Origin of the sequence: Rhizobium sp. 2YAF20 (assembly GCF_052114685.1) — a bacterium.
Lineage (GTDB): Bacteria > Pseudomonadota > Alphaproteobacteria > Rhizobiales > Rhizobiaceae > Rhizobium.
In genome coordinates this window covers 741,039-798,709 of sequence record NZ_JBFRFF010000001.1, presented here as the reverse complement: position 1 = coordinate 798,709, position 57,671 = coordinate 741,039, and the positions used below count along the sequence as shown (strand labels likewise).

Genomic DNA, 57,671 nt, shown 5'->3' with positions numbered 1-57,671 from the left:
TGTATCCAGTGGCATGAATTCCTCCCTATGCCGCTCCGTCTCCACAACGCAAAATCGACGACGGCCATTTTAGGTCAATATAGCTGACCTAATCGACGAGGCCAGTTCTTGATTGTCATGGTGACAGGAATGGCGTCAAAAATCCGAAAGGGATACCACGAGATCGAGAAGGCGACCGACATAGCTGCGAACCGAACCAGAATGATAAAGCTCTGTGGAACGGCTTCGATTTTTCGAAGGAGCCGTTGTTCTCTGTCAACGGAACGAATTTGATCCATGAGGACCATGCCGCAGGTCTTCATCTCCTGAGGCAAGCCGATTTCATTGGCAGAGCACATCGCAATGTCCAGCCACTTGGCTGCCAAGTCCCGCTCTGTCTACATACCCTGCGGACCGCGGTTCATCGCGGCGATGCCGGTGCGGCACACTTCGATCAGCCCGAGCGGCTTCATGATGGCGACGAACTGGTCGATCTTCGAGGACTTCCCGGTGATTTCGAGAATGAAATGCTCGATGGTCGCATCGACGACCTTTGCATGGAAGGCATCGGCAAGCCTAAGGGTCTCGGCGCGAGCTTCTCCCGCTCCCGCGACTTTGACCAGTGCCACTTCGCGCTCGATCGGCCGTTCCTGGCCGAGTTCGCGGGCACGCACGGTCAGATCGACGACGCGGTGAACCGGCACGATGCGCTCGAGCTGGGCCTTGATCTGCTCCAGCACCTGTGGCGTGCCGCGCGTAACGATGGTAATGCGCGACAGATGCGCCTGGTGCTCCGTTTCCGAGACCGTCAGGCTCTCGATATTGTAGCCACGCCCGGAGAAAAGCCCAATGACGCGTGCAAGCGTCCCCGGCTCATTGGCGACGAGAACCGATAGCGTGTGGCTCTCCGCAGCCGCCGTCTCCGGCGAAATGAAATAGGCAGAGCCCGTCGGTTGAAGATGTGCATTCATTGTCTTGGTCCGTTTCCTTGAAGTCTTTGTTCAGGATCGAATATGCGCAGACGCGGCGATGTTGCCGCGTCCCGGTGGTACGATCAAACGAGTGCCCGGCCCTTGGCGTCGATGGCGTTGGCGACGGCCTCGTCGGTGGCTTCGTCGGGCAGCAGCATCTCGTTATGTGCCTTGCCCGAGGGGATCATCGGGAAGCAGTTGGCGAGATTGGCAACGCGGCAATCGAAGATAACCGGGCGTTTGACGTCGATCATCTCCTGGATGGCAGCGTCCAGATCGCCCGGCTTCTCGCAACGCAGGCCGACGCCGCCATAGGCATCCGCCAGCTTGACGAAGTCAGGCATTGCCTCGGTATAGGAGTTCGACAGCCGGTTACCGTGCAGCAGCTGCTGCCATTGGCGCACCATGCCCATGTACTGGTTGTTCAGGATGAAGATCTTGATCGGCGCATTGTGCTGCACCGCCGCCGACATCTCCTGAATGCACATCTGGATAGACGCATCGCCGGCAATGTCGATGACAAGACTTTCCGGATGGGCGATCTGCACGCCGAGGGCCGCAGGCAGGCCATAGCCCATGGTTCCCAGGCCGCCTGAAGTCATCCAGCGGTTGGGCTCCTCGAAACCGTAGAACTGTGCCGCCCACATCTGATGCTGGCCGACTTCGGTGGTGATGTAGGTATCGCGATGCTTGGTCAGCTCGTAGAGCCGCTGGATGGCATATTGCGGCATGATGACGTCATTGCTCATCTTGTAAGCAAACGAGTTGCGCGCACGCCAGCGGTTGATGTTGTCCCACCACTCGGAAAGGCGGCTTGCCTCCGGCTTCTTCGGCAAGGCTCGCCACAGGCGGACCATGTCTTCGAGAACATTGCCGACATCGCCGAGAATGCCGACATCGACATGGACGTTCTTGTTGATCGACGACGGGTCGATATCGATCTGGATCTTCTTGGAATTCGGCGAAAACGCATTGAGCCGGCCGGTAATCCGGTCGTCGAACCGCGCGCCGATGCAGACCATGACGTCGCAGTCATGCATGGCCATATTGGCCTCGTAGGAGCCATGCATCCCCAGCATCTTCAGCCAGTTCTTGCCGGAAGCGGGATAGGTGCCGAGGCCCATCAGCGTCGAGGTGATCGGAAAATCCGTCAGCTCGACCAGCTCGCGCAGCAGTCTGGAGGCCTCTGGGCCTGCGTTGACGACGCCGCCGCCCGAATAGATGACCGGCCGCTTGGCGTTCGCCATCAGCTCGATTGCCTGGTGGATCCTGTTCAGATCGCCCTGAACCTTCGGTTGGTAGCTCTTCTGGATATCGTGGCTTTCCGGCGGCGTATAGGTGCCGGTGGCAAACTGGACGTCCTTCGGAATATCGACGACGACAGGCCCGGGGCGGCCCGTCTGGGCGATCCGGAATGCCTCATGGATGATGGCTGCCAGCTGATTGACGTCCTTGACCAGCCAGTTGTGCTTGGTGCAGGGCCGCGTGATACCGACGGTATCGCATTCCTGAAAGGCGTCGGAGCCGATCAGCGTCGTTGGAACCTGGCCGGTAAGGCAAACGAGCGGGACCGAATCCATTAAGGCGTCCTGCAGCGGCGTGACGGCGTTGGTGGCGCCTGGACCTGACGTGACCAGCATGACGCCGACCTTGCCGGTTGAGCGGGCATATCCCTCGGCCGCGTGGCCGGCGCCCTGCTCATGGCGTACGAGAATGTGCTGGATGTCGTCCTGCTGGAATATCTCGTCATAAATCGGCAGCACCGCGCCGCCCGGATAACCGAAGATATGCTCGACGCCGTTGTCCTTCAGAGCCCGCAAGACGATTTCCGCGCCGGTCATCCTGTTGTCGTTGGTCTGGTTGTCTGTGCCAGTCATGCCTATGTTCCATTGTCCGCTGAGTGTTCTGGAAAGCTCGAAGCCCGTTTTCGGGCATAAAAAAAGGCTCCTTGGGGAGCCTGTTGTCTAGCGCATGGGTGCTATCGCCGGATGGTTACACCATCCTGCCCATGCGCCTTCCCACCACGATAAGAACCACCGAGATTTTCATGGGTCGAATTGATAGACAGAAAATTTCAAGGCGTCAACGCGTCCGGTAGTAAAAAAGCGCCCTTTCACCGAGCCCGCGCAAAATGAAGCGATTCTGAAAGGAATTTATTAAGCCGGCGACGATATTCTCGCTCGCTCAAGCAGGGAGTAACCCGTTTGCTGAACAACGACTTACAGACGTCAGGCAAAGCAGGCGAGCATGACCGCCGCGACAGCCAAGCAACGGGGAACCGCTTTCTCGGTCGGGTCGTTGCGAGCAGCGGCTCCCGTGTGACAATCGCCGCGATTGCGGAAAACGGCGGTACGGATCTCACGGAACTCTGGTCGGTCGGGCGCCTGATATCGATCAGCGTCGGCGCCAATCGCGTCGCGGCCCTCGTCTATTCGATGACTACCGGCAGCCAGAGCTGGGGTGAAGGACAGGACAATCTCTTCAGGATCGAAGCGGAACTTCTCGGTGAGGTTCGCGTCACTCCCGACGGCCGGGAGGAGTTTTCATCCGGCATTTCCAACTACCCCTATCTCGGCGCCGTCGCCCATCGCATCCGCTCCAGCGACCTGATGCGGATTTACGATGCGGGCAAGAACAGCAGTTGCGTGATCGGAAAGCTGACGCAGGACGACACGATCGACGCCGCCATCCACATCCCCTCGATGCTGTCGAAGCATTTTGCCGTTGTCGGCTCCACCGGCGTCGGCAAGTCGACGGCAGTGTCGCTGCTCCTGCACAAGGCCATCAGCTCGGACCCGAAACTGCGCGTCCTCATCCTCGATCCGCACAACGAATTTGCCGCCGCTTTTCCCGATCATTCCGTGGTCGTCGATACCGAGACGCTCGATCTGCCCTTCTGGCTGATGCGGCTCGAAGAATTCGCCGAGGTCATCTTCCGCGGTCGCCCGGCTATTCCCGAAGAGCTGGATATGCTGCGCGACATCATCCCGGATGCCAAGCGCGCTTTCCGTGGCACGGATTCACCGCTGATGCGCCGTCAGGCTGAAAAAAGCTCGGTGACGGCCGATACACCAGTTCCCTATCGCATGGCCGATCTGCTGGCACTGATCGACGAGCGCATCGGCAAGCTGGAGGGCCGTCAGGAAAAACCGCATCTGCGCTCTCTGAAAATACGCGTGACGTCCGCCATCAACGATCCGCGCTACCACTTCATGTTTTCCAACAATACCATCAGCGACACGATCATGGAGACGATCGCGCAGATCTTCCGCATCCCCGGCGATGACAGGCCGATTTGCACGTTCCAGCTCTCGGGCATTCCGTCGGAAGTCGTCAATTCGGTTGCCTCGGTGCTTTGCCGCATGGCATTCGAGCTTGCACTTTGGAGCGACGGTGCAATCCACATGCTTGTCGTCTGCGAAGAAGCGCACCGCTATATCCCCGCCGATCCGACCCTCGGCTTTGTCCCGACGCGGCAGGCGATTTCGCGTATCGCCAAGGAGGGCCGAAAATACGGCGTCTCTCTTGGCATCATCACCCAACGTCCCGGCGAACTGGACCAAACGATCCTATCGCAGTGTTCGACCCTCTTTGCCATGCGCCTTTCCAACGATCGGGACCAGGAGATCATCCGCTCCGCCATTCCCAATTCGTCGATCTCGACGATGAGCTTCCTGTCATCCATCGGCAATGGCGAGGCGATCGCGTTTGGCGAAGCGATCGCCGTTCCGATGCGCATGCGCTTTACGCGTGTTCAGGAAAACATGCTTCCGAAGGCCCACGGTCTGGTCGAGAAGCCAACGGAAGACTCGCCCGACAACGTCGATCTGCGCAATATCGTCAGCCGCATGCGATCGGTCTCCGGCCCCGACATCTCCTCCTTCCAGCAGACCTATGTCGCGGCAATAGGCAACAGTTTCGACGATGAGGCGGATGTGGAATCCGGCCATGGCGGCCACGAAACGCAGCCGGAGCGACCATTCGCGGACGAGCAGACGGCGATCGAGCCCTATCGTCCGGATATGCTGCCGCGCGTCGCCAGTACGGCACTTGCGTTCGGCAGTCAGCCCCAGACTTCGATCGACAGCAAGCTTGCCGAACTTCGCAAGAACCTTCTGCGCGAGGACGCCCCACTGGCAAGCCGGCCGGCACCGGTGCAGGAGCCAGCTGCGCCGCTGCGCCGGGAGCCGGGGACTTCCCTGCGCGACAGCATCCTGAAGAAACCGGTCAGCAGCCTCTACAACAAGGATTGAGCCGCGGCTCGCTTAAAGCATCGCACCGAAGGCGGGGCGCGTCAGCGTCGCTCCCAGCTTTCATCCATCTGATTTCTAAACCACGTCATCTGGCGCTTGGCATATTGGCGTGTCGCGGCGGCGGCGGTTTCGATGACCTCGGCACGGCTCATGTTGCCTTCGATCATTGCCGCAATCTGGGCGACGCCTATTGCTTTCATGACGGGCATTTCGGGCGAAAGACCGAGCGCCAGCAATGCCCTCACCTCTTCCTCGGCTCCGATGTCGAGCATCGTCTCGAAGCGGGAGTTGATGCGGTCATGCAGCACCGCGCGATCGGGCAGGACGACGATCTTACGGGCGCGATCGGCATCGACGATGACCGGCCCGCTTTGCCCCTGATAGGTGGCGATCGATCTTCCAGTCGCCTCGAGGACTTCGAGCGCACGCACGATCCGTTGACCATCTTGCGGATTGAGAATGTCCGCCATCGCCGGGTCGCTTGCCCCGAGTTCACGATGGAGCGTTTCTCCTCCCTCCTCGATCAGCCGCGCGCGCAGCTTCGCCCGGATTTCCGCCGGCACCTCCGGCATGTCCGAAAGCCCGCCCGTCAGCGCCTTGAAATAAAGTCCGGTGCCGCCGACGATGACAGGCATCCGGCCCTCGTCCCGCACCTTGGCAAGCAGCTGCGAAATGTCCCTCAGCCAGAGACCGGTGGAATAGGCCTGTCCGGCAAGGACATGGCCGTAAAGATGATGCGGCACACCTTGCATGTCGTCGTCCGAGGGCCGCGCCGTCAACACGCGAAGCGTGTCGTAGACCTGCATACTATCGGCATTGACGACCACGCCGCCGCGCTCTCTGGCGAGGTCAATGGCCAACGCGGACTTGCCGCTGGCCGTTGGCCCGGTTATCAGGATCGCTTCAATGTCATTCACAGGGTTTCCCATATGGCCTTCGTTGCCACGCTTATTGCCAATCCGTCAAACCCCGTTCTTGTTCCCGCACTCGCCGAAGCGGCTGCCGGCACGGTGCAGGCGTCCGGTCTTTACTGGCTGGCGGATGGCATAGCCTGCGATATTGCGCTCCGAGATGGCTTTGACCCGCGGGCTGCCAAGGCCGATATCCAGGCCGTAATTGGCGCAGCGCCAATTGATCTCGTTATCCAGGAGAGCGAGACCCGGCGCAAGAAGCTGCTGATCGCCGACATGGATTCAACCATGATTGTCCAGGAATGCATCGACGAACTGGCAGCCGAAGTCGGATTGAAAGACAAGGTCGCCGCCATCACGGCACGCGCCATGAACGGCGAGATCGACTTCGAACCGGCCCTGCGTCAGCGTGTTGCCCTCCTCAAGGGCCTGCCAATCTCCGTCGTCGACGAGGTCATCGCAAGGCGTATTACCTTGACGCCGGGCGGACCGGAACTGATCGCCACCATGAAAGCAAAAGGCTTCTACACCGCCCTCGTCTCCGGCGGGTTCACGGTGTTTACCAGCCGGATCGCCGCCACTCTGGATTTCGATGAGAACCGCGCCAATGTTCTGCTGGAGGAAGACGGCATTCTGACCGGCTTCGTCGCTGAACCGATCCTCGGCAAGCAGGCAAAGGTCGATGCTCTCGACGAGATTGCCAAAAAGCTTGGCATCTCACCGGCCGATGCGCTTGCCGTCGGCGATGGCGCCAACGATCTCGACATGATCCAGCTCGCCGGCTCCGGCGTCGCCCTGCATGCCAAGCCCAAGGTTGCCGCCCAGGCCGGGATGCGCATCGACCACGGCGATCTGACCGCGCTTCTCTACATCCAGGGTTATCGGAAGACGGATTTCGTAAAGCCGTAGGCGGCAATCATCAACAACAGGCCGGAAGTTTGTTCCATGATCATTCTTGAAACTGAACGCCTCGTCGTCCGCAACTGGCTGGACGGCGATCGCGACCTGTTCTTCGAGATCAACTCCGATGAAAAGGTGATGGAGTTCTTTGCCTTCCGCAGAAACAGGGTCGACGCCGACGCATTTTTCGACAGGCTACAAGGCCTGATCGCCGAGACCGGCCTCGGTTTCTATGCACTCGAGCTGAAGGCGACGGGTGAAACGATCGGCTTCTGCGGCCTTGCCCGCACCGATCTTGAACCGCATATTCCCCTCGGCACCGTCGAGATCGGCTGGCGGCTGGCAGCGCGCTACTGGAGTAAGGGCTATGTGAGCGAAGCGGCGCACGCGGTGTTGCGGCACGGCTACGAGACATTAAAGCTCGATGAGATAGTCTCCTTCGCTGTACCCGACAACATCCGCTCAACGTCGGTCATGCGACGGATCGGCATGCACCGCGACGTCGCCGGCGATTTCCCCCATCCGCGCGTTCCGGAAACTCTGCCGCACCTGAAGCCGCATGTACTTTACCGAATAACCGCTGCGGAATGGCACCAACGCGGCGTTTTGCAGGCGAGGCATAGCTGAGAGGCTGCGGCATCGAACACCCTCCCCTTGATGGGGAGGGTCGGCACGCAGTGCCGGGGTGGGGTGATTTCTTGCGACATCCAATGGTTCACCCCCACCCGCAGCTTCGCTGCGACCTCCCCCATCAAGAGGGAGGTAAGCCGAAGACACGAGGCCAACACCGCTAATCGAGCGGGACCGCGATGAAGCGGAGGTCGCCGTTTGGTGAGGCGATCATCATCTGGGCGTTGCGGCGGCCTTCCTTTTTCAGCGACGATACCTTCGCGGCAATGGCAGATGGTGACTGCATGAATTCCTGGGCCACTTCGACGACAACGTCTCCGGGCTTCAATCCCTTGTCGGCCGCGGGCGATCCCGGTGCCACTGTTGTGATGACCACGCCGTCGACGCTGTCGGCGATGCCGAAGCTCTTGCGGTTTTCGGCGCTGAGTGCGGAAAGCTTGAGGCCGAGCACGTCCTGCGTCATCTCGGCACCAGGCGCTGGCGCCGGGTTTTCCTGGTCACCGTCCGAGCTGTCGTCACCGTTATCGCCCTGGTCGGGATTGATCACCCCGTCGCGATTTTTGCTGTCGCCCTTGTTGCTATTGTCGTCAGGGGCAAGGCCGGGCGCTTTCTTGTCATTGGCGGCTGCGGCCTGATTGCTGTCTTCCAGGCGTCCGAGTGTCACCTTGACCGTCTGCTGCTTGCCATCGCGCAGGACAACCACGTCAACTTCCTTGCCGACGGGGCTTTCAGCGACGACGCGCGGCAGATCGCGCATTTCGTTGACGGTCTTGCCGTCGAAACTAAGGATGACGTCCCCCGCCTTGATCGAACCGTTATCGACAGGGCCGCCCTTGACGATGCCGGCAACGAGTGCTCCCTTGGCGCTGTCAAGACCGAGGGTCTGGGCGACATCGTCGGTAACCGGCTGGATGCGGACGCCCAGCCAGCCGCGGCGCGTCTCGCCGTAATCCATCAGCTGCTTGACGACACCCGAGGCGATCTCGGAGGGCACGGAAAAACCGATGCCGATGGAACCGCCGCTCGGCGAGATGATGGCCGTGTTGATGCCGATCACCTCACCACGCATGTTGAAAAGCGGGCCGCCGGAATTGCCCTTGTTGATCGCGGCATCCGTCTGGATGAAGTTGTCGTAAGGGCCAGCGTTGATGTTTCGCCCGCGTGCAGAAACGATGCCGACCGTCACCGTGCCGCCAAGGCCGAAGGGATTGCCGATCGCCATCACCCAATCGCCGATGCGCATGATGGAGGAATCGCCGAAATGCACCGCCGTCAGCGGCTGCTTCGGCTCGACCTTCAGGAGCGACAGATCGGTCTTCGTGTCGGTGCCGATCAGCTTTGCCTTCAGCTTCGTCCCGTTCGGAAAGATCACCTCGATATCGTCGGCGCCCTCGATGACGTGGTTGTTGGTGACGATGTAGCCCTTGGGATCGATGACAAAGCCGGAGCCGAGCGAGCTTACCTTGTGATTGCTGTTCTGGTTGTTCTTGTCCTTGAAGAAATCGTTGAAGAATTCCTGGAACGGCGACCCGTCAGGCACCTTTGGCGATGCGACGTTTCCCTCATCCTTGACCTTCTGCGACGTCGATATGTTGACGACCGCGTCGAGCAGGCCTTGCGCCAGATCGGCGACGGAAGCCGGACCGGCGCTCATCGCTGAGCTGCCTGCAACGGCAGGTGGCGGCGTCGGGGCGGCTGCGGCCGGTGGAGCTGAAGGCGGCACAGGAACCGGTGCCGGCGGTGCTGGTGTTGTCGGCACCGACGGCGCCGGAGTGGTAAGGACTGCCTGCGAATTCGGCGCCGGCGGAGTGGTTGGCACCGCGGCCGGAGTGTCTGATGACGGCGCCGATCCATCCACTGCGGCTGAGGTAGCGTCTGCCCATGCCCGTCCGACGCCGTCGAATGCGGGGCCGGCAATTATTGCCGCGCCGGCCAGCAAGGCGAGCGATCGTCTAAACGGCAAGCGAATGGTCAAGGCCATCAGGCATCCTCGTGAAATTAAGGGAAGAAGTAAATTTGAACATCAACATAAGGCGGAATGATGAAGGGTGGAATCACCTTTTCGAGATTATCCCTGGTGGATATAGCAGAGCCCGCCAAGCAGTCAGAACCTTTTCCGCTCCTCTGTTCGCGCCAACGCCGCACCTTCGCAACAGCACCAGCACTTCAAAAAGAAGGGGCCACCCGAAGGATGGCCCCATCAATCACGAATCATATAGCGAAACGATATCACTTCGCGCTGGGCGCCGGCGCCGGCGCGCCGGCCTGAGGTGCTGCTGCAGTCGACCCGTTGGCGCTGTTGAAATACCGGAAGAACTCTGAATTCGGCGAAACCACGATCGTCGTGCCCGTCGATGCCAGCGATGCATTGTAAGCTGCCATCGAGCGGTAGAACGCGAAGAAGCTTGGATCACGGGTGAAGGCGTCCGCAAAGATACGCGCACGCTCAGCCTCGCCCTGGCCTCGAAGGACTTCGGAATCCTTGCTCGCGTCGGCGACGATCTCGACCACCTGGCGGTCGGCGATTGCGCGGCGGCGCTGACCTTCTTCCGTCCCTTCGGCGCGAAGCAGTTCCGCCTCGGCAAGACGCTCGGCGCGCATGCGGTCATAGGTCTTCTGCGAAACGTCCTGGGTCAGGTCGGTCCGGCGAATCCGGACGTCGGCGATATTGAGGCCGAGCGTCTCCGCATCGCGATGAAGATCGTCGCGAACCTCGAGCATCATCGATACGCGTTCGTCCGAAAGAGCGGCACCGAACTCGCGCAGACCATAGACCCGGCGCAAGGACGAATCCAGCCGCGTGCGCAGCCGTGCTTCGGCCGCGTCGCGATCACCCGACACCGTTTCACGGAACTTGCGCGCATCGGCGATCGTGTAGACGACGAAGGCGTCGACATCGAAGGTGGCGCCGCCCTTGACCTGGACGCGGATATTATCGAGATCGAAGCGCAAGGCCTGCTTTTCGACATATTGGACCCGGTCGGCATCCATGAAGCCGAAGGGCAGCTTGAAATAGATGCCCGGCTCGGTCTTCACGTCCTGGATCTGGCCGAAACGGACGACGACTGCCTGTTCGCGGGCATTGACGACGAAGACCGAGGAATAGACGATCAGAAGCAGAACCGCGAGGGCGATGAGGATGGCTGGCAAACGACTGGAGGTCATCACTTGATCTCCTGCGCTTGGGCCAGCGGCGAGGCGAGCCCCTTGCCGATCTCGTTCAGGGGAAGATAGGGCACGACGCCCTGCTTCTCATCGAGGATGACCTTGTTCGAATTCTTCAAGACGGATTCCATGGTTTCAAGGAACAGGCGTGTCCGCGTGACATCGGGCGCCTTGACGTACTGGTTGTAGACCGAAACGAAGCGCTGCGCCTCGCCGTCCGCTTCCTTGACGACACGGTCCTTGTAGGCGGCCGCTTCTTCGCGGACCTGCGCTGCCTGACCGCGCGCGCCACCCAGTTTCTGGTTGGCATACTGATTGGCTTCTTCGACCAGGCGCTGCTTGTCCTGGTCGGCGCGCTGCACTTCTTCAAAGGCGTCGGCCACTTCGCGCGGCGGAGCGACGTCTTCGATGTTCACCCGGTTGATGGCAATGCCCGCGCCGTATCGATCCATCGTGCCCTGGATGATGTTCTGGACTTCGCTGGCGATTGGCTGGCGATTGTCACGGAAGGCATCCTGCGCCGGGCGACGGCCGACGACTTCGCGCATGGCGCTTTCGGAAACCTGCTGCAGCGTCTCAGCCGGATTTTCCAGCTTGAAGAGGTAGGATTTCGGATCGCTGATCGTATAGAGAACCGAGAACTGTACGTTGAGGATGTTTTGGTCGCCTGAAAGCATCAGGCCCGCCGATGAATTCGCGCTAGAGCGCCCACCACCGATGTTCTGCTGCTGCTCGGTCACCTTGACGATTTCAATCTGGTCCATCGGCCAGAAATGAAAGTGAAGGCCGGGAAGCGAAACTTCTTCCCTCGGTTTGCCGAAACGCAGCTCGACGCCGCGCTCATCCGGCTGGATGGTATAGATGCACTGGATGAGCCAGAATACGACGACCACGGCTGCGATGATCAGGAAGACGCCGCCGTTGATGCCGCCGGGAACGAGCCCACGAAGTCGGTCCTGGCCGCGACGGATAATCTCCTCGAGGTCAGGCGGGCCACCGGAGCCGTTGCCGCGCGGACGGTTCGGTCCCTGCCCCCAAGGCCCCTGATTGTTTCCGCCGCCACCGCCGCCGCCCCAAGGACCGCCGCCATTCTGATTGCTCCAGGGCATCAAAACCTCTTACTTCGTGAATTCTCTGCCGCCGTCGTTTCCAAGGTCTCCCTCAGTCGGCGGCGATTGTTTCCCGTTATAGGTATCGAGGCAGACGCTTTCAACGCAACTTCAGGAAGTTGGGCGGATTTATTGGAAAATAGTTGCTTTTGCCTATGCGGGACGACGGAGGTAGGTCACGAACCGCGTCGCATAGTTGTCCTTCTCGCCCGCCGGGACATCGAGCTCGCTCTCGATCAGCCAATCCGCGGCATCGATCCTTGGGAAAGACGTATCGCCAGCGACGTCGGTTTCCACATGCGTCACTTCCAGCTTGTCGGCTATCGCAAATGCCTGACGATAGATCTCGCCACCGCCGACGATACAGATCTCGGTCTTTCCGTCCTGCTCGGCAAGCGCCGCTGCGATCTCGATCGCCTCGTCGAGCGAATGTGCTGAGCGAACCCCTTCGACGCTGAAGCCTTCGTCGCGGGTGATGACGATAGTTGGCCGACCGGGCAGCGGCTTGCCGATCGATTGAAAAGTCTTGCGGCCCATGATGAGTGGCTTGCCGAGTGTCAGCGCCTTGAAACGCTTGAGGTCAGTCGACAATCGCCACGGCAGGTCGCCGTCCCTGCCGATTATGCCGTTGCGGGAAACGGCGACGACGATTGTCTTCGTGACAGTGGACATGTGGCCCCTTTTTACGACTGCTGAAATTTCCTCGATAAAGGCCCGTAACTCAATAAACCGCCTTGTATCCCTGGCTGGCCGCGCAGGAAATATAGGTCATGCGCGCCTGGCTTTTCGCCTGGCGCTCCTCCTCGAAATTATCGCCGGCCGATGGCGCATAAACGGTGGCCATTCTTTCGCGCTTCTCGAACTCCTGGCGCGCCCTGTTGTAGGATTCGTTGGCGTCGCCGACGCAGAGCGGGTGGACGACGCTTGCCGGCTGGGCAGGCATGCCAACCGGCAGCAGCAACGGATCATTGGCACGATCGACGCAGCTGGAAAGGACGGCAGCGGCAGCGACCGCGATGGACAGGCGGAATATCGGCTTCATGAGGTCCCCAGGCAATGCGGTGAAGTCTGTAGCACGCGATCCCAGTCAAGCTGCGCTTGACTGGCCACCAAGCTCACACGGCGATCGACGCCTTGATGCTTGAATCAGCTTCGTAGCCGACCAGTTCGAAGTCCTCGTATTTGAACGAGAAAATGTCTTTGACCTGAGGATTGATCCGCATCGTCGGCAAGGCCTTTGGCGTGCGGGTCAACTGCAGCCGCGCCTGCTCGAAATGGTTCTTGTAGATATGGGTATCGCCAAGTGTATGAACGAAATCGCCGGGCTTCAGCCCCGTCACCTGCGCCACCATCATCGTCAGTAGGGCATAAGACGCGATATTGAACGGCACGCCAAGGAAGATGTCGGCCGAGCGCTGGTAGAGCTGGCAGGAAAGTTTGCCTTCCGAAACATAGAACTGGAAAAGACAGTGGCACGGCGGCAGCGCCATCTCGTCGACCTCGGCGGGGTTCCAGGCCGAGACGATATGTCGGCGCGAATTCGGATTGGTCTTCAGCCCCTCGATCAGATTGGCGATCTGGTCGATGTGACGCCCGTCCGGCGCCGGCCAGGATCGCCACTGCGCACCGTAGACCGGGCCGAGATCGCCGTTTTCATCCGCCCACTCGTCCCAGATGGAAACGCCGTTTTCGCGGAGATAAGCAATATTGGTCTCGCCTTTCAAAAACCACAGCAGTTCATGAATGATCGAGCGCAGGTGCAGCTTCTTGGTAGTCAGGACGGGAAAGCCCTCGCCAAGGTCGAAACGCATCTGGTAGCCGAAAACCGAGCGCGTGCCGGTGCCGGTCCGGTCGCCGCGATCCGTGCCTTTGTCCATCACATGCGCCAGGAGGTCGAGATATTGCTTCATCGTGTTTCGCCGCCGATTCCAGGGTTCAAGCATATTTAAGGTCAAGCGAAGACAAAAGCGACAGCCTGTCGGCCAAGACGTTCGATTTCCCCTGTTTTCATGCCGTCGCCGTCGATCGGCCAAGCATTTGTGACAAATGCCCTTCCCTTCGGTGAAGGAAAACACTATATCAGCCTTGCCGGTCTTCGGGCCGGATATGGCGATAAACGAGCGATGGAATAAACCTATTGGACCCGGGGGCGGTACCCGGCGCCTCCACCAAAAACCGGCGGTCATTGACCGGCTTTTGATGGGGGCGAAATAGGATCGACAAGGGTGTAAAGATCGACTTTTTGCTCGGCATTGTACCACCGTTATCGGGCTAAACTTGTAGTTGCAAATGACAACTATGCGGAAGCTCGTCTCGCTGCTTAATCGCAGTGTGACACTTCAAATCAAGTCCTGAAGGTTCGCACCTTAAGGCGGGGTCCGAAGGCACCTGGCAACAGAAGCCTTCACCTTCTCCCAAATTTGGAAATCATGTATGATCGGATACCGTGACTCGTGCATCGGGGTTTCCTGATGCGGCTTCGCATGCCATATAGCCTTGAAATACGAAGGCCAACGAAAGACAGGAAAGCATGGGGCAGGATCATATCCGCTACGACATCTTGGCACAGGACGCACTGCGCGGGGTTATCCGTAAGGTTTTGACCGAGGTCGGCACGACAGGCCGCCTGCCCGGAGAACACCACTTCTTCATCACCTTTCTGACCGGTGCGGCCGGCGTTCGGATATCACAGCATCTGAAATCCAAATATCCCGAGCAGATGACAATCGTCATCCAGCATCAGTTCTGGGACTTGAAGATCACTGAGACGCATTTCGAAATCGGCCTGTCCTTCTCCGACGTACCGGAAAAGCTGGTCGTGCCGTTCAATGCCATCCGCGGCTTCTACGACCCATCGGTGAATTTCGAACTGGAATTCGATGTGCCCCTCAGCGAGGAGGAAGAATTGACGGTCGGCGAGATCACCGCCTATCCGGTCAATTCGGATGAGCCAGGCGAACAGGCGCCGCCCAAGGAAGGCCAAGAGAAGAAGCCGGGATCGGTGGTCTCTCTGGACTCTTTCCGCAAGAAGCAGTGACGGCCTCAGGGGAAGCACGCGCTTCCCCTTTTTCTATCCACATCGAGGATTCTGGATCGATGGCTGCCGAAATCGTCAACCTGAAACAGTTCCGCAAGAAGCAGGCTCGTTCCGAGAAGGACAAGCAGGCCGAGCAGAACCGCATCAGCTTCGGCCGAACCAAGAGCGAAAAGCAGCTGACCACCAAGCTCAACGAGAAAGCGCAAAAGTCCCTGGATCAGGGCCGTATCGAGCAGCCCAAGGTGGACGAATAAGGCCGACGCCTCATTGAAACTCTTCTGAAATCAATCGCTTGCTCGCCTACCCCGATTCAATGTCCGAGCCTCCTGATTCAACGGATGAAGCGCCCTCTTTGATGATCCGCAAACATTCCGCGACGCTGCACGGCCACCGCACCAGCTTTTCCCTGGAGGATGCGTTCTGGGAAGAGCTCAAGGCGATAGCCGAAGCACGGGGCCTGTCGCAGGCCGTATTGATCTCCGAAATCGACGACCAGCGTCCGCCTGACAGCAATCTATCCTCGGCGCTGCGGATCTATGTGCTGCAATGGCTGAAGCGCAGCTGACTATCGTGGGGTAGCCCGACTATTGAGGATTGCCAGGCAGCGTGTTGAAGTTCAACGAGCCGGCTCCAAGCGGCGATACTCCGCCCGGTGGTTGGGCTTTCGCCTTAGCATCCGCATCTGTCTTCGCCTGCGCTGCCGCCCGCGTCTTGGCGTCGGCGTCCGCCTTTGCCTTGGCTTCCGCGTCGGCTTTTGCCCTTGCCTCGTCGTCCAGCCGGCGCTGCTCGGCTGCCTGTTGGGCAAGGCCCCTCAGCCGCTGTTCCTCGGCCTGGCGCTGCTGCTCGATGATGGCATCCTGTTGGCGCTGCAGCTCGCGCTGCACTGAATTGAACTTATAAAGCGCCACTTCCCGACGCAGCCGCTGCTTTTCAAGCACGCTTGCCTGCAGCCGCTCCACGCGCCGCCGCTCGCGCTCGAAAGCCCGCAGCGACAGGAACCCCGTTATATCAGTGACATCGAGCGTGCGGCCGGGTGTCGCCAATGCACCGGAAAAATCGAGGCGAAGCCCAGGATTGGCGCCGCTCATCGCATCGTTGCCGGCCTTTAGGTCGACACCGAGCGACCCCTTTAAACGCTGGTCCGGCAAGCTGATTTCGGCATGGCCGGAGACCTTGGCCAGATCGTTGGCGGCATCGACATTGTCGATGCGCACGACCCCGGTGGAGATATTGAACGGCACGCTAAGCGGGCCGAGTACCGCCTCGCCGTTGTTGAGCAAGGTCTGCACGATCGGCTTGATCTTGTCGGCAGCCACCTCGCCCTGGATCTGGTCCGTCGCCGACAGAAGCGATGGCAGAATGGCCAGATTGAGCCCACGAATGTGGGTCTCGCCGAGTTTCATTTCGCCGGAGCCACTGGCGGCCGCCGCAAGTTCGCTCATGCTCTTGCCGCTCGCCTCGAGCGTCAGCCCCATGGCGAAGCGGCCAGTCGCAACCGGCGCGCCGTCGCGCTGCCAACCGACGGCGGCCAGATCCGCGTTGGCAAGATCGAGTTTCGTCTGCAACAGAGCGGTGCCATCGGAATTGGCAAACATCAGGCGTCCGGAAAGATTGCCGCCGCTCCAAGCGCCAGCGATGTCGTTCATCTGAACGGCGTCACCCTTGTAGGCGACGTTGCTGCTGAAATCGCTGATCGGACCATAGATACCCGGCCACATCTGCTTGGCCATGAGCTTGAGATTGACGTCGAGGCCGTTGAAGGTCGGTAGGCCAAGCTTTGCCTTGGTGAGATTGCCGGTTCCGGGGTCCGTGACCGATCCGAAGATCGCCTCCGCCAGCCAGCCGAGATCAACCTTTCCAAGCGCAATCTGACCGGATGCCTTCAAATTGGGGGCCTTCCGGTCGAAGGTGAGCGCGCCGGCAACTGGGTTATCTGCAAACTGACCCTTCATGTCGGTGAAAGCCAGCTTGTCCGGATCGATCGCTACATTGGCCTGGAATTTTGCCGGCATCCCCGTGCCCATCTGCGGCAACCCGATGCCGTTCATGACGAGATAAGGATCGAGATCGGCGCTCTCCAGCGACATAGCGATATTGCCGTCGAGGAAGGCGGCCGGCCGCACATCGACCTTGCCATTGGCGGTGAACGAGGTCTTGTCGGTCGCAAAGGTCAGTGCCGCATCCGCCGGATCGGCGTCGTTTGCGGTGACCTTCAGCGTCAGGCGGCCATTCGCGTCAGCCTCGAACGGCAGCGGGTCCAGCCCGGCCTGACCAAAGAGGATCGACGTCACGGAATTCTCCAGCGTCGCCTCGAGCTTCGTCGTTCCCTTGCCAGTCAGCGCCAGAAGATCCGACATGCGATAATCGAGATTGACGCGGCTGCCGTTCGAGACGCCGGCAAGCGTCAACGCCAGGCCATCGCCTTGATCCCCACCGAGCGTCAGCACGCCGCGAAGCGCGGTGTTGCCATACCAGGCAGCATTGCGCACGAGGCGGTCGAGGACCGGATGATGCGGAAGGCGCTTGCTCATCATTTCGAAGAACGCACTGGGGTCCGCCGCCTTGAAGGTGATCTCGCCGGAGCCCTTGTAATCGAGCAGCGAGCCTTGGGCCCTCCCCGTCGCGGTGATCTCGGCGCCGGCGAGATCGCGCACGGAAAGCCGGTCGAGTTGCAACGAGCCATCGGCAATACCGAAGGCAGTTTCGACATTTTCTGCCTGGACACCGAAGGCACTGAACTTGTCCGCCTTCAGATGCGCGCTGATCCGGTGATCAAGCACATTGTCGCCCGCTTCCTGGCCCGTGAACAGGCTCGTCAAAGCCCGCAACGCATCGAGATCGAGCGTATCGCCAGCCAGATCGACGGCAAGTTTCGGCGGCTGGTTCGCCTGCGCCTCCCGGTCGAGGCGGCCTTTGAGGTTGGCGGAACCGATGGCGATTTCGAGGTTTTCAAATCGCTGCCGGCCATGCGTCAGGCTGACATCGGCCGAAAAGCCCGCTGCCTTCAATTGCCGGATCGCAGGATCGACCGCGCCTGAAAGCCACGAGGCAAGGCCCGATGGCTGGTTTGAGGCAACGACGACATTGCCGTTGAAGCTGGCGTCGCCCTGAAGCGCCAGGCTGCCCTTTGCCTCGACCTGGGTCCGTCCAGGCAAGTTGCCGACGGCGTTGTCGATTTTCCACCCAGCACCGGCCGGTTCGAGATCGAGCTTGATGTCGCGCAGCGTCGTATCGCCGGCAACGATCGCAGGCAGCCGAACGCTCGCATGGCCCGGCACCTGCGGCACCGGTATGTCGGCCGCGATTGCAATCAGGTTGTTCAGCCGCTGGCGAGCGGACACACCAGGATCGCGCGTGGTCTTGCCATTGGGACCCGGGTCTGCAAGCCGGTTGACGTCGATCTGCTGGCCGTCAGCGGTTAACAGGAATTCCGGCTGGTTGCCGGTATCGAGCGTTGCCTCGCCGGTGATGACGTAGGGGTCGTCGGTCGCGCCGAGTTCCAGCCGGTACTCAGGCACGCGGATACGCTCGTTCGTCAGCTCGAAGCGGCCCTTGATGCGCGGGTCGGACTGCTTGGCATCGCCCGAGGACTTTCGCACCTGCTTAACTTCGACGCCGCCGGAGAAGACGCCGGTATAGGCAGGCTTGCTGTTGACCAGCTTCAACTCGCCATCGAGATCGACGTTGACCGGCCGCCGCTGCGGCAGGAGCCGGGTGTGCACGCGCAAGACCCCGTTCTCGTCGGGCTGGCTGCTGGAAATGGAGAAATTGCCGTGTTCTCCGTCGAGCGCTGCGTCGCCTTCGATATGCCAGGGACCGGCAAGAGACTTTGCCGACATCTCGGCATTGAGGTCGGTGATGCGGCGGGTTCGACCCGATTGCTCGTCGATGAATTCGACGTCGCCGCCCTCGACATGAACGTTTTCAAGCACGACACTCTTGGCCGGTATCTCCGACTGGCTGCCGCGCATCCAGTCCAGCGTGCCGTCCTTCAGTAATCGCAGGCGCACCTTCGGCTGGGAAACGCGCATGTCGAATATCAGCGCTTCGCCCGAGAGAAACGGCGCGAGTTCGGCATCCATCGAGAATTCGGCAACCTGCACCAGCGGCGTGCCATCCGGCTCCTGGCCGACGCGAACATCGTGCAGCGTCACTGAAGGGAACGGAAGCAGGCGGGCGTCCACATTGCCGTGGACCGTCACCTTCTTGCCGATGATGCGGCTCGCCTGATCCTCGAAGTTCTGGCGAAAACCGGTCCAGTCTATGAAGAGCGGAGCAAGCAGCGCCACGAACAGCACCACCACCAGGATTCCACCCAGAATAACCAGGACCTTACCTAACAACGAACACCGTCTCCATTCCGCATTCCCGATTGCCGCGCCAAAGCACGGCTCGTCATACGTGATTCATACGACGCACCTCACCTTCTTTTTGGCTATGCCCGTCGTTATTTCAAAATCGCCCCGCACTTTCGCACGATGCGTATCAGCCTAGCGTCATTCGTGTCACGAGCAAGCCAAGATCATGGCAATATTCTATTTTTCAATGCGTGTGGAAGATCTTGCCCGGGTTGAAAATGTTGTCGGGATCGAGCCCCTGCTTGATCTGCCGCATCAGATCGACAGCCCCGCCAAGTTCCTGTTCGAGAAACGACATTTTCCCCTGGCCGATACCGTGCTCGCCGGTGCAGGTGCCATCCATAGAAAGCGCCCGGGCGTTGAGCCGCGCGACGAAACCCTCGGCGATTGCCACCCCCTCCGGCGTCTTGTCGTCGAATAGCAGCAGCACATGAAAATTGCCGTCGCCGGCGTGACCGACGATTGCGGCAAGCAACCCGCGCTCCTCGATGTCGGCCTGTGTCTCGGCGACACAATCGGCCAGCCGCGAGATCGGCACGCAGACGTCGGTTGAAAGCGCCGCCAGCTCGGGCGCAAGCGCCCTTGCCGACCAATAGGCCTCATGGCGAGCCTTCCAAAGCTTATTTCGCTCCTCAAGATTTCCCGTCCAATGAAATTCGCCGCCGCCGCATTCTGCGGCAATCGCCGCGAACTCCGCCGATTGCAGCGGCACCGTCTCGTCCGTGCCGTGAAATTCCAGAAACAACGTTGGCTGCTCCTCGTAGGAGAGGCCGGAATAGGCGTTGCAGGCCCGCATTTGCACGGCGTCGAGCAACTCGATGCGGGCGACGGGAATGCCCATCTGGATCGTCAGGATGACCGCGTCGCAGGCGGCCTTGATGCTGGGAAAGGCACAGACCCCGCCGGCGATCTTCTGCGGGATGCCCTGCAGCTTCAACGTCACCGAAGTCAACACCCCGAGCGTTCCTTCGGCACCGACGAAAAGCCGGGTGAGATCGTAGCCCGCCGACGATTTCCGCGCCCGCCGCGCCGTGCGGATTTCCTCGCCGTTCGCGGTGACGGCGGTGACGGCAAGGACATTGTCCTTCATCGTCCCGTAGCGCACGGCATTGGTGCCGGAGGCACGCGTCGATGCCATGCCTCCTATCGAGGCGTTGGCGCCGGGATCGATCGGGAAGAAAAGGCCGGTGTCCCGCAGATAAGTGTTCAGCTCTTCGCGCGTCACGCCCGGCTCGACCGTGCAATCGAGGTCCTCAGCGTTCACTTCCAGAACGCGATTCATCCGACTGAAATCGATCGATATTCCGCCGCTCGGCGCATTCACCTGACCTTCAAGCGAGGAGCCGATGCCGAAGGCGATGACCGGAACTTTGTGCTGCGCGCAGACCTTCACCGCAACCTTCACGTCGTCGGCGCTTTCGGCAAACAGCACGCCATCAGGAAGCTGCGAGGGAATATAGGTCGTCGTATGCGCATGCTGCTCCCGATAGGATTGGCCGGTCTGAAAACGCTCGCCGAAGGCCTGTTTCAAGATACCGAGCGCTGCGGCGATGCCCGCCTCGTTGCGCGTTCCAGCCGTTGCATCTGCCAGCGCCATTCTTCCCGCTCCCTATAGCTATGCCAGAGGTTCATCGTCCGGTTCTATGGGACAACGAGAGAGCCCTGTCCAGCCTAAGATTCCCTGGTGAATGGTTTGTGGCGCTGCCGGGCCTTGAGCTGCTGCGCTATGTCTGAGTTCATTCCCTCCTTCTCCGCGACACCGGTTCACACTGAGGCGCTGCGGCACGCTTTTGGGTGATAAACATCAGACCGGCGGAGGATTGAGGCGCGCAAACGCGTCCTGGCGTCGATATGGGAAGTATGGATAAGGGGCAGTAGCCGTACTTGCGGCATCGAGCCGGGCAATCTGCTCCCTGTTGAGGCTCCAGCCGACCGCACCGAGATTCTGGCGCAGCTGCTCCTCGTTGCGGGCACCGATGATGACGCTGGAAACTGTGGGCCGGCCGAGCAGCCAGCTGATGGCGATCTGCGGCACTGATTTGCCGGTCTCCTCGGCCAGGGCGTCCAGCACATCGACGATCGAAAACAGCTTCTCATCATCGACGGGCGGACCGAACTCTGCTGTCTGGTGCAACCGGCTCTGCTGCGGCAACGCCACGCCGCGACGCACCTTCCCGGTCAGCCGACCCCAGCCGAGCGGGCTCCAGACCAGCGCTCCGACGCCCTGGTCGGCGCCGAGCGGCATCAACTCCCATTCATAGTCGCGGCCGACCAGCGAATAGTAGACCTGGTGAGCGACATAGCGCGGATGGCCGCCGCGTTCTGCAGCGGCGAGGGATTTCATCAATTCCCAGCCGGCAAAATTCGACGCGCCGACATAGCGGACCTTGCCGGACGACACGAGCCCATCCAGCGTCGATAGGACCTCCTCGACCGGGGTTGCGGCATCGAAGGCATGGAGTTGCAGGAGGTCGATATAGTCGGTGCCAAGGCGCCGCAATGCGTCTTCCGTCGCACGGATCAGCCGCGACCGCGAGCTGCCGGCGTCGGCGGGGCCATCGCCCATCGGCAGGCTCATCTTGGTGGAGATCAAAACATCGGGGCGTCTGCCGCGGATCGCCTGCCCCAGCACCTCCTCGGAGGCGCCGGCCGAATAGACGTCAGCGGTATCGAAAAGGTTGACGCCGGCCTCGAGGCAGATATCGACGAGACGCCGGGCCTCCGTCGCATCCGTCGTTCCCCAGGCGCCGAAAAGCGGGCCGCTGCCGCCGAACGTACCTGCCCCGAAACTCAATACCGGAACCTTGAGGCCGGACTTTCCAAGATTTCTGTATTCCATGTCGATCTCCTGTTGCTTCTCTATAGGTAGATCACCTGAGGATGATGAGTTAGACTGCGCGAAAGCACAGCAATCATGAGTTCAATTCACAATGACCCGACTGGATATCAACCGCTCCGGCGAGATGGAGGTCTTCGTTCGCGTCGTTGATCTCGGTGCGCTATCCGCCGCCGCGCGCGAACTCAGGATGACGCCTTCGGCGGTCAGCAAGCTTCTGTCGCGGCTGGAGATGCGGCTTGGTACCCGCCTCATCAACCGATCGACCCGCAAATTGCAGCTCACCCCTGAAGGATGCACTTTTTATGAGCGCAGCATACGCATTCTCGCCGAGATTGCCGAGGCCGAGCGCTATGCCTCGGCGGGCGAGCAACCGGCAGGCCGCATCCACATCAACACCAGCGCGTCTTTCGGCAATCATATCCTCGCCCCGCTTGTCCCGGAATTCCTGAGCAAACATCCCGGGGTGACGCTCGACATCAGCGTCACCGATCTCGTCGTCGATCTGATGCAGGAGCGCGCCGATGTCGCCATCCGCGCCGGGCCGATGAAGAGTTCGCAGCTGATTGCCCGCAAGCTTGGCGGAACGCGCATGGCCATCGTCGCCGCACCCACCTATCTCGCCAGACATGGAACGCCCACATCGATCGCCGAACTCGCTGGTCATTCAAAGATCGCTTTTTCCTATCAGCGCGCCATCGAAGGCTGGCCGCTGATCGCCGGCGGCGAGCGCATCGTCGCGCCATTGGACAATCCGCTGCGGGCAAACGACGGCGAAGCGATGCGGCATCTGGCACTTGCGGGGGCGGGCCTTGCACGATTGGCAGGCTTCACCGTTCGTCGCGACATCGATGCCGGGCTCTTGACCGAGGTTATGGAGACCTCAAATCCGGGCGACATCGAGGATTTCTACGCGGTCTATATCGGCCAGGGTGGCCCCCTGCCCGCGCGCATCAGGGCCTTGCTTGATTTCCTCGGCGAAAACGTCCGGCTCTGCTAAGAGCGTCGCGCAGCATCAGGCCGTCGTGCCACCACTGTCGAGCATGCTGCTCCAGGCGCCGGGCGCCATGCCGAAGGCCTTTTTGAAATGCCGCGTTAAATGGCTCTGATCGGCAAAGCCGGTCGCCGCCGCGACATCGGCAAGCGCTCCACCGGCAGCGATCATGGCCCGTGCCCGCTGCAAACGACGCATCAGGAGGAAGCGGTGCGGACTGGTCGCGAAGGCAGCGCGGAAATGTCGTGAAAGCGCAAAACGATCGAGCCCCGTCACCCGTTCCAGTTCCTGCGAACCAACCCCTCGGGTCGCATGCGCCTCGAGATATTCGCGCGCCGCATTTGCCTGTCTCCACGCGATGGCTGCGAGCGGTCGCGCCGGTGCACGCGCATGGCCAGCGAGCCCGGCTGCGACACGAGTAACGAAGTCATCGACGAAAAGCTCATCGAGCTCGCTATCGAGTTCGGCGAGTGCACCAAGCAGGATATTGGCAAGATGACCGTCTAAGACGACGGGATCATCAACAAAAGGCAGGCCCGAACGCGCTTTACCAAGGCATCGGACCAGCAGCGACGGCTCGAGATACAGCATTCTGTAGACCAGGCCGTCCTCTGTGGCTGCTCCGCCATCGTGGAGCTCGTCGGGATGCAGGACAATCACGCCGCCCGGCCGACTATAGCGTCGCTCGCCGCGATAGCGGAATGTCTGGACACCGCGGATCGTCACGCCAAGCGCATAGGTGTCATGTCGGTGCAGATCGAACGCATCGCCGCGAAACCGCGCCTGGATGCGCTCGATCCCCGGATAGGCCGGCGCCGACACGATACCGCTTCCGCCTGACGCCTCGCACGAACGTTCAAGACCCGCAAAGACGCTGCCGGATACATCCTCGCCCAATGAGTTATCCTCGACAAACGGCATGGAGACATCTGATGTTTGATACCAAAATTGCGATCATCGTGCGAAACAATCTTGCGTCCTGGCAGAAGCTGAACGTGACGGCATTTCTGGTGAGTGGCATCGTCGGACAATATCCCGATATGATCGGAGAGCCATACCGCGATCGAAGCGGCAACCTCTACAATCCACTTTCCGTGCAGCCGATGATCGTGCTCTCGGCGGATGACGTCACCATTGCGGCGATCCATCGCCGCGCGCTGGAGCGCGACGTTACCTCCTCGCTCTTCATCGAGGACATGTTTGCAACCGATCATGACGCCGCCAATCGCGACGTCTTTGCACAATTTTCACCACAGGACGCCCGCATCGTCGGCATTGCGTTCCGCGCCGAGAAAAAGATCGTCGACAAGATCACCAAGGGCGCCGTCATGCACGCGTGATCACTCACCTCCCTTTGATGGGGAGGGCCGTCAAGCTCAGGACCCGGGGTGGGGCGCACCCAAAGATCACCCCCACCCAAAGCTTCGCTTCAACCTCCCCCGACAAAGGGGAGGTTTGGGCTATCAGCCGTTTTGCGTGATCGGGGCGATCTGGATTTCGACGCGGCGGTTTTGCGAGCGACCGGCTTCCGAGGCATTGGTCGCGACCGGTTGCGACGGGCCGAATCCGACGGCCGACATGCGGCGCTGGTCAATGCCCTGGCTGCCGAGATAGCCGGCGACCGACATGGCGCGACGCTCAGAGAGATCCTGGTTATGCTGCACGCTGCCGGTCGAATCCGTATGGCCATTGACGTCGACGAGCGTCTTGTTGAATTTCCGAAGCACGATCGCCACCGAATTCAGCGTCTGGTCGAATTCCGGCTTCACGGCATCCTGGTCGGTATCGAAGGTGATGGCCGACGGCATGTTGAGAATGATGCGGTCGCCGGCGCGCGTGACGGAAACGCCCGTCCCCTGCAGCTGCTGGCGAAGTTCTGCTTCCTGCTGGTCCATGTAGTTGCCGATTGAACCGCCGGCGAGCGCACCGATGCCGGCGCCGATGAGCGCGGCATTGCGCCGTCCGACCGGGGAACCGCCGACGGCAAGGCCCGCAATGGCGCCGAGACCCGCGCCGATGGCAGCGCCACCCGCCGTATTGGAGACTTTTTGCTGACCGGTATAGGGATCGGTCGTCGTGCAGGCGTTGAGGAATGCAGCCGAAACGGCAAGCAGGACGAATTTCTTGATCATGGAATCGATGGTCTCCGGGTCAGATGGCTGAGAGCTGTATGAATGAATGCGGCAATATCATGGATGCACGCTGCCAGGCCACAGGAAGGACAACCGACGCCGGCAATTCGGCAGGCTTTCGCACAATATTGCAACCCTTCTAAGCCCGCTTTGCGCCCCAACCCCACCATATTAATGAATGTTCTGGAACAGCTGGGTGATCAAGCTGAAGCTGGCATTGGCGATCGAAAGCGATTGTATGCCGAGCTGCTGCTGCGTCTGCAGCGCTGCGAGTTTCGTCCCCTCCTGCTCCATATTGGCATCGACCAGCTTTCCGACGCCGCTTGTCAGCGTATCGCTCATGTTCTTGGCAAAACTGTCCTGCATGTTGATGCGCGCCTCCAAGGAACCAAAGGCTGAGCCGACGATCGTCATCTGGCCGAGCATGGCGTTGACGACACTCAGCATGTCGTCGATCTGGCCATTGGTGGTCGACGCGCTCAGTCCGATCTCCACTTGGCCGCTCGTGCTGCCGCCCTGGTTCGTCAGCATCACGTAGGTCTGCCCGGCGCCGACCTGGGCGGCAAAGGCCGTCGAGGTCAACACGCCATAGCCGCCGGTGCCACCGGTGCGATCGTCGATCAGATAGCGCGCATCGACCGTGGAAACCGGGCCTGTACTGGAGGCGGCGCCACTATAGCTCAGTCGCCCGACCGAAAAGGTCCCATCGGCATAGCGAATGATCGACGCCGGGATCTGCTTCGGCTCGGACGGGTCGGCACTGCCGCTTAGAACCACCCAATTGTCGCCGTTGAAATTTGCCGATTGCCCGACGCTGCGCAATTGCTCCTTCAGCTGGGTAATCTCGTCATTGAGCTTGACCTTGTCGACGCTGCTCTCTTCGGCGGTGACGAGCTTCGCCTTGATCTGGCTGACGATGTCGACGGTCGCCGAAACACTGGTCGAAGCAACGCTGACGGTCGCTTGCGCGAGGCCAAGCGCATCCTGAACGGCGGAAACCGCGCCGATATCCGACCGGGTCTTCGTTGCAATCGTCCAATAGGTGGCGTTGTCCTTGGCGGTGCCGACACGAAGGCCGGTCGCGACGCGCCGCTGGGTGGTCGTGAGGTTCGCCTGGGTATCTAGCAATACCTTCAACGCCGCCTTCACGGACGTGCTCAAATCTATACTCACGGAACTCATACTCCGACGCAACGATACACAAACGCAGAACTGATTGAATGGACCTTCCAAAGCGCATTCATGCGCCTGGGCTGAAACGGCCAGCAATGACATGAGCGGCAAATCAACAAATGGCGCCACGTCGCGGTACGGTGCTATTCTTTACCGGTCATGATTAATAATCGCCTAAATTCACAAGGCCTTCATCATAAATAGTAACCATGACGCGAAACAAGGATGTAATCCGAAGAGAACCGAAGTTGTGGCCGGTGGCCCCCTCCGGCCATGACCTTTACCGAATGTGCGCTTTTTGTTCTTATATTAGCCCGTTCCTTTTGCCTTTCGGAACCGAATCACTACATTGGGCCGCATGACGACAGGACATGACGACATTCCCTTTTTCGGCGAGGAGCCTGAAGACGCTGCTCCGCGCAGACCGGCCGCCGCGCCAGGTGCGCCCGCCGGCCCCGGCGCACAGGGTGGCATTGCTGCTCGCGCCATGGCTGCCCGCGATGCAGGCCGCCGGCCGGACTATCTCGCCGGCCTTAACAAAGAACAGACCGAGGCGGTGGAAACTCTGGAAGGCCCCCTGTTGGTGCTTGCCGGCGCCGGCACTGGCAAGACGCGCGTTCTGACCACCCGCATCGCCCATATCCTGTCGAGCGGCCGTGCCTATCCTTCGCAGATCCTGTCCGTCACCTTCACCAACAAGGCCGCCCGCGAAATGAAGGAGCGCGTTGCCCTTCTCGTCGGCGGCGCCGTCGAGGGCATGCCCTGGCTCGGCACCTTCCACTCGATTGGCGTCAAGCTTTTGCGCCGCCATGCCGAGCTGGCCGGACTGACCTCCGATTTCTCCATTCTCGACACGGACGACGTCGTGCGCCTGATCAAGCAATTGATCCAGGCCGAGGGGCTGGACGACAAGCGCTGGCCGGCCAAGCAATTCGCCGGAATGATCGACGGCTGGAAGAACAAGGGCATGACGCCGGCCGATATTCCGGAAGGCGATGCCCGCGCCTTTGCAAACGGCAAGGGGCGCGAGCTTTACACAGCCTATCAGGCCCGTCTGAAGACGCTCAATGCCTGCGACTTCGGCGATCTGCTGCTGCACCCCATCAACATGTTCCGCAAGAACCCCGATGTGCTGAAAGACTATCATCAGCGCTTCCGCTATATCCTCGTCGACGAATATCAGGATACCAACACCGCCCAGTACATGTGGCTGCGGCTTCTGGCGCAGCGGCCAAAGGGCGAGCCGCAAAACGTCTGCTGCGTTGGCGACGACGACCAGTCGATCTACGGCTGGCGCGGCGCCGAGGTCGACAACATCCTGCGGTTTGAAAAGGATTTTCCCGGTGCCAAGGTCATCAAGCTCGAGCGCAACTATCGCTCGACCGAACATATCCTCGGCGCTGCGGCGCATCTGATCGCCCACAACGAGGGCCGGCTCGGCAAGACGCTGTTTACCGACCGCAGCAATCCCGACGATGCCAAGGTGCAGGTCCACGCCGCCTGGGATTCCGAAGAGGAAGCTCGCGCCGTCGGTGAGGAGATCGAGCAGTTGCAGCGCGGCGACGCCGACGGCAACAAGCACAATCTCAACGACATGGCGATCCTAGTACGCGCTTCCTTCCAGATGCGCGAGTTCGAAGATCGCTTCGTCACGCTCGGCCTCAACTACCGCGTCATCGGCGGCCCGCGCTTTTACGAGCGGCTCGAAATCCGCGATGCGATGGCCTATTTCCGCCTCGTCTGCCAGCCGGCCGACGACCTCGCCTTCGAGCGGATCGTCAATACGCCGAAGCGTGGCCTTGGAGACACCACGGTCCGCGCCCTCCACGACTACGCCCGGGCCCGCGATATCCCGATGCTTGCCGCTGCCGGAGATCTCATCGAGACCGATGAGATGAAGCCGAAGCCGCGCAAGGCGCTGTTCGATGTCGTCATGTCCTTCCGTCGCTGGCAGGAGCGGCTGGAGAACACGCCCCACACCGAGCTTGCCGAGCAGATCCTCGACGAATCCGGCTATACCGACATGTGGAAGAACGACAAATCGACCGAAGCGCCGGGCAGGCTCGACAACCTCAAGGAACTGATCCGCTCGATGGACAGTTTCGAGAGCATGCGCGGCTTCCTCGAACATGTCTCGCTGGTGATGGACGCCGAGACGAACGAGAACCTCGACGCGGTTTCGATCATGACGCTACATTCCGCCAAGGGCCTAGAATTCGAGACGGTATTTCTCCCTGGCTGGGAGGAAGGCCTGTTTCCACACCAGCGCTCGCTTGACGAATCCGGCCGGGCCGGGCTGGAGGAAGAGCGAAGGCTCGCCTATGTCGGGCTCACCCGCGCCAAGCGCCTCTGCCATATCTGGTTCGTCTCGAACCGCCGCATACACGGCCTCTGGCAATCGACCCTGCCCTCACGCTTCCTCGACGAACTGCCGTCAACGCATGTCTCGGTCGCCGAGACCGAGCAATCCTATGGCGGCTACGGGCGCGGCGGCTACGGCCAATCCCGCTTCGACAAGGCGGAACCCTTCGCCAACAGCTATTCGACCCCCGGATGGAAGCGCGCCCAGGCTAACCGCAGCGACGCCACCCGCGACAACTGGGGCTCGCGCTCCGGCCACGCCGTCGAGCGCATCGGCTACGGCGAAAGCGGTCCGAAAGCCCGCACCATCGACGGCGAACTCGTCGCCAAATCCACCAGCGACACGCCTTCCCGCTTTACCATCGGCGAACGCGTCTTCCACATCAAATTCGGCAACGGCAACATCTCCAGCATCGAGGGGAACAAACTCACGATCGAATTCGACCGGGCAGGAGAGAAACGGGTGCTGGACGGGTTTGTGGAGCGGGTTTGAGCCACCGAACGATTTAAGCCCAAACCTCAACGCGTTGCTGCATTGCAAGATCAGCATCGGTAGCACGCTACCAATCTCGGGCCAGTAGCATATATCCAGTGTTGCGGCCCGAGCCTCTCGTGCTTTTGAACGATCTTCGCGGCAAACCGCTGCCGGTTCCGCCATATCGGTGGATGTGAAGGGGCTATCGTGCTGGCAACGACGGATTTGAGGACAGATCAAATGGTTGGGATGACAACAAACAGCGCCGTCGGCGCGTCAGCGCGACCGGCGCAGGGCAGCTACCAATTCGCGCTTGTCGCGCTGACCTCGCTGTTTTTCATGTGGGGTTTCATTACCTGCCTGAACGACATTCTGGTGCCCCACCTGAAGAATGTCTTTTCGCTCAACTATGCCCAGTCGATGCTGATCCAGCTCTGCTTCTTCGGAGCTTATTTTATCGTTTCGCTGCCGGCCGGCGCACTGGTCAAGCGCATCAGCTATAAATGGGGCATCGTCGTCGGCCTCGTCATCGCCGCAATTGGTTGCGGGTTGTTCATCCCCGCTGCAAGCTACCGCGTCTACGCCCTATTTCTCGGCGCGCTTTTCGTGCTTGCGACCGGCATCACCATCCTCCAGGTAGCGGCTAACCCTTATGTGACAGTCCTCGGCGCGCCGGACACCGCCGCTAGCCGCCTGACGCTAACCCAAGCCTTCAATTCGCTCGGCACGACGCTTGCGCCAACCTTCGGGGCCTTTCTCATTCTATCGGCCGCAACGGTCGCCGTCGAGAATGCAAGCCCGCAGCAGCTTAATGCACTTCACCTGGCTGAGGCAGATGCGGTCAAATTCCCCTACCTCATCCTCGCCGTCACCCTCATTGTACTTGCTGCGGTTTTCGCAGCGCTGAAGCTGCCCCATGTCGAGGGCGAGGAAACCGTCCAGCCGATCCGCGACGGTCGTTCGGCATGGCAGTATCCTCATCTCATTCTCGGTGCGGTCGGCCTCTTTCTTTACGTCGGTGCCGAGGTGAGCGTCGGCAGCTTCCTGGTCAATTTCCTCAGCCAGCGCGATATCGCCAACCTTTCGCAGGCGGATGCGGCCCACTATGTCTCCTATTTCTGGGGCGGAGCTATGATCGGCCGTTTCATCGGCTCGGTTGTGATGCGCTATGTGGATGATGGCAAGGCGCTTGCTTTCAATGCGTTGATCGCCGCCATCCTGCTTTTGACGACGGTACTGGCGACGGGCCATATCGCCATGTGGACCGTGCTCGCGGTCGGCCTGTTCAACTCGATCATGTTTCCGACGATCTTCAGCCTGGCGCTGCACGGCCTCGGGCGACACACCAGCCAGGGTTCCGGCATTCTGTGCCTTGCCATCGTCGGCGGCGCTATCCTGCCGGTTATCCAGGGCTTCCTTGCCGACAGCATCGGTATCCACCTCGCCTTCCTGATGCCGATCCTTTGCTACGCCTACATCGCCTATTACGGGCTCAAGGGTCACAAGGCAGCCTGAAACGACTGGCGAGTTCATCTGGCGCGATCAGACAACGCGGCGCAAAGCACTTGATCCCGGCCACGGCACTTGACATCGTGGCATCACGAGCAACCGAAGGACCTGCCGATGAAAGCGCTGCTGCTGATTGATATTCAGAACGGATTCTGTCCCGGTGGCAATCTGGCGGTGCCCGAGGGCGATCAGGTTGTGCCGGTTGCCAACCGGTTGATCGGCAGCGGCCGTTACGATCTGGTCGTTGCCTCGCAGGATTGGCATCCGCCCGGTCATGGCAGCTTTGCTTCGTCACACCCCGGCAAACAGCCTTTTGAAGTCGGGACGCTCTCTGGCAAGCCGCAAATGATGTGGCCGGACCATTGCGTGGCGGGCACCGCCGATGCCGACTTCCATCCGGCGCTCGACATCGAGAACGTCGACTTCATCCAGCAGAAGGGCCAGAACCCTGCCGTCGACAGCTACTCGGCCTTTCGCGACAACGACCAGGCGGCGCTGACGGGCCTTGCCGAATATCTGCGCGAGCAAGGCGTGACGGGGCTCGATCTCTGCGGTCTGGCGACCGATTACTGCGTGAAATTCTCCGCGCTCGATGCGGTTGAAATGCTTCCCGGTGTAGAGGTGCGGTTCGTCGAGGACGCCAGCCGCGGCATTGATTCAGAAGGCGTTCGCGCCGCAATCGGGGAAATGCGCCTGCGCGGCGTCGGCATCATCCACAGCGGTGAGGCTATTGCCGGCTAGGATGCTGCCTGAGGTCGGAACATCCTGATGAAAAAGCTGTGCAGCCCCAGGAGGCAAAATGCTCCCCCGCCGACAACCCCGATAACGACGAAAACCCACAGATTGTAGCTGAAGCCGGCCGTTGCGATGACCGGAATGACAATCCCGACTGCGGAGAAGGCAACTGGCTGCCAGATGAGATCGAAAGGCAATGCGACCAGCACCTTTATGCCGATCAGCATCGCGAGGATCGCTCCGATCATGCCGCCGCCCATCAGTACATCGCCCCTGTTCAAAATGAAGTGGCCGGCGGCGAGCACACCGCCATTCAGCAACAGGCAATCGACAAGCGACAACAGGAAAATCGACTTGAGGTGATGGCGCAGATGCGACGGCGTCGGCAGCATGTTCTGTGTGAGCGCCCGGCAAACGGCGACGCCGGTCACATAGGGCGCGGCGGCAATAAAACTCTGCTGCAAACCCGGCGCGATGACGAAATGGCCGATTGGCTGGAGCAGCGCGAAAATGCCCGACGCCGTCATCAGTGTGAAGCCGGTCAGCAGCGAATAATATTCCCCGAGCCGCCGGCGCAGCCCCGATGTCTCCCCCTCGCGATCGTAGAGCGAGACGATGTCGGGATACTGGATGGCCTGCAGCGCGGAGACGATGAGCACGAAGGGCCGCTGCAGTAAATCGAGCGCGAGCAGCACCCCGGCAGCGCCTTCAGTCCCGAGCATCGCCGTCAGGATGGACTTGAGACTGAGCGGCGCCAGCATGGCGACGACGGCAGCGCCAGCGGCGACGCTGCCATAGACGAAATGCTTGCGCACCAGCGCTGGCTCGAAGACGGCTCCCTCGGTCAGGCGGTTTCGGGTCGTGAGGATGGCGATGAGCGAATAGACGATATAACCGGCGAGCAGCCCGGCGGCGGTATAGCCGAACGTTGGAGAGAGAGCGGTCCCGCTTAGCGTTCCCACCGCAAGGATCGTCGCCCGCGAACCCTGCAACCGCGAAAAGCTGCGGAATTGCTGCTTGAAGCGCAGGATCGTCAGATGCAGATCGCTGCCACCCTGGAAGACAGCCACCAGGCCACCAAGCAGCGCCACAGTCGGCGGAACCGCAAAGATGATGGAGGCAGCTGCAGCAAGAATGCAGAAAGCCGCCGAGACGGCAAACTCGATGGTCAAGGCACGACGCTCGGACGCTTCGCTCTGCTGCGTACGGCCGGGGTAAAATCGGCTGCAGGCAAAGCGGATCCATTCGAAACAGAAGATCGCCGTGAACTGGCTGACCGAGATGAATAGCGAATAGCGCGAAAAGTCACCCGGCGACAGCATATGGGCAACGGTAATCAGCAGCCCGAAAGCCACCGCCGCCTGATAGAAATATGCCGCCAACGCCACGATCTTCGCCATCTGCGGAGATAAGCGCAAAAAGCTGAGGAATTTGCTAAATTGTCAGCGGGTCCCGGTGGTTTGGTGGCGGCAGGCTGCTCTCAGGGCTAACAGCCCCGGGGCCGAAGCACCCGGAGAATGCACCATCGTCCAGTCACGACAACGTGTTAGCTCAGCTATCTAGGGCAAACGTCCCAGAATCCCGACGTTCGGGCTGGCGAGGTGTAGTACCAGCATTGTCCGGCCCTTGGAGGTTGACCGGCGACTGAAACTGCAGCCGCGCCGGCGATAAAGCCAATGGCAGCTCCTGCAGCGATTGCCCCGCCCGGACGCCAATAGCGGCGCGGATTGACGACGACCACGCCGGCAGGACGGCGATACACCGGTCCGCCACGGCGCGTGCCGACAGCAGCGCAGCCACGCGGGCCGCATCCGGCAGCCGCGCATCCGCGCGGGCCGCAACCAGCCGCACCACGTCGATAATAGGCATCCGCCGGCGACGCTGCCAGCATCGGTGCCGCGACGGCCATTATGAGCGCGATCAATGCCAGGGAATTTCGAATGAAGCTGATAATTTTCATAGCCCTCTCCCCACCTCGACGGTTTTCATCAATTATAAATCGCTAATAATAACGCCTTTTCCAACATATATCACCATGCCTTGAATCACTCAATACGTGCATCCAATCGCCTCCGCAATAATAGGCGGTAGCTTGCAAACGTGGAGGACCGTGCGGCCGGGAAACTCGGATTTCAGCTTTGCGTGCGTCTACCTTGCGTTCTATTTGCCTTTGGTCGCGGTACAGGGTAGAGAGCCGGCGAATTTCGAGGGTGGGAGACGGAGGGGCGCATCTGGCGTCGCCGTTCGACAAGGGAGCGCCTGATGGAAGTGATCGGCACGATAGCTGAGATGCGTGAGCGCCTCGCCGCACCGAGACGCGCCGGCCGTCGCATTGGTCTCGTTCCGACCATGGGCTATCTTCACGCCGGACACATGGCCCTTGTCGGCCACGCGCGCAACGAGAACGATGTCCTCGTCGCCTCGATCTTCGTCAATCCGCTGCAATTCGGAGCCAACGAGGACCTGACGAAATATCCCCGTGATCTCGCGCGCGACAGCGCCATGCTGCTCGCAGGCGGGGTCGATTATATCTTTGCCCCTGGTACTGCTGACATGTATCCGCGGCCGATGGAAACGATTGTCGATGTGCCGACGCTGGGTGGCGAGCTTGAGGGCGCGGTCAGGCCCGGTCATTTTGCCGGCGTTGCGACCGTTGTGACCAAGCTCTTCAATATCGTCCAGCCGGATTGCGCCTATTTCGGAGAGAAGGATTACCAGCAGGTGGCCATCATCCGCCGCATGGTGGAAGATCTCGCCCAGCCGGTTCACATCGTCTCGGTTCCGACCGTGCGCGATGTCGACGGTCTCGCCCTCTCCTCGCGCAACAGCTATCTGACGAACGAGGAGCGAGCCGCCGCAAGGATCGTCCCACGCGCGATCGAGGAAGCGGAGCGGCTTTATGCCGAGGGCGTCGACAATCCCGCCATCTTCGAAGCCGCGCTTCGCATTTTCATCTCCCGCGAACCGTTGGCGACAGTCGAAGTTGCCGCGGTCCGTGATCCCCAGACATTGAAACCGGTGGATAGTCTCCAGGGCCGCCCTATTCTTGTCGCGCTCTTTGTCCGCATCGGAACGACGAGGCTGCTCGACAACAGGGTGATTTGCCAAACGAACGACAGCAACCGAAAAGCGGATTGACATGAGCACCACCGGCCATACCAAGCGGATCACCACGGCGCAGATCGAGGCAATGAAGGGAAGCAGGCCGATCGTCTCGCTGACGGCCTATACGACGCCGATCGCCCGCCTTCTTGATCCGCATTGCGACCTGCTGCTCGTCGGAGACAGCCTCGGTATGGTCCTCTACGGCATGGAGACAACCATCGGCGTGACACTCGACATGATGATCGCCCATGGCAGGGGCGTCATGCGCGGCGTCAATCATGCCTGCGTCGTCGTCGACCTTCCCTTCGGGGCCTATCAGGAATCGAAGGAACAGGCATTCCGCAGCGCCGCCCGCATTCTGAAGGAAACCGGCTGCGACGGGGTCAAGCTCGAAGGCGGCGAGGAAATGGCGGAGACGGTCGCGTTTTTGACCGCGCGAGGCGTTCCCGTGTTCGGACATATCGGGCTGATGCCGCAGCTGATCAACACCGCGGGCGGCTACCGCTCTGTCGGACGCTCAGAGAAGGAAGCCGGCAAGATCCGCCGCGACGCCGCCGCAATTGCCGACGCGGGCGCCTTTGGGATCGTCGTCGAGGGAACCGTCGAGCCGCTGGCCCGCGAAATCACCGCCACCATCGCCATCCCGACCATCGGCATCGGCGCTTCGTCCGCCTGCGACGGCCAGATCCTCGTTTCAGACGATATGCTTGGACTTTTCACCGACTTCAAGCCGCGCTTCGTCAAGCACTTCGCCGAACTTGCCCCGCTGGTTTCGAAAGCGGCGGAGGCCTATGCCGGCGAAGTCAAGGCCCGGAGCTTTCCAGGCCCGGAGCACACGTTCAAGCTAAAGAACTAGACCCTATGTTCGTGAGGTGAAGGTGGCCCGCCCCCGCGGTAAGCTGAATTCGGGGGGGGGGGTGTTCTGGATAGGCCGGAGCCTTGCCCCAAGCTTAGCGAGGGCGAACCATGAAAGAGAGCTCTCGGATCATTTCTTGTCGTCCGGTTGGCGCTCCAGCAGGTATATCGCCTCGCTGAAATCCTCCATCTGCTTCATCAGCGCGGCATGGGCATCCTGCAGCCCTTGATTATAGTAGTTGGCGCCGATCTCGGTCGCGAAGAAATCGAGCAGGAATTCCGCCGGCAGAACGCCGATCGTCTGGTCGAGTTCGTCTGCGAAATATTGCTGGATTCGCCCGACGATCGCGGCCTTTTCCTCTTTTGAAAAAACGATCTTCTTCACTGTAGTCTTCCTGTGCAAACGGTGGTCTTGAGCGAATGGTTCAGCAGAATCGATAGGTCCATCAATGTATTTGAATTGCCGCCGAAGGCCATGGGACTTAGAGGACAAGAGCGACGACAGGGAAGACAATAGCGATGAACCGGCCGGAATTTCTGGAAGGCCTGCGCGGCGGCACGATGGTCGCGCTCGCAGTTGCGCCGTTCGGGGCCCTGTTCGGGGCGCTTGCCCGCGGCCAGGGCATGTCGCTCGATGAACTGACACTGATGAGCGCAACCGTCTATGGCGGCGCCAGCCAGATGGTCGGATTGGATCTGTTCGGTCACAAGGTTCAGGCCTGGCTAATCGTCCTGTCGATCTTTGCCGTAAATTTCCGCCACGTCCTCTATTCCGCAGCGCTCGCCCGGTATATCCGCCAATTCTCCCCGATCCAGAAATTCTTCACCTTCTTCTTCCTCGTCGATCCGCAATTTGCCGCAGCCGTCAAGCGCGGCGAAGACGGAAAGCCGGTCAGCTTCGACTGGTATCTCGGTTTCGCGCTGATGATCTATGTCCCCTGGGTGGCGGCCAGCATCATTGGCGGCTTGCTCGGCAGCCTGATCGGCGATCCGAGCGCGATCGGCCTCGATATTCTGCTGCCGGTCTATTTTCTCGGCATCGTCATCAGCTTCCGCAAGCGCGATAACTTCGTGGCCGTCGTTGCCGTCAGCGCCATCGCCTCGACCATTGCCTATCGCTACGTCGGCTCGCCCTGGCATGTCAGCTTTGGCGCACTTGCCGGCGTAGCACTTGCCGCCCTGTTGCCGGTAAGAGCGAAAGCGGACCCAACCCTTGCCAGCGAAAGCAGCGGGGCCGGACAATGACGCTGTTCGACCCCTATATGATCGCTCTGATCCTGGCCGCTGCGATCGTTACGTTCCTGACGCGCGTCGGCGGCTACGTGCTGATCACGCAGATGGGGCGAATTCCACCGCGCATGGAGGCCGCCCTCAATGCCGTGCCGGCCGCCGTTCTGACGACACTTGTCGCCCCCGCTTTCATCAACGGCGGAATCGATACCAAGGTGGCGATGGCGTTGGCACTCGCTGTCGGCCTGCGTTTCTCCTCGACGACGATGCTCATCGTCGGCTGGGTGGTCGCCATGGCCTGGCGGCACTTCGCGGGCTGACAGACCAGTTCTAGTGGCTGATGGGCAAAGTCGCGTTTTCCAGCCAGCTGCGCGCATCAGCAGCGTGGATCAACGGCATCAATGCCTTGCGGGTGCGATCATGATAGTCGTTGAGCCAGTTCAATTCCTCGTGGGTCAATAGCTCGCCAATCACCAGGCTGCGATCGATCGGACAAAAGGTCAGCGTCTCGAAACCGAGCATCGGCATGTCGCCGCCGTCGACGTCTTCGGCATCTCGGACATAGATCAGGTTCTCGATGCGGATGCCGAAACTGCCCGGCCGGTAGTAGCCGGGCTCATTGGAAAGGATCATGCCGGGCAGCAGCTCTTGCGTCGACAGGCGGGAGATCCGCTGCGGCCCCTCGTGGACCGATAGAAACGAACCGACGCCATGTCCGGTGCCGTGGGCGTAGTCTCCACCTGCCTTCCAGAGGGCAATGCGCGCCAGCGGATCAAGGTCGCAGCCGCGCGTGCCCACCGGGAAACGCGCCGTGCTGATGGCGATCATGCCCTTCAAAACCAGCGTAAAGAACCGCTTCTGCTCTTCCGGCACCGAACCCACCGCAACCGTTCTGGTGATATCAGTCGTGCCGTTGACATATTGCGCACCGGAATCGACCAGGAACAATTCGCCGGCCTTCACCATCCGATCGGTGTCGGTGGTGACTCGATAATGCATGATTGCCGCATGTTCGCCCGCGCCGGAAATCGTATCGAACGACACATCCTTCAGTGGGTTCTGCATGCTCTGTCCGACATGGGCGCGCACCGCCTCGAGCTTCTTGACGGCAACGATTTCCGTAATCGAACCTGGCTTCTGCGTTTCCAGCCAATGCAGGAACTCCACCATGGCGGCGCCGTCCTGAAGATGGGCGGCAGCCGAACCGTTGAGTTCGGCCGCATTCTTGCGCGCGCGCGGCAATCTGGCCGGATCAGTCCCCTCGACCACCTCGCCGCCTTCGCGCCGGATGAGATCGGTCAGCGCATAGGAGGCAAGTTCGGGATCGACGAGGACACGGCCGCCACCTTTGGAGACAACCGCCAGTCGCGATGTCAATTCGGAAGGTGGAAGTTGAAGGCAGATCTGCGCGAGATAGGCCTCAGCCTCGATATTGGTCTTGCGCTTGTCGAGGAACAACTCGGCCTTGCCGTCGGGGCGGATGATCGCACGTGCCAACGGGTGCGGCGTGTGCGGCACGTCGCTGCCGCGGATGTTGAATATCCAGGCAACGGAAGACGGGTCGGTGATCAGCACCGCAGAAAGGCTCTTATCCCGAAGCAACTGCGCAATCGTTGCGATCTTCTCCGTTGCCAGAACGCCGGCCTCGGCGATTTTCTGTATCGTTACGGCACCAAGCGGCTCGCCCGGACGATCGCTCCACAGCCGGTCGAGAGGATTGTGCGGCAGGAATACCAGGGTGCCGCCGACATCTGCCAGCGCCTTCTCAAGCCGGCGAACTTCGGCACCGGTATGAATCCATGGATCGATGCCGAGGCGCAGGCCCTTGGGCCCATGGTTCGATATCCAGAGATGCGGCGGCTCGTTGACGAGATCGTCGCCTGCAAAAACCGTTCCGTCGACCTGTTCGCCGAGTTGTGTCGTATAGCGCCCGTCAACGAAGACGATCGCCTGCGACCGCGTCACCAGCGCGATGCCCGCCGATCCGGTGAAGCCGGTGAGCCAGGCCAGTCGCTCAGAGCACGCCGGCACATATTCGCCCTGATATTCATCCGCTCGCGGAACGAGAAAGGCATCGATGCCGAGTGCATCGAAAGAGGCTCTGAGCCCGGTGACGCGTTCGTGGCCGAATTGTGGAGTGGAGGTAACGTCAAAGGACTGAAACATGGCTTACCCGGAGCAAGGAAAAACGAATCCGCAGCTAGGCTGCGCCGGCATGTTAGCCGAATTTGTCGCCATTGCGAGACAATGCGATGCAAAAACCATCCGGCGGGCAACTGCCCATTTCGCGAGCATAGATTCGCGATTATGGCAGTACGACGGCGAAAGGCATGCGATATGCGCATGGCTACCATGATGCTTTTCCATCTGCCGCGCGGCGACGGAGTAGCTATATACGGCTCATCGAACGGCGTTCACGATACGAACCCGATGAAAAGGAAATGAAAATGGCCAATTCTCGCTTCGCATATAGCAGCCCGTTGCAGGCTGGCGAACGCCGGACCGTGCGCCATGTTATCGGCGCGCTTCGCCAGATCGAAGCGGAAACGTCGAAGATGGTGGGCGCAAGCCATGGTGACATTCGCCGCAACGGTGCAAACAGCTACGCGTTCTGAGTTATCGCGGTCCGGCTCTCCTCCCTCCCCGGATTGCAGATAGGAACGCTAGAACCCGCTTGAGCACTCCTCCCCTCGAGCTCGCGGGCAAGGTCAGGTAAGACTGATCTGCAAGGCGGTGCCATTGGCACCGCCTTTTGCATTTCCGTGATTTCCATTTGAAAACAGGACGTTGCGGCCGCGGCCGGAATCAGTCTGGCAGGAGCCTATGGTCGATCGAGGTGGATCGTCACCCAGCCATTTCGCCAGATCGTGCGGACGTGCCGAAGGTTCGCGCCGCTATAGGCGGCAATCACCTTCCAGCGCTGCGAGGCAAGGATGCCCGAAAGAATGACCGAGCCGCCCGGCGCCAGATGTGCGGCAAGCTGCGGCGCCATGCGGATAAGCGGCCGCGCCAGAATATTGGCGATGACGAGATCGAACGGTCCGTGTCGCGAAAAGGAAGTCGAATGAAATCCCGGAGCAGTCTCGAGGCTGATCCCTGAGGCGATGCCATTGCGGCGGACGTTTTCGCGTGCCACCCTGACCGCGATCGGGTCGATGTCGGTCGCCAGCACCGGGATGTTCTTCAGCTTGCGAACCGCGATCGCAAGCACGCCGCTGCCGGTGCCAAGATCGAGCGCGTTGCGAACCCGGCGGCTGCGCATCACCGTCTCGATGGTTTCGAGGCACCCGGCTGTCGTGCCGTGGTGACCGGTACCAAACGCCTGGCCCGCATCGATTTCGATGGCGATATCGCTCGGGCGTATCTTGTCGCGATCATGCGATCCGTGCACGACGAAACGCCCTGCCCTGACCGGCTTCAGCCCGTCGAGCGACTTTGCGATCCAGTCGACATCGGGAATGACTTCCTTATGGATCTGAAGTGCTGGATAGGCTGGCCTCAACACTTCGGCAAAACGGGCGCGGACATCCTCTTCCTGTTCGGTGAACAGATAGACCGAAGCCTCCCAGACATCGTTCTTCTCGTCGATCTCCGAAGTGGCGATCGGCAATTCCTCGTCCTCGAAAGCCGGTGTCATGAGATCGAGAATCCGCTCGGCATCCCGTTCGGTGGTTGTCACGTACAAGCGAATTTCATTCAACGCGCGGTCTCTTTCAACAATCATTCGGCCAAGGCGATCAACGGACGCCTCGCCGTGTCATAGGCGTCAAGCGGCAAGCCGGACTGCGCAATACTCCTGTTTACGTCCTTCCGCAATCGGCGCGACAAGGGCAACGTCCCTACCCCTTCTTGATCAGCTTCTCCAGCTTCTTGACCGCGATGTCAGGGTCTTCCTGATAGGCGATCGTCCCGGCGAACCGCCCCGAACCGTCGAGCAGGAAGACCGAGGCCGTGTGGTCCATCGTATAGTCGCCGGCCGGGTTCTTTTCGTCGGTCGGAACCTTCTTGGCGTAGACCCTAAACCCCTTGACCATATCGAGGACCTGATCAGGCGGGCCGGAAATGCCGGTGATCCGCTTCGAGACATTGGAAACATATTCGTTCATGATCTGAGGCGTATCGCGCTCCGGATCGACGGTGACGAAATAGGCGCCAAGCCGGGAGCCATCCGGGTCGACCTTCTGCAGCCAGTCATTCATCTCAAACAGCGTCGTCGGGCAGACGTCGGGGCAATGGGTATAGCCGAAGAAGATCACTGAGGGCCTGCCGCGGAGTGCTTTTTCCGTGATCGGCTGACCATTCTGCGACACCAGCGTGAAAGGCACGCCGAACGGCCCTTGCGCCGCCGTCGTGTCGGGACCCCTGGTGATGCCGAGCGTCATCCATCCGAGCGCTCCGGCCAGAATGAAAACCATGACCCAGACGACAATGCGAACTCTTTTCATGACTGACTGATCCTTGCGGCCGCACATCGGCCGGATGACGGAAACAACCCGCCGTCGCGTGATATCGCGTCGGATACACCGTTGCAATTCAACAACACGTTTCTGCGGCCGGCGATATTTGAGGCAGCCTAGCACGAAGCGGGCGTCAGATTGAGCGACATATAGGCGCAAGGTAATTTCCCCAACCGATCTGCCGTTAAGCCGATCGTAACCACTATAAGCCAACAATCGCGGTACTTGGCGCCGTGTGAACACACGAAGCACCAGCCAGACAATTTCAGGTTCGACAGGGCATGATGCCCACTGGGACGTCCGAAGCGCATTTAAGAAGCGCCGGATGCCGTAGCCCTGCCGCCGATCCTCTCCCACGCGCAGCCGGACACGCCGAATTGCGGGAGCCCTTGATACCATTATTGCCGTGAAGGTCGGTTCCTTCTCGGCTGCAGCCAACCGGGAAGAGTTGACCATGACCAACATCATCAAGCAGACGGGTGCCTACCTGGAAATCGTTTCCTTCCACCTCGGCGAGCAGGAATTCTGCATCGACATCATGGCCATCCGCGAAATACGCGGCTGGGCCCCGGTCACTCCGATGCCACACACGCCGCCATATGTCCTTGGCCTCATCAATCTGCGCGGCGCGGTGATCCCTGTCATCGACATGGCCTGCCGCCTCGGCATGAAGATGACTGAACCATCAGAGCGTTCCGCCATCATCGTTACCGATATCGCCGGCAAGCTCGTCGGCCTGCTGGTCGAGCAGGTATCCGACATGATGACGATCAAGAGTGAGGATCTGCAGCCGGCACCGGAAATCATTCCGGAAGCCCAGCGCGCCTTCTGCCGCGGCATCGTAGCGCTCGAGAAGACCATGGTCTGTTTCCTCAACCTCGACACCGTCATCGCCGACGAGCTGGCCCAGGCCGCCTGAGGTTACCGATGACCTAAAACGCAGATCGCCCTGGAACAGGAATTCCAGGGCGACTGTTTTCCATACCTTCCGACTGGGGTGTTAGCCGGAATGCAGGCCGGGCAAGGCATGAACGGAGAAAGCGGGCAGGCTTCAAGCCGGCTCGACTTCCACGTTCACCATGAACTTAACTCTAAGTTAACCCCGATCAATAGCCCACCACCCCTTCCAATGGCCAATCCACAACCATAAGGACCGACCATTTTTGGTACCGTTAGATTGCTTATCATATTGGCAGGCTAAGAGCCTCAGGGTTTGCCGTTCTTCCATGTGACGCTCTGGCCGTAGAGCGGGATGGTCGAAATCGACATTTTCGCCGAACCATCCGTCAACTGCCGGCTGTGAGCCAGGTAGATCAGCGTATCGTTCTTCTTGTCGTAGACGCGATTAACCACAAGCTTTTTCCAGATCAGCGACATTCCGGCGCGGAAGACCTCTTCGCCACCCTCCGCCAGGCTGATCTTGTCGATCTCGATCGGCCCGGTCTGGCGGCAGGAGATCGAATTGTTGGAGGGATCCTCGAACCATTTGCCATTCTTCAACCGGTCGATGACACTGCGGTCGAAATAGGTGACGTGACAGGTGACGCCGGAGACCTCGGGATCGCTTACGGCGTCGATGAGGATGTCGTTGCCGGTCCAGTCGACCCCCACCTTGCCGACCACTTCGGCCGAGGCAGACCCGGCGACAAGCGTGAAAAGCGAAAGCGCGAGAATGTGAATGCGGCGCATGTGCATTGGGTTCTCCCTGGTTGATGCGATGCTCTAGATAAGTCTCGCCCGCACCTTTTGCCAGGAAACCCAGTCAGCCCCTGCGGCAGGTGCAAGGCTCGTAGCCATAGGCGGTTAGCCGACCGACCTTCATGCCGATCTCAGCAGGGATTGACGCGACATCGGCGGCTTTCACCGCCTTGGCCATTTCGATGGCAGCAGTCGCACAGATTGCCGCGTCCTCGGCCGCATTGTGATGCCTGAAACGCAGCATCAGATGCTCGGCGATGACGTTCAGGCGATGCGAAAGAAGATGCGGCCATATTCGCTGCGCCATCTTCAAGCTGCAGAGGTAGGAAAGCTCCGGATAGGACTGGCGATAATGATCGAGGCTGGCGCGCCAGACGCTGAAGTCGAATGCCGCGTTGTGCGCGATCATCGTCGCGCCACGAAAGTCGTCATGGAATTCGTCCATGACCTGTGGAAAAGAAGGGGCATCCTCGACATGTTCAGGGCGAATGCCGTGGATAGCGACGTTGAAACCCGAAAAACGCATCTCCTTCGGCCGGATCAGCCGCTCTTCGACGCGCACCACGCGACCGTCCTCGATCCAGGCAAGCCCCACGGAGCAGGCGCTGCCGCGCTGCTCGTTGGCTGTTTCGAAATCGACGGCGATGGTTTTCAATAGGCTATCCGGACAGTGGAACGATGGGAACTGCGATCGGGAATCGCAGCCCACCTAAATTCGCACGGTCGCGCGCAAACTACCACCCACCGGGAAGGCTCAGCGATGGTCCAGCCGTCGCACGAGGAGATCGCCGAGCCACTGCATGCCGCAGACGAGCACGATCAGCACGGCGACGACCGCGATCATCACTGATGTCTCGAAGCGCTGATAGCCATAGCGGATCGCCAGATCTCCCAGCCCACCGGCGCCGATCGCCCCGGCCATGGCCGAAGCACCGATCAGCGTCACCAGCGTCACCGTGAAACCGGCGACAATGCCCGGCAAGGCTTCCGGAACCAGCACCTCGCGGATGATGGTCCAGCGGTTGCCGCCCATCGCGCGAACGGCATCGACAAGGCCCCGGTCGACCTCCCTTAGCGACACCTCCGCGATGCGAGCATAATAAGGCGTCGCGGCGATCGCCAGCGGCACGATCGCGGCCCAGGTACCGAGGGATGTGCCGACGATCAGACGCGTGATCGGAATCAGCGCCACGAGCAGGATGATGAACGGCACGGAGCGAAAGCCGTTGATGATTGCGCCAAGCACGCGGTTGATCCAGAGATGCTCGGCGATACCGCCGCGTGCGGTGGCCAGAAGCAATAAGCCGAGCGGCAATCCCGCCAGGAGCGAGATGATCCCGGAGGCGCTTGTCATCAGCACCGTTTCCCAAAGGGAGCGCCACAGCAGTTCAAGCATGATCGGTGTCATAGCCAAATCCTTCCACGCGTGCCGATCTGGCGGTCAAAAACTGTTGAACCCGGGCAGGCAGTTCCGCATCTCGCGTCGGGACCGCGATGAAGAACCTCGCGACCGGCTGGTTCTGAATATGGTCGATGCCGCCATGAACAAGACGGAACGAATGCGGAAGGGCGGCGGAAAGATCGGAAAGGAGCGACCCTTGCGCCGCCGGGCCGGCAAGATCGACGCTGAAGATTGCTTCCGTGCCGCCGGTCTGCGACAGCCGGCGTGCCATATGGTCTGGCAACTGCGGACGAATACCAGAAAGCAGGCTTGTGGTGACGGCACTTTGCGGCTCAGCGAACACCGACCAGACGGGGCCCTCCTCGACGATCCGGCCGGCATCGATGACCGCGACGCGGTCGGCTATCCCTCGCACCACTTCCATCTCGTGGGTAATGAGAAGGATTGTCAGTCCGAGCTTGCGATTGATGTCCTTGAGCAGGGCAAGGATCGACCGGGTCGTCTCGGGATCGAGCGCCGACGTCGCCTCGTCTGACAAAAGCAGCGCGGGCCCTGCGGCAAGCGCGCGGGCAATGCCGATGCGCTGCTTCTGTCCGCCCGAGAGCGAAGAGGGATAGGCCATCGCCTTGTCCGCAAGGCCGACAAGATCCAGCAGCTCTCCGGCACGATCCAGGCGCTCGGTTCTCGCCACACCCGCGATCTTCAGCGGCAAGGCAACATTCTCCTCGACGGTCTTTGCCGAAAGCAGGTTGAAATGCTGGAAGATCATGCCGATGCGGCGGCGAAGGGGCTGCAGCTCACGCTCGGAAAGACCTGATATTTTTCTGCCTTCGATCAGAATCTCCCCGCTATCGCAACGTTCCAGTCCGTTGAGGCAGCGGATGAGCGTCGACTTGCCGGCACCGCTTCGCCCGATGATGCCAAGAATCTCTCCGCGACGAGCAGTCAAGGAGATCCCATCAAGCGCAGGTGTTTCGCCGAAGCGTCGATGGACATCGACAAGCCGCACGATTTCGTCGACCGCGCCTTCGGGCCAACGCCGCTCAATGGCGGAGGCGGGAACAATGGAATTCATGGACATCCTCTCAGATCAAACACCCAAGGCGGCTCAGGCAAAATGCCCGAACCGCCCCGATGCCGTGCCGCCCCAGAGCGCGGAATGGTGATTAGTAGGCGCTGATGCCGGTTCCCTTGTAGACCTTGTCGAACTCGGCTTTGACGATATCGTTTTGGTAGGAAGCGACGAGCCTCTTCACCCAATCCTGGTTTTCGCTTCCCTGCTTCACTGCGATGAAGTTGCGATAGGGATTGTCGGCGACCGGCTCCTGCGCGATGCGATCCTTCGGCGACAGCCCGCTTTTGAGCGCCCAGTCGGTGTTGACGACAGCTGCATCGAGATCGTCAATGGAGCGGCCGACGATGCCGGCATCGAGCTCCTTGATCTCGACGCTCTTTGGATTGGCGACGATATCGGCGGTGGTCGCCAAGATGCCGGTGCCATCCTTGAGCTTGATCACGCCCTCGTTCTGGAGAACGCGCAGCGCCCTGCCCTCATTGGACGGATCGTTCGGAACGCCGATCACGGCGCCCTTCGGCAGGTCGGCAACGGACTTGTATTTTTTGGTGTAGAGACCGATTGGCCAGACGCCGGTGTAGCCGACGCGCACGATATGATAGCCGTGCGTCTTTGCCTGATTGTCGAGATAGGGCTGGTGCTGGAAAGCGTTGGCATCCACTTCACCATGCTCGAGCGCGTCGTTCGGCTGGGTGTAGTCGTTAAAGACGACGGTCTCAATCGTCAGGCCTTTCTTCGCCGCCTCCACCTTGACGACCCGCCAGACATCCTCGTCTTCACCGCTGATGATGCCGACCTTGATCGTCTTGTCTGCGGCAAATGTCGGCGCAGCAACCGTCAAGCCAATCAAGGCGACGACTGAAGCAAACAGCGCCGCAAGACCGGAGCGAGCCGAAAAACCGATGGAATGAGCTTGGAAAACTGTCTTTTTTGTCATTGTTCTATCCCGTCTGAAAAAGAGGCCGCTGCCTCGCATACCGTTGAATAATCGCAATTCCCAGTAGAAGACGCGACGAACGAAACTCTGAACTCAGCCCGTTGTCGGGAAAACTCGTTTGGGTTCAGGCACGTTAGAGAGATTTAATTCTATAAAATAGATAGACTACTTTGATATCGCTTTTTGCAATTGCCTTGCTTGAGCCTTCAGTCCCAAAACCGTCTCATTGTTCGCAGACAAACAGTCTCAATTTAAATCCGCCGCTTGAAGCAGCGGCAAAGCGCGCGGCTCCATGAAGCGTTCAACACTCATTCTCGCAGCCGCCCTGTCGCTGCTGCCGATGGCAGCAAATGCACATCCGCACATCTTCATCGATGCGAAATTTTCGGTCGCCGCCGCCCCGGATGGAACGATCGGCGAACTGAAGAATGCCTGGACATTCGACGAGGTATTTTCGTCCTCCGTCCTTCTCGATTTCGACAAGAACGGCGACATGAACCTCGATGCCAACGAACTGAAGGCGGTTGGCAAGACAGTTCGGGAGTCGCTCGGCAAGTATAATTACTACACGAACGTGACGCTCAACGGCAAAGCGGTGCCGATGGAAAAACCCGATGCGATGCACGCGGACTATAAGGACGGCGCGCTGACCCTGACATTTTCGCTGAAACCGGTGCAGAAGACGCCGCTCAAGGGGCTGCTGATCTTTGGAATCTACGATCCGAGCCTCTACACCGCCGTCGACTTCGCCACCGATACGGATATGGCAACGACGGGGGCTAGCTTCGGCGCCTGCAAGCGCAAGGTTGTCAGACCTAATCCCGACCAGGTCATCGCCCAGAACCAGGCGACGCTCACCACTCTCTTCTTCAACGATCCAATGGGGACGAACTTCTCGCAGCTGGTCGCGACAAGACTGGAAGTCCAGTGCTGATCCGGGCACTTGCCTGTGGCAGACTGCCGATCGAGGCTCTACAAGCCCGATTCGATCAGGACTGATACCAGAGGGTGCGATTTGGAGACGGCGCTTTACCTACCGATCAAGACTTTCCTTGAAAAGGCGGGCTATGCCGTCAAAGGCGAGATCGGCGGCTGCGATCTTCTTGGCCTCAGCGACGGCGAGCCGCCGCTTGTTGTCATCTGCGAATTGAAACTCAGTTTCAACCTCGAACTCGTGCTCCAGGCCGTCGATCGGGCTGCAGCCAGCGACGAGGTGTGGCTGGCCGCGCGCATATCCGCCAAAGGAAAGGGCCGAGAGAGAGATCGCCGCTTCCGCGACCTCTGCCGCAGGCTCGGCTTCGGCATGCTCGGCGTGTCCGATCTCGGCACCGTGGACGTCCTCGTCAGCCCCTGCTCACCAATGCCGCGTAAAAATCCTCGCCGCCGAAGCCGTCTCCTGAGCGAACACAAGCGCCGGCAGGGCGATCCGACGGCCGGCGGCGGATCGCGCATGCCGGTCATGACCGCCTACCGCCAAAGGGCGCTCGCCTGCGCCGCCGTGCTGGCAGCGGGTCCGCAACGGCCAAAGGACCTGAAGACCCCGGCCGCTGATGCGGCAAAGATCCTGCAAGACAATGTTTACGGCTGGTTCGAGCGGATAGATCGCGGTGTTTACGCGCTGACGCAGACGGGACGGCAGGCGCTTGAGCGCTGGCCACAACCGAGCCTGGCCATCACGGCCGGGATTTGAGCAGACCTCGCAGGGCCCTTGTGCCAATCTGCGGCAGGTCCCCGATTTCTTCCCTATCCTTTATTGGTCTCATTCTACGCGCCCATTGGAATTACAGCGAAAACGGGATTCCGGGCGGCGACTTCAGTTGACAATCCGCCCGAAAGTAGAAGAGTGCGCCGTATCAAAAGAACTGCATCCGGGGGTTACATGTCTAAGCGCGCATTTATCGGACTGTCGGCTTTTCTTTTCGCCGCAATCGGTGTCGCAATGCCGGCAGCAGCGGCAGACACCAAGCGCCAGGCGGTCATCACGCAGGACGGCGACTATTTCGGCTTCGACCTGCGCACGGAGCAGAACCTGACGCTTGACCAATGCGAGACGAGCTGCGTCGGTGACAAATCCTGCCGCGCCTTCACCTATAACCCCAAGGTGAAGTGGTGCTTTCTCAAATCCGATTTCAATCAGTTGAACAGCTTCCCCGGAGCCATTGCCGGCAAGATCGTCGAAGCCAGCGGCCAGCCGGATATCGGCGCTGCGCCGGCACTTGCCTTCGTCTCTGAAAAATTGCTGGCGGACGCGCGCACCGCCAAGGACGGCCTGGCGCTGACCGACGACCAGAAGAGCCAGGGCGTTCAAAGCCTGGTCGCGCTCGCACATGTCGACCTTGCTGCGGGCAACGCGGCCGATGCTGTAAAGTCATTTCTCGGTGCCCTGGCGATCACCCCCGATGACAGCGCCCTGTGGGTAGAGACGGCCAGCGCCGCCAATACCATCAAGGACAACGCCGATGTCGCCGGACAGGCCGCGATCGCCGCCCTCAACGGCTACCAGCTGAGCCGCACGACCGAAGGCCGTGCCGAAGCCCTTGCCGTGCTCGCAACATCGCTGTCGAACGCCCAGAATTATCGGGCAGCCCTCAGCGCCTACAAGGCAAGCCTCGCCCTGGTCGCCTCGAAGAGCGTAAAGGCCGCCTATGTGGATCTGAGAACCCGGCAGGGCTTCCGTATCATCGCCAACACGATCGACAATGACAGCATAACACCGCGTGCCTGCGTGCAATTCTCCGAGCAGCTCATCAAGAGCGGAACGGATTATACGCCCTTCGTAATGCTCGATGGCGCGACGCCGAAGGCTCTGGAAGCCAAGGGCGACCAGATTTGCGTCGAGGGCCTGACCCATGGCCAGCGCTACAAGTTGACGCTGCGTGCCGGCCTCCCCTCCTCTGTCGACGAAAGCCTCGAAGCGCAGGCCGACCTCAGCCTCTACGTCAAGGATCGTTCCGCCGCGCTACATTTCACAGGCGACAATTTCGTGTTGCCGGAAACGGTACGTCGCGGCATCCCACTCGTTTCGGTCAACACGCCGAGCGCCAACCTGAAGCTCTATAGGATCGGCGAGCGCGGCATCGCCCCGCTGCTCACCAGTTCACAATTCCTGACCCAGATCGACAGCTACAGCGCGCAACGGCTGCAGGATGAATCCGGCGAGCTCGTCTGGCAGGGCTCGATCGACATAAAACCTGATCTAAACAAGGACGTCGTTACCAGCTTCCCCGTCGACGAGGCGCTGCCGCAGCGCAAGCCCGGCATCTACGTCATGACCGCGACGTTGCCAAACGGCGGTGGACAGAGTTGGGATTCGCAGGCGACCCAGTGGTTCGTCGTTTCCGACATCGGCATCTCCACCTATGCCGGCACCGACGGGCTTAACGTCTTTACCCGCTCGCTGGACAGCGCCAAGCCGCTTGCCGGCGTCGAATTGCAGCTGCTTGCAAAGAACAATGAAATCCTCGGGACGGCAAAGACAGACACGGACGGTCACGCGACCTTCACCGCCGGCCTGATGCGCGGCACCGCGGCGTTGACCCCGGCTGTGATCACCGCCAGAAACGGCGACAAGGATTACGTTTTCCTCGACATGACCCGCGCCGGTTTCGACCTCTCCGACCGCGGCGTTACCGGCCGCAACTCTCCGGGCGCCATCGATGTGCTTGCCTGGACGGAACGCGGCATTTACCGCGCCGGCGAAACGGTGCATTCCTCGGCCCTGGCGCGCGACAGCTCGGCGGCCGCCGTCGAGAACCTCCCTCTCACCTTTATCTTCACCCGGCCGGACGGTGTCGAAGACAGGCGGATCGTCAGCAACGGCACGCTCGGCGGCTACACCCTCGAACTGCCGCTGCAGACCAATTCGATGCGCGGCACCTGGACGATGCAGGCCTTTACCGATCCCAAGGGCACCGCGATCGGTGAGCGGCAATTCGTCGTCGACGACTTCGTGCCCGACCGGATCGAATTCGATCTGAAGAGCGATGCGAAGTCGGTCGAGATCGGCAAGCCGACGCCGGTGAACGTCGATGGGCGCTATCTCTATGGCGCCCCCGCCGCCGGCCTCAACCTCGAGGGGGACGTGTCGCTGAAGACGACGCGGGACAACGCGGATTACCCGAACTATCTGTTCGGTCTTGCCGACGAGCAGGCAAGCGAAGACACGAAAGTGCCGCTGGACGACCTGCAGCCTGTCGACGACCAGGGTCATGAGACCTTCGACGTCACTCTTACCGACGCACCCGCGACCACGCAATTGCTGAACGCCAACGTCACCGTGCGCATGCAGGAAGCCGGCGGCCGGGCCGTCGAGCGCTCGCTGACGCTGCCGATCAAGGCGCAAGGGCCAAGGATCGGCATCAAGCCGGAATTCACAGGCGATCTCGCCGAGAATTCGATCGGGCACTTCCATGTCATCGGCATCGACAAGGACGGCCAGAAGCAGACGATGTCGGGCCTGAACTGGAAGCTGCTCAGCATCGTGCAGAACTACCAGTGGTATCGCGACGGCTCCTCCTGGAAATTCGAGCCCGTGACCTCGACCAAGCAAGTTGCCAACGGCTCGATAGACGCGACGACCGATGGCGCCGAAATCTCGGTTCCGGTCACATGGGGTCGCTACCGCCTGGAAATCGACACTGCAAGCCCCGATGGCCCCGCCTCCAGCGTCGAATTCGACGCCGGCTGGTACGTTGCGGCATCGTCGACCGAAACACCCGACGCCCTCGTCATCGGCCTCGACAAAGAGACCTACGCGGTCGGCGATACCGCCAAGCTGAAGGTCTCGCCGCGTTTTGCCGGCGAGGTGCTGGTCAATGTCGGCACCGAAAACGTCATCGCGACGAAGACCGCGAGCATTCCGGCCGACGGCGGCGAGATCGACATTCCGGTCACTGCCGAATTCGGCGCCGGCGCCTACATAACGACAACGCTCTTCAGGCCCGGGACCGCCCAGGAAAGCCACATGCCGATGCGGGCGATCGGCGTCAAATGGCTGAAGGTCGATCCGGCAGACCGCAAGCTCTCCTTGAAGCTTAGCCCGCCGGAAAAGACACTGCCGCGTCAGCCGCTGGTCATCCCGGTCGAGGTCAGCGGCGCCGACGTCGGCACCGAAGCCTACGTCACCGTCGCAGCCGTCGATGTCGGCATTCTCAATCTGACCCGCTACGAGGTCCCAAGCCCCGATGGCTGGTATTTCGGCCAGCGCAAGCTTGGGCTGGAAATCCGCGACCTCTACGGCCGCCTGATCGATGGCTCGCTCGGCGTCACCGGTCATTTGCGCACCGGTGGCGACGGCGCGGCGGTCGCCCTTCAGGGCAGCCCGCCGACCGAAAAGCTGGTCGCCTTCTTCTCCGGACCGGTCAAGGTCGGACCAGACGGCAAGGCATCGGTCAGCTTCGATATTCCGCAGTTCAACGGCACTGCCCGCATCATGGCTGTCGCGTGGTCGAAGCACGGTGTCGGGCACGCCAGCACCGATGTCGTCATCCGCGACCCCGTGGTCGTCACCGCCAGCCTGCCGAAATTCATGGCGCCGGGCGACAAGAGCCAGCTTCGGCTCGACATCGCCAATACCGATGCGCCGGCAGGACCCTACCAGCTTCAGGTGACCACCAATCCGGCAATAAGCATTGCGCAGGCAGATTCCGCCCAGACCGTGAACCTTGTGGCCGGCGGCAAAGTCGCCCTGACCCTGCCTTTGACCGGTCAACAGCCAGGCGCAGGCGTCGTTTCGGTCAAGCTATCGAACGCGTCGGGCATATCGCTCGAGCAATCGCTCGACATCTCCGTCCGACCCTCCTCTCTTCCGATCACAATCAGCCGGCCGCTGACGATCCAGCCGGCAACGAGCCTGGCGGTCAACGGCGACCTCCTGTCCGACAGCCTGATGCAGGGCGCCGCCGTCAGCCTCAACGTGTCCCGCGCCCAGGGCTTCGATATTCCGGCACTACTGATGAGCCTCGACCGCTATCCCTATGGCTGCGCCGAACAGATCACCAGCAAGTCCCTGCCGCTGCTCTATTTGAGCGAACTCGGCAAGAAATCGGGGATGCCGGATGATCCCGACACGCAAAAGCGCGTCCAGGACGCCATCTATCGCGTGCTGTCATACCAGTCATCGACCGGCAGCTTCGGCCTATGGTCCCCGGGCTCCGGCGATCTCTGGCTCGATGCCTACGTCACCGACTTCCTGACCCGTGCCCGCGAACAGAAATACGACGTTCCGGACCAGGCGATGGTTCAGGCGCTCGATAACCTGCAAAACTCGGCCGGCGTCGATACCAACGTCAAGGACAATGGCAACGAGATCGCCTATGCGCTCTACGTGCTTGCGCGCAATCGCAAGGCTTCGATCAGTGACCTGCGTTATTATGCCGACACGATGTTGTCGAGTTTCCCGACGCCACTTTCCAAGGCGCATCTGGCAGCAGCACTCGCCCTTTACGGCGATGCGCAGCGTTCGAAGAGCACCTTCCTTGCCGCCTTGCAGATGTCGGAAAAGGATGCGGTGACCAAGATCAGCTTCACCCGCTCCGACTACGGCTCGACTTTGCGTGATGGAGCAGCGGTGCTGGCGCTGGCTGCCGAGAGCCGTCCCGTGCCGCCGATCGTTCCGGAACTGACGAAGATCGTCGTCAAACAATGGCAGCAGAAACCCTACACCAGCACCCAGGAACAGACCTGGATGCTGCTTGCCGCCCGCGCGCTGGAGAACGGCGATGCCGACCTCAAGCTCGACGTCAATGGCGCCGCCCACTCCGGCGCCTATAACGCCCGGATGACCGGCGACGAACTGCTTCAGCATCCGGTCACGGTCACCAACCAGACCACTCAGCCGTTGCAGGCGACGGTGACCACGGTCGCCGCTCCGAAGCAGCCGCTGACGGCAGGCGGCGATGGCTTCAAGATCGAGCGCGCCTACTACACGCTCGCCGGCGAAGAGGCCAATGTCAGCCAGGTCAAGCAGAACGAACGCTATGTGGTCGTGCTGAAAGTTACCGAAACCAACAACTGGCCGTCGAAGATCATGATCACCGACCTTCTGCCTGCCGGCTTCGAGATCGACAATCCAGGCCTCGTCAATAGCGCCCAATTGTCGAACTTCGACTGGATCGGCGAAGTCCAGCCGGCTCATGTCGAATTCCGCTATGACCGCTTTATCGCGGCGATCGATCGGACGGGCGACGACAATGGCGAGATCACTCTTGCCTATGTCGTCAGGGCCGTGACGCCAGGCACCTACGACCAGCCGGGCGCCAATGTCGAGGACATGTACCGGCCGCAGTTCTTCGCGCGCACGGCGACCGGCCGCATGGAGGTCGAGGCGGAAAAATAATGTCGATCTGGCAAAAACTCGGCATCGGCCTGTCGGCAACGGCGCTTCTCGCGGTGGCAGTGGTCTTCGGCCTCGATGCCGCCGACCGAGCCTTTCCGCCGCCGCTGCAAAAGGCCGATCTTGTCTCGGCTGAGGTTCTCGACGCCGACGGCCAGCTGCTACGCGCCTTCGCGACGCCGGAGGGCCGATGGCGGCTGAAGACAACTGCCGCCGACGTCGACCCGCAATATCTCCGGATGCTGATCGCCTATGAGGACCGCCGCTTCGAGCAGCATCACGGCGTCGACATGATCGCCATCGGTCGCGCCGCGTGGCAGTTCGCGACCCATGGGCGGGTGATCTCCGGTGCCTCGACCCTGTCGATGCAGGTGGCGCGACTGCTGGAACCCCGCCCCGACCGGACGCTGGGCGCAAAACTGCTGCAGCTCGTTCGCGCCGTGCAGATCGAACGCCGCCTGACGAAAGCTCAGATCCTCGACCTCTACCTGACGCATGCCCCCTATGGCGGCAACCTCGAAGGTATCCGGGCCGCAAGCCTTGCCTATTTCGGCAAGGAACCACGCCGGCTGACCGTCGCGCAATCAGCCCTGCTCGTGGCATTACCGCAACTGCCAGAAAAACGTCGGCCCGACCGCAATCTGGAAGCAGCCACCGCCGCACGCCATCGCGTGTTGCAGCGCATAGCTGTCGCCGAAGTCGTGGGCGATGGCGAGGCCGAGCGTGCCGAGCTCGCCGCAATTCCCACGCGCCGGCTGCAGCTTCCCGCCTACGCGGCCCATCTCGCTGAAGCGGCGCTGCGCAAGGAACCAGGCGTCGCGCAGCATCGCACGACGCTCCGCCGCCGCATACAACAGGGGCTCGAGGCCGTCACCAGGGAGGCCGCAGCAAGGCTCGATCCGAAAGTATCGGTTGCCATGGTCATGGCCGATTCAAGGACTGGCGAGATCGTCGGCGAGGTCGGGTCCGCCGGCTATTTCGATTCGGGCCGCTATGGCTGGATCGACATGACGAGGGTCTATCGCTCGCCGGGCTCCGCGCTGAAGCCGTTGATCTATGGCCTCGCCTTCGAGCAGGGCCTGGTCTCGCAGGAAACCATCATCGAGGACCGTCCGGCCGACTTCTTCGGCTACCGGCCGAAGAATTTCGACACGACCTATCAGGGCGACGTCAGCGTCCGTCAGGCCTTGCAGCTTTCCCTGAACGTGCCCGCGGTGCGCATTCTGGATGCGGTCGGCCCGACGCGGCTGCTCGTCCGTTTCCGCCGCGCCGAGGTCCGACCTGTCCTGCCACCGAACGAGACCCCAGGCCTTGCCATCGGCCTCGGCGGCCTCGGTATAACGCTCAAGGATCTCGTTCAGCTCTATGCGGGTCTTGCCAACCGCAGCAACCCGGTCCGCCTCGGCGACGGCGTCGTCGACAAGCCCGGCGTCATTGACAGTCAGCCGCTGCTCGAACCGGTTGCCGCCTGGAATGTCGCCGATATCCTCTCCGGCATCGTAGCACCTGCCGGCAGCGCCCAGCACGGCATCGCCTACAAGACCGGCACCAGCTACGGCTTTCGCGACGCATGGTCAGTCGGCTATGACGGAAGATATGTGCTCGGCGTCTGGGTCGGACGCCCCGATAATGGCGCGGTCCCCGGCCTGACGGGCTACGGCTCGGCCGCCCCGATCCTGTTTCAGGCCTTCGAAAAATCCGGCGTCGGCATCACCCCGCTGCCACCGGCGCCGACTGGTGCCGTGCGCATCGCCCAGGCGCAATTGCCAATCAGCCAGCGCCGGTTCGCCATGACCGCGAGCGGGCTGCTGTCGTCATCGACCCGCGAACCGGCGCCGCAGATCATCTATCCGCCGGAAGGGGCCCACGTCGAGCTCGGAGCCAGTGGCGACGGCACGCTGATGCCACTCGTACTGAAACTCCAAGGCGGCCGCGCGCCCTTCCGCTGGCTTGCAAACGGTAAACCGCTCACCGAGGTCTCCCGCAACCGTATTAGCCAGTGGACCCCCGACGGCAACGGCTACTCCACCCTCACCGTCATCGACGCCGTCGGCCGGGCGGCGAGCGTCGGCGTGTTCTTGACGAAGTAGCACGAGGCAGCTCGCAGCGCTTGACAATGCGACCATAAATTTCAGAATAACGGCATGATCGGATCCTTCGCACTCTCGACGCTCGCCTGCATAACCATGACCCCGAACGGATGCGCGGGAGCGATGGTGCGTGCTTACTGACAAACTTTATCAGCACACGTTTCAGCGAATAGGCGACATAGACAATCGGTCGATGCCTATTTCCAGCAATGTCAAAAATGGCTCTATGGTCGCCCAAGAAATCAACATTTGAACCGAACATCAATTTGATGTCGGCAGGCTGGCGCCATTCCACTTTGCTAACGCATGCCAGGTGCTTAACGGAATTCGTGATTGAGGATGACGTTCCCAAAAAGCCCTGAGCGCAAATTTCGCAATGGTCTGCATGGGCCTTGATATTCCCAATACGGGAATATCAAGGCAACTCCCGACTACCCCGCAATCAGCGCCAGCCACTCGTCCTCGTCCATGATCTGAACGTTGAATTCGTGGGCCTTGTCGAGCTTGGAGCCGGCGCCGGGGCCGGCGACGACAATGTCGGTCTTTTTCGAGACGGAGCCCGAGACCTTGGCGCCGAGGCTTTCGGCCTTGGCCTTGGCTTCGTCGCGGGTCATCTTTTCCAACGAGCCGGTGAACACCACTGTCTTGCCGACAACGGGACTACCGGAGGCAACCGGTTTTTCAGCCTCTTCGGGCACCACTTCGCACAGCAGTCGCGAGATGACTTCGGCGTTGCGCGGTTCCTTATAGAATTCGATCACCGTGCGCGCCACGACTTCGCCGATACCTTCGATGGCGTTGAGGTCGTTCCAGGCGTCGCCATGCATCGGGGCTGCATCCTGCATCGCCTGCTGGAAGGCCTCGTAGGTGCCGTAGGAGCGCGCCAGCAGCTTGGCATTGGTTTCGCCCACGTGGCGGATGCCGAGCGCGTAGATGAAACGATGAAGCGCGATGGCGCGGCGCTCGTTGATCGCAGCATAAAGCTTGCCGACGCTGACCTTGCCGAAACCTTCGATGTTTTCAAGCTTGGTCAGCGAATTCGCCTGCCGCGCCTCCAGCGTGAAGATATCAGGTGCGGTGCGGATCTGGAGGGCCGGGTCCTCGCTTTCGAAGAAGAAGTCGATCTGCTTGGCCCCGAGCCCCTCGATGTCGAAGGCATTGCGTGAGACGAAGTGCTTCAGATGCTCCGTCGCCTGCGCCCGGCAGATGAACCCGCCGGTGCAACGACGCACGGCATCGATCTTGCCTGTCTTTTCGTTGATATCGCGAACCGCATGGCTGCCGCAAACCGGGCAAGTCGTTGGAAATTCGTAAGGCTTGGCTATCTCCTCGCGCCTTTCCAGGACGACGTCGACGATCTGCGGGATGACATCACCGGCCCGCTGGACGATGACCATGTCATGAACCCTGAGGTCGCGGCCCTCGCGGATCGGTTCCCCCTTGTTGCCAATGCCCTTGATGTAATCCTCGTTGTGGAGCGTCGCGTTGGTGACGACGACGCCGCCGACCGTGATCGGCTCCAGCCGCGCGACCGGCGTCAATGCGCCGGTGCGACCGACCTGGATGTCGATGCCGAGCAATCGCGTAAACGCCTGTTCGGCCGGGAACTTGTGCGCTGTCGCCCAGCGCGGGCTACGCGATCTAAAGCCCAGCCGCGCCTGTAGCTCGAGGCTGTCGACCTTGTAGACGACGCCGTCGATGTCATAGTCGAGGTCCGGCCGCTTCAATCCGATCTCGTCATAGTGCGCCAGAATGTCGGCCACCGAGTCGAGCCGCTTCATTAACGGATTGACCGGAAAGCCCCACGCCTTGAAGGCCTGGACCATCTCATATTGCGTGTCGGCCGGCATTTCCGACATTTCACCCCAAGCATAAGCAAAGAACTTCAGTTTGCGGCTCGCCGTTACCTTGGCATCGAGCTGGCGGAGGGAACCGGCCGCGGTGTTGCGCGGGTTGACATA

51 protein-coding genes and 1 other RNA gene (2 of these 52 cut by a window edge) are annotated in these 57,671 nt (G+C 60.8%); 22 read left to right on the top strand and 30 right to left on the bottom strand.

Annotation, left to right across the window (positions count from 1 at the left end; genetic code table 11):
• The 4 genes from AB4Z52_RS03780 to AB4Z52_RS03765 all read right to left on the bottom strand — a co-directional run.
• Positions 1–15, bottom strand: the 5' end (the start) of a protein-coding gene (locus AB4Z52_RS03780) for a LysE family translocator (protein WP_442216544.1). The gene continues 579 nt to the left of window position 1, outside the view; only the first 15 of its 594 coding nucleotides appear in the window; its start codon is at positions 13–15; its stop codon lies off the left edge, out of view.
• A 59-nt stretch (positions 16–74) separates the two neighbouring features.
• Positions 75–365, bottom strand: a complete 291-nt coding sequence (locus AB4Z52_RS03775; protein ID WP_442216543.1) for a hypothetical protein — start codon at positions 363–365, stop codon at positions 75–77.
• A 12-nt stretch (positions 366–377) separates the two neighbouring features.
• Positions 378–950 carry an acetolactate synthase small subunit gene (gene ilvN, locus AB4Z52_RS03770; RefSeq protein ID WP_442216542.1) on the bottom strand — a complete coding sequence of 191 codons (573 nt, stop codon included), beginning with the start codon at positions 948–950 and terminating at the stop codon, positions 378–380.
• Positions 951–1,033: 83 nt separating this feature from the next.
• On the bottom strand, positions 1,034–2,827 hold the full coding sequence (locus AB4Z52_RS03765; RefSeq protein ID WP_442216541.1) for an acetolactate synthase 3 large subunit: 1,794 nt from the start codon (positions 2,825–2,827) through the stop codon (positions 1,034–1,036).
• A gap of 327 nt (positions 2,828–3,154) precedes the next feature.
• Between AB4Z52_RS03765 and AB4Z52_RS03760 the strand changes: the two genes are divergently transcribed.
• Positions 3,155–5,203 carry an ATP-binding protein gene (locus AB4Z52_RS03760; RefSeq protein ID WP_442216540.1) on the top strand — a complete coding sequence of 683 codons (2,049 nt, stop codon included), beginning with the start codon at positions 3,155–3,157 and terminating at the stop codon, positions 5,201–5,203.
• A 41-nt stretch (positions 5,204–5,244) separates the two neighbouring features.
• Here the strand turns inward: AB4Z52_RS03760 and miaA are convergent, their stop codons facing one another.
• On the bottom strand, positions 5,245–6,132 hold the full coding sequence (gene miaA / locus AB4Z52_RS03755) for a tRNA (adenosine(37)-N6)-dimethylallyltransferase MiaA (RefSeq protein WP_442216539.1): 888 nt from the start codon (positions 6,130–6,132) through the stop codon (positions 5,245–5,247).
• On the opposite strand from miaA, the gene serB reads away from it, so the two are divergent.
• Together serB and AB4Z52_RS03745 are read left to right on the top strand one after the other, a co-directional pair.
• Entirely contained in the window at positions 6,133–7,023 is an 891-nt protein-coding gene (gene serB, locus AB4Z52_RS03750; RefSeq protein ID WP_442216538.1) for a phosphoserine phosphatase SerB, read from the top strand.
• A 36-nt stretch (positions 7,024–7,059) separates the two neighbouring features.
• Positions 7,060–7,641, top strand: a complete 582-nt coding sequence (locus AB4Z52_RS03745) for a GNAT family N-acetyltransferase (protein ID WP_442216537.1) — start codon at positions 7,060–7,062, stop codon at positions 7,639–7,641.
• A gap of 163 nt (positions 7,642–7,804) precedes the next feature.
• Here AB4Z52_RS03745 and AB4Z52_RS03740 read toward each other — a convergent pair whose 3' ends face one another.
• The 6 genes from AB4Z52_RS03740 to AB4Z52_RS03715 form a co-directional block, all read right to left on the bottom strand.
• Positions 7,805–9,625: a DegQ family serine endoprotease gene (locus tag AB4Z52_RS03740; protein ID WP_442216536.1), complete on the bottom strand. Its 1,821-nt coding sequence runs from the start codon at positions 9,623–9,625 to the stop codon at positions 7,805–7,807.
• A gap of 248 nt (positions 9,626–9,873) precedes the next feature.
• Positions 9,874–10,809 carry a protease modulator HflC gene (gene hflC / locus AB4Z52_RS03735; protein ID WP_442216535.1) on the bottom strand — a complete coding sequence of 312 codons (936 nt, stop codon included), beginning with the start codon at positions 10,807–10,809 and terminating at the stop codon, positions 9,874–9,876.
• Positions 10,809–11,918, bottom strand: a complete 1,110-nt coding sequence (gene hflK / locus AB4Z52_RS03730) for an FtsH protease activity modulator HflK (RefSeq protein ID WP_442216534.1) — start codon at positions 11,916–11,918, stop codon at positions 10,809–10,811. The genes hflC and hflK overlap by 1 nt, the downstream gene beginning before the upstream one ends.
• A gap of 153 nt (positions 11,919–12,071) precedes the next feature.
• Positions 12,072–12,590: a dihydrofolate reductase gene (locus tag AB4Z52_RS03725; protein ID WP_442216533.1), complete on the bottom strand. Its 519-nt coding sequence runs from the start codon at positions 12,588–12,590 to the stop codon at positions 12,072–12,074.
• Between the two features lie 49 nt (positions 12,591–12,639).
• Positions 12,640–12,960: a hypothetical protein gene (locus AB4Z52_RS03720; RefSeq protein WP_442216532.1), complete on the bottom strand. Its 321-nt coding sequence runs from the start codon at positions 12,958–12,960 to the stop codon at positions 12,640–12,642.
• Between the two features lie 73 nt (positions 12,961–13,033).
• Positions 13,034–13,828 (bottom strand): thymidylate synthase, encoded by a 795-nt coding sequence (locus AB4Z52_RS03715; RefSeq protein ID WP_442216531.1) that lies wholly within the window; start codon positions 13,826–13,828, stop codon positions 13,034–13,036.
• A 138-nt stretch (positions 13,829–13,966) separates the two neighbouring features.
• Between AB4Z52_RS03715 and ssrA the strand changes: the two genes are divergently transcribed.
• The 4 genes from ssrA (at position 13,967) to AB4Z52_RS03695 (ending at position 15,520) form a co-directional block, all read left to right on the top strand.
• Positions 13,967–14,327: a transfer-messenger RNA gene (gene ssrA, locus AB4Z52_RS03710) on the top strand.
• A 121-nt stretch (positions 14,328–14,448) separates the two neighbouring features.
• Positions 14,449–14,955 (top strand): SspB family protein, encoded by a 507-nt coding sequence (locus AB4Z52_RS03705; protein WP_442216530.1) that lies wholly within the window; start codon positions 14,449–14,451, stop codon positions 14,953–14,955.
• Positions 14,956–15,014: 59 nt separating this feature from the next.
• The gene (locus tag AB4Z52_RS03700) at positions 15,015–15,209 is read left to right on the top strand and encodes a DUF4169 family protein (protein WP_442216529.1); all 195 of its coding nucleotides are present in this window, start codon (positions 15,015–15,017) and stop codon (positions 15,207–15,209) included.
• 101 nt (positions 15,210–15,310) lie between these two features.
• On the top strand, positions 15,311–15,520 hold the full coding sequence (locus tag AB4Z52_RS03695) for a ribbon-helix-helix domain-containing protein (RefSeq protein WP_442216528.1): 210 nt from the start codon (positions 15,311–15,313) through the stop codon (positions 15,518–15,520).
• 19 nt (positions 15,521–15,539) lie between these two features.
• Here AB4Z52_RS03695 and AB4Z52_RS03690 read toward each other — a convergent pair whose 3' ends face one another.
• From AB4Z52_RS03690 to AB4Z52_RS03680, 3 genes are all read right to left on the bottom strand, one after another.
• Positions 15,540–19,298: an AsmA family protein gene (locus AB4Z52_RS03690; RefSeq protein WP_442216527.1), complete on the bottom strand. Its 3,759-nt coding sequence runs from the start codon at positions 19,296–19,298 to the stop codon at positions 15,540–15,542.
• A gap of 199 nt (positions 19,299–19,497) precedes the next feature.
• Entirely contained in the window at positions 19,498–20,910 is a 1,413-nt protein-coding gene (locus AB4Z52_RS03685; RefSeq protein WP_442216526.1) for an FAD-binding oxidoreductase, read from the bottom strand.
• 207 nt (positions 20,911–21,117) lie between these two features.
• On the bottom strand, positions 21,118–22,152 hold the full coding sequence (locus AB4Z52_RS03680) for an aldo/keto reductase (protein ID WP_442216525.1): 1,035 nt from the start codon (positions 22,150–22,152) through the stop codon (positions 21,118–21,120).
• Positions 22,153–22,243: 91 nt separating this feature from the next.
• Between AB4Z52_RS03680 and AB4Z52_RS03675 the strand changes: the two genes are divergently transcribed.
• Positions 22,244–23,149, top strand: a complete 906-nt coding sequence (locus AB4Z52_RS03675; protein WP_442216524.1) for a LysR family transcriptional regulator — start codon at positions 22,244–22,246, stop codon at positions 23,147–23,149.
• A 15-nt stretch (positions 23,150–23,164) separates the two neighbouring features.
• On the opposite strand, the gene AB4Z52_RS03670 is transcribed toward AB4Z52_RS03675, so the two are convergent.
• Entirely contained in the window at positions 23,165–24,064 is a 900-nt protein-coding gene (locus AB4Z52_RS03670) for an AraC family transcriptional regulator (RefSeq protein ID WP_442216523.1), read from the bottom strand.
• A gap of 11 nt (positions 24,065–24,075) precedes the next feature.
• On the opposite strand from AB4Z52_RS03670, the gene AB4Z52_RS03665 reads away from it, so the two are divergent.
• Positions 24,076–24,483, top strand: coding sequence for a DUF2000 family protein (locus AB4Z52_RS03665; protein ID WP_442216522.1), 408 nt, complete (start codon positions 24,076–24,078; stop codon positions 24,481–24,483).
• Between the two features lie 123 nt (positions 24,484–24,606).
• Here the strand turns inward: AB4Z52_RS03665 and AB4Z52_RS03660 are convergent, their stop codons facing one another.
• A complete protein-coding gene (locus AB4Z52_RS03660) occupies positions 24,607–25,275 on the bottom strand; it encodes an OmpA family protein (protein WP_442216521.1) in 669 nt (222 codons plus the stop codon).
• Positions 25,276–25,446: 171 nt separating this feature from the next.
• Positions 25,447–26,448 (bottom strand): flagellin N-terminal helical domain-containing protein, encoded by a 1,002-nt coding sequence (locus tag AB4Z52_RS03655; protein WP_442216520.1) that lies wholly within the window; start codon positions 26,446–26,448, stop codon positions 25,447–25,449.
• A gap of 358 nt (positions 26,449–26,806) precedes the next feature.
• Here AB4Z52_RS03655 and AB4Z52_RS03650 point away from each other — a divergent pair, with 358 nt between their 5' ends.
• The 3 genes from AB4Z52_RS03650 to pncA all read left to right on the top strand — a co-directional run bounded on the left by AB4Z52_RS03650 (position 26,807) and on the right by pncA (position 31,534).
• The gene (locus tag AB4Z52_RS03650; RefSeq protein ID WP_442216519.1) at positions 26,807–29,302 is read left to right on the top strand and encodes an ATP-dependent helicase; all 2,496 of its coding nucleotides are present in this window, start codon (positions 26,807–26,809) and stop codon (positions 29,300–29,302) included.
• Positions 29,303–29,524: 222 nt separating this feature from the next.
• On the top strand, positions 29,525–30,799 hold the full coding sequence (locus tag AB4Z52_RS03645) for a sugar MFS transporter (protein ID WP_442216518.1): 1,275 nt from the start codon (positions 29,525–29,527) through the stop codon (positions 30,797–30,799).
• A gap of 108 nt (positions 30,800–30,907) precedes the next feature.
• Entirely contained in the window at positions 30,908–31,534 is a 627-nt protein-coding gene (gene pncA, locus AB4Z52_RS03640; RefSeq protein ID WP_442216517.1) for a bifunctional nicotinamidase/pyrazinamidase, read from the top strand.
• On the opposite strand, the gene AB4Z52_RS03635 is transcribed toward pncA, so the two are convergent.
• Complete coding sequence (locus AB4Z52_RS03635; protein ID WP_442216516.1) at positions 31,531–32,916, bottom strand: hypothetical protein; 1,386 nt, start codon at positions 32,914–32,916, stop codon at positions 31,531–31,533. The two genes, pncA and AB4Z52_RS03635, sit on opposite strands and share 4 nt — an antisense overlap.
• A 167-nt stretch (positions 32,917–33,083) precedes the next feature.
• Positions 33,084–33,488: a hypothetical protein gene (locus AB4Z52_RS03630; RefSeq protein ID WP_442216515.1), complete on the bottom strand. Its 405-nt coding sequence runs from the start codon at positions 33,486–33,488 to the stop codon at positions 33,084–33,086.
• 302 nt (positions 33,489–33,790) lie between these two features.
• On the opposite strand from AB4Z52_RS03630, the gene panC reads away from it, so the two are divergent.
• Both panC and panB read left to right on the top strand, forming a co-directional pair.
• On the top strand, positions 33,791–34,666 hold the full coding sequence (panC, locus tag AB4Z52_RS03625) for a pantoate--beta-alanine ligase (RefSeq protein WP_442216514.1): 876 nt from the start codon (positions 33,791–33,793) through the stop codon (positions 34,664–34,666).
• 1 nt (position 34,667) lies between these two features.
• Positions 34,668–35,489 (top strand): 3-methyl-2-oxobutanoate hydroxymethyltransferase, encoded by an 822-nt coding sequence (gene panB / locus AB4Z52_RS03620; RefSeq protein ID WP_442216513.1) that lies wholly within the window; start codon positions 34,668–34,670, stop codon positions 35,487–35,489.
• Between the two features lie 129 nt (positions 35,490–35,618).
• On the opposite strand, the gene AB4Z52_RS03615 is transcribed toward panB, so the two are convergent.
• Positions 35,619–35,873, bottom strand: a complete 255-nt coding sequence (locus AB4Z52_RS03615) for a DUF2164 domain-containing protein (protein ID WP_442216512.1) — start codon at positions 35,871–35,873, stop codon at positions 35,619–35,621.
• 134 nt (positions 35,874–36,007) lie between these two features.
• Here AB4Z52_RS03615 and AB4Z52_RS03610 point away from each other — a divergent pair, with 134 nt between their 5' ends.
• Together AB4Z52_RS03610 and AB4Z52_RS03605 are read left to right on the top strand one after the other, a co-directional pair.
• A complete protein-coding gene (locus AB4Z52_RS03610) occupies positions 36,008–36,733 on the top strand; it encodes an AzlC family ABC transporter permease (protein WP_442216511.1) in 726 nt (241 codons plus the stop codon).
• Entirely contained in the window at positions 36,730–37,038 is a 309-nt protein-coding gene (locus AB4Z52_RS03605) for an AzlD family protein (protein WP_442216510.1), read from the top strand. Before AB4Z52_RS03610 ends, AB4Z52_RS03605 begins: the two co-directional genes overlap by 4 nt.
• Before the next feature lie 10 nt (positions 37,039–37,048).
• On the opposite strand, the gene AB4Z52_RS03600 is transcribed toward AB4Z52_RS03605, so the two are convergent.
• Entirely contained in the window at positions 37,049–38,884 is a 1,836-nt protein-coding gene (locus AB4Z52_RS03600; RefSeq protein WP_442216509.1) for an aminopeptidase P family protein, read from the bottom strand.
• Positions 38,885–39,165: 281 nt separating this feature from the next.
• On the opposite strand from AB4Z52_RS03600, the gene AB4Z52_RS03595 reads away from it, so the two are divergent.
• Complete coding sequence (locus tag AB4Z52_RS03595) at positions 39,166–39,333, top strand: hypothetical protein (protein WP_195909530.1); 168 nt, start codon at positions 39,166–39,168, stop codon at positions 39,331–39,333.
• A gap of 206 nt (positions 39,334–39,539) precedes the next feature.
• Here AB4Z52_RS03595 and AB4Z52_RS03590 read toward each other — a convergent pair whose 3' ends face one another.
• Both AB4Z52_RS03590 and AB4Z52_RS03585 read right to left on the bottom strand, forming a co-directional pair.
• The gene (locus AB4Z52_RS03590; RefSeq protein WP_442216508.1) at positions 39,540–40,418 is read right to left on the bottom strand and encodes a 50S ribosomal protein L11 methyltransferase; all 879 of its coding nucleotides are present in this window, start codon (positions 40,416–40,418) and stop codon (positions 39,540–39,542) included.
• 139 nt (positions 40,419–40,557) lie between these two features.
• Positions 40,558–41,163, bottom strand: coding sequence for an SCO family protein (locus tag AB4Z52_RS03585; RefSeq protein ID WP_442216507.1), 606 nt, complete (start codon positions 41,161–41,163; stop codon positions 40,558–40,560).
• 466 nt (positions 41,164–41,629) lie between these two features.
• Between AB4Z52_RS03585 and AB4Z52_RS03580 the strand changes: the two genes are divergently transcribed.
• Positions 41,630–42,094, top strand: coding sequence for a chemotaxis protein CheW (locus AB4Z52_RS03580; RefSeq protein ID WP_442216506.1), 465 nt, complete (start codon positions 41,630–41,632; stop codon positions 42,092–42,094).
• A gap of 287 nt (positions 42,095–42,381) precedes the next feature.
• Here the strand turns inward: AB4Z52_RS03580 and AB4Z52_RS03575 are convergent, their stop codons facing one another.
• The 5 genes from AB4Z52_RS03575 to AB4Z52_RS03555 form a co-directional block, all read right to left on the bottom strand.
• Positions 42,382–42,870: a CreA family protein gene (locus tag AB4Z52_RS03575; RefSeq protein ID WP_442216505.1), complete on the bottom strand. Its 489-nt coding sequence runs from the start codon at positions 42,868–42,870 to the stop codon at positions 42,382–42,384.
• A 67-nt stretch (positions 42,871–42,937) separates the two neighbouring features.
• A complete protein-coding gene (locus AB4Z52_RS03570; RefSeq protein ID WP_442216504.1) occupies positions 42,938–43,528 on the bottom strand; it encodes a 3'-5' exonuclease in 591 nt (196 codons plus the stop codon).
• Between the two features lie 99 nt (positions 43,529–43,627).
• Complete coding sequence (locus AB4Z52_RS03565; RefSeq protein ID WP_442216503.1) at positions 43,628–44,281, bottom strand: methionine ABC transporter permease; 654 nt, start codon at positions 44,279–44,281, stop codon at positions 43,628–43,630.
• Positions 44,262–45,350, bottom strand: a complete 1,089-nt coding sequence (locus tag AB4Z52_RS03560) for a methionine ABC transporter ATP-binding protein (RefSeq protein WP_442216502.1) — start codon at positions 45,348–45,350, stop codon at positions 44,262–44,264. Before AB4Z52_RS03560 ends, AB4Z52_RS03565 begins: the two co-directional genes overlap by 20 nt.
• A gap of 91 nt (positions 45,351–45,441) precedes the next feature.
• Positions 45,442–46,287 carry a MetQ/NlpA family lipoprotein gene (locus AB4Z52_RS03555; protein ID WP_442216501.1) on the bottom strand — a complete coding sequence of 282 codons (846 nt, stop codon included), beginning with the start codon at positions 46,285–46,287 and terminating at the stop codon, positions 45,442–45,444.
• Positions 46,288–46,579: 292 nt separating this feature from the next.
• Here AB4Z52_RS03555 and AB4Z52_RS03550 point away from each other — a divergent pair, with 292 nt between their 5' ends.
• The 4 genes from AB4Z52_RS03550 to pbpC all read left to right on the top strand — a co-directional run bounded on the left by AB4Z52_RS03550 (position 46,580) and on the right by pbpC (position 55,710).
• Positions 46,580–47,221, top strand: a complete 642-nt coding sequence (locus AB4Z52_RS03550; RefSeq protein ID WP_442216500.1) for a DUF1007 family protein — start codon at positions 46,580–46,582, stop codon at positions 47,219–47,221.
• Between the two features lie 81 nt (positions 47,222–47,302).
• On the top strand, positions 47,303–47,977 hold the full coding sequence (locus tag AB4Z52_RS03545; RefSeq protein ID WP_442216499.1) for a DUF2161 domain-containing phosphodiesterase: 675 nt from the start codon (positions 47,303–47,305) through the stop codon (positions 47,975–47,977).
• 189 nt (positions 47,978–48,166) lie between these two features.
• Positions 48,167–53,623 (top strand): MG2 domain-containing protein, encoded by a 5,457-nt coding sequence (locus AB4Z52_RS03540; protein WP_442216498.1) that lies wholly within the window; start codon positions 48,167–48,169, stop codon positions 53,621–53,623.
• A complete protein-coding gene (gene pbpC / locus AB4Z52_RS03535; protein ID WP_442216497.1) occupies positions 53,623–55,710 on the top strand; it encodes a penicillin-binding protein 1C in 2,088 nt (695 codons plus the stop codon). The genes AB4Z52_RS03540 and pbpC overlap by 1 nt, the downstream gene beginning before the upstream one ends.
• Here pbpC and AB4Z52_RS03530 read toward each other — a convergent pair.
• A complete protein-coding gene (locus tag AB4Z52_RS03530) occupies positions 55,658–55,972 on the bottom strand; it encodes a type II toxin-antitoxin system HigB family toxin (protein WP_442216656.1) in 315 nt (104 codons plus the stop codon). The genes pbpC and AB4Z52_RS03530 overlap by 53 nt on opposite strands.
• Positions 55,973–56,141: 169 nt before the next feature.
• Positions 56,142–57,671: the 3' portion of an NAD-dependent DNA ligase LigA gene (gene ligA, locus AB4Z52_RS03525; protein ID WP_442216496.1), read on the bottom strand. 624 nt of this gene lie beyond the right edge of the window; the window shows 1,530 of its 2,154 coding nt (coding positions 625–2,154); the start codon falls outside the window, past its right edge; its stop codon occupies positions 56,142–56,144.

Coding starts and splice junctions, on each gene's coding strand:
- AB4Z52_RS03650 (WP_442216519.1), top strand. CDS start 26,807: ATGACGACAGGACATGACGACATTCCCTTTTTCGGCGAGGAGCCTGAA.
- pncA (WP_442216517.1), top strand. CDS start 30,908: ATGAAAGCGCTGCTGCTGATTGATATTCAGAACGGATTCTGTCCCGGT.
- AB4Z52_RS03600 (WP_442216509.1), bottom strand. CDS start 38,884: ATGTTTCAGTCCTTTGACGTTACCTCCACTCCACAATTCGGCCACGAA.
- pbpC (WP_442216497.1), top strand. CDS start 53,623: ATGTCGATCTGGCAAAAACTCGGCATCGGCCTGTCGGCAACGGCGCTT.
- AB4Z52_RS03575 (WP_442216505.1), bottom strand. CDS start 42,870: ATGCACATGCGCCGCATTCACATTCTCGCGCTTTCGCTTTTCACGCTT.
- AB4Z52_RS03560 (WP_442216502.1), bottom strand. CDS start 45,350: ATGAATTCCATTGTTCCCGCCTCCGCCATTGAGCGGCGTTGGCCCGAA.
- hflK (WP_442216534.1), bottom strand. CDS start 11,918: ATGCCCTGGAGCAATCAGAATGGCGGCGGTCCTTGGGGCGGCGGCGGT.
- AB4Z52_RS03555 (WP_442216501.1), bottom strand. CDS start 46,287: ATGACAAAAAAGACAGTTTTCCAAGCTCATTCCATCGGTTTTTCGGCT.
- AB4Z52_RS03740 (WP_442216536.1), bottom strand. CDS start 9,625: ATGGCCTTGACCATTCGCTTGCCGTTTAGACGATCGCTCGCCTTGCTG.
- AB4Z52_RS03610 (WP_442216511.1), top strand. CDS start 36,008: ATGAACCGGCCGGAATTTCTGGAAGGCCTGCGCGGCGGCACGATGGTC.
- AB4Z52_RS03670 (WP_442216523.1), bottom strand. CDS start 24,064: ATGCCGTTTGTCGAGGATAACTCATTGGGCGAGGATGTATCCGGCAGC.
- AB4Z52_RS03630 (WP_442216515.1), bottom strand. CDS start 33,488: ATGAAAATTATCAGCTTCATTCGAAATTCCCTGGCATTGATCGCGCTC.
- AB4Z52_RS03585 (WP_442216507.1), bottom strand. CDS start 41,163: ATGAAAAGAGTTCGCATTGTCGTCTGGGTCATGGTTTTCATTCTGGCC.
- AB4Z52_RS03705 (WP_442216530.1), top strand. CDS start 14,449: ATGGGGCAGGATCATATCCGCTACGACATCTTGGCACAGGACGCACTG.
- hflC (WP_442216535.1), bottom strand. CDS start 10,809: ATGACCTCCAGTCGTTTGCCAGCCATCCTCATCGCCCTCGCGGTTCTG.
- ilvN (WP_442216542.1), bottom strand. CDS start 950: ATGAATGCACATCTTCAACCGACGGGCTCTGCCTATTTCATTTCGCCG.
- AB4Z52_RS03745 (WP_442216537.1), top strand. CDS start 7,060: ATGATCATTCTTGAAACTGAACGCCTCGTCGTCCGCAACTGGCTGGAC.
- panC (WP_442216514.1), top strand. CDS start 33,791: ATGGAAGTGATCGGCACGATAGCTGAGATGCGTGAGCGCCTCGCCGCA.
- AB4Z52_RS03715 (WP_442216531.1), bottom strand. CDS start 13,828: ATGAAGCAATATCTCGACCTCCTGGCGCATGTGATGGACAAAGGCACG.
- AB4Z52_RS03550 (WP_442216500.1), top strand. CDS start 46,580: ATGAAGCGTTCAACACTCATTCTCGCAGCCGCCCTGTCGCTGCTGCCG.
- AB4Z52_RS03530 (WP_442216656.1), bottom strand. CDS start 55,972: ATGTTCGGTTCAAATGTTGATTTCTTGGGCGACCATAGAGCCATTTTT.
- AB4Z52_RS03680 (WP_442216525.1), bottom strand. CDS start 22,152: ATGGAATACAGAAATCTTGGAAAGTCCGGCCTCAAGGTTCCGGTATTG.
- AB4Z52_RS03675 (WP_442216524.1), top strand. CDS start 22,244: ATGACCCGACTGGATATCAACCGCTCCGGCGAGATGGAGGTCTTCGTT.
- AB4Z52_RS03695 (WP_442216528.1), top strand. CDS start 15,311: ATGATCCGCAAACATTCCGCGACGCTGCACGGCCACCGCACCAGCTTT.
- AB4Z52_RS03580 (WP_442216506.1), top strand. CDS start 41,630: ATGACCAACATCATCAAGCAGACGGGTGCCTACCTGGAAATCGTTTCC.
- AB4Z52_RS03765 (WP_442216541.1), bottom strand. CDS start 2,827: ATGACTGGCACAGACAACCAGACCAACGACAACAGGATGACCGGCGCG.
- AB4Z52_RS03720 (WP_442216532.1), bottom strand. CDS start 12,960: ATGAAGCCGATATTCCGCCTGTCCATCGCGGTCGCTGCCGCTGCCGTC.
- AB4Z52_RS03595 (WP_195909530.1), top strand. CDS start 39,166: ATGGCCAATTCTCGCTTCGCATATAGCAGCCCGTTGCAGGCTGGCGAA.
- AB4Z52_RS03725 (WP_442216533.1), bottom strand. CDS start 12,590: ATGTCCACTGTCACGAAGACAATCGTCGTCGCCGTTTCCCGCAACGGC.
- panB (WP_442216513.1), top strand. CDS start 34,668: ATGAGCACCACCGGCCATACCAAGCGGATCACCACGGCGCAGATCGAG.
- AB4Z52_RS03685 (WP_442216526.1), bottom strand. CDS start 20,910: ATGGCGCTGGCAGATGCAACGGCTGGAACGCGCAACGAGGCGGGCATC.
- AB4Z52_RS03700 (WP_442216529.1), top strand. CDS start 15,015: ATGGCTGCCGAAATCGTCAACCTGAAACAGTTCCGCAAGAAGCAGGCT.
- AB4Z52_RS03660 (WP_442216521.1), bottom strand. CDS start 25,275: ATGATCAAGAAATTCGTCCTGCTTGCCGTTTCGGCTGCATTCCTCAAC.
- AB4Z52_RS03565 (WP_442216503.1), bottom strand. CDS start 44,281: ATGACACCGATCATGCTTGAACTGCTGTGGCGCTCCCTTTGGGAAACG.
- AB4Z52_RS03645 (WP_442216518.1), top strand. CDS start 29,525: ATGGTTGGGATGACAACAAACAGCGCCGTCGGCGCGTCAGCGCGACCG.
- AB4Z52_RS03540 (WP_442216498.1), top strand. CDS start 48,167: ATGTCTAAGCGCGCATTTATCGGACTGTCGGCTTTTCTTTTCGCCGCA.
- miaA (WP_442216539.1), bottom strand. CDS start 6,132: ATGGGAAACCCTGTGAATGACATTGAAGCGATCCTGATAACCGGGCCA.
- AB4Z52_RS03605 (WP_442216510.1), top strand. CDS start 36,730: ATGACGCTGTTCGACCCCTATATGATCGCTCTGATCCTGGCCGCTGCG.
- serB (WP_442216538.1), top strand. CDS start 6,133: ATGGCCTTCGTTGCCACGCTTATTGCCAATCCGTCAAACCCCGTTCTT.
- AB4Z52_RS03665 (WP_442216522.1), top strand. CDS start 24,076: ATGTTTGATACCAAAATTGCGATCATCGTGCGAAACAATCTTGCGTCC.